This is a genomic window from Robertmurraya sp. GLU-23 (genome assembly GCF_052983275.1).
In genome coordinates this window covers 170,974-219,740 of the sequence record NZ_JBRKCV010000008.1, presented here as the reverse complement: position 1 = coordinate 219,740, position 48,767 = coordinate 170,974, and the positions used below count along the sequence as shown (strand labels likewise).

The following is a 48,767-nucleotide window of genomic DNA, read 5'->3' as shown; positions in this document are numbered from 1 at the left end:
GAGTCCTCCTTGGTTAACTAAGTTAGGGGTCATTTCGGCACACGATTTGACACCCCGTATCATACCAAGAGGGCTCTTTTTTGTTCAAGTCCCCGAAAATCCTTCTAACAGGAATGCTCCTTTATTATAGTAAAAGAATAATTATAAAAATATATGCAATATTCTATCATTATTATGCGATCGAGACGATACTTTTTTAATCGAAATAAATCGTGAAAGGGGTAACAATAAAGCTTTTCATAGATAATATCCAATTATGTACATGAATAATAATTCATTAGTTGAAAATAATTTAAAAAATTCAATCAAACGTTTGATTGAATTTTTTAGTCCTCATTTTATAGGCTTAGGAGGGATTCGGTCATCCTTAAGCTTTTTATCATTAATTTTCAACTCCGTATGATTCAAGTAATTACGGATATTGGAACGGTGTAAAAAGAAAAGGAGAAGTAAGAATAAGAAAAAGATAAGATCGGTATGATAGCCTTCCTCAAAAAAAGAATATATCAGCATGGCAAAGCCAACAGATATCGAACCAAAAAATACATATTTTGATACAAAAATAACGAAGAAAAAGGTAAGAAAGGTTATTAGAAATAATATAGGGTTATAAATGATTAAAAATCCAGCTGTGGTCGCAATGGCTTTCCCCCCACGAAACCCTGCAAAGATCGGAAAGCAATGACCGATTACTGCTAGTAATCCCGTATACAAAGGATCAATATTGGAATGCAGCAACAGAGGTAAATACGTCGCAAGGGCTCCTTTGCCAACATCAACGAGAAGAACAATGATTCCTGCTTTTTTTCCCAGAACTCTGATCGTATTCGTAGCACCTGGATTGTTACTACCAAGCGTTCGAATATCCACTTGAAAGAGCCATTTTCCAACAAGTAATGCGGTTGGAATGGATCCGAGTAAATAGGCTATGATAAGTAGTCCATACTCCATAGAATTCCTCCTTACATTTAATTGTTATTATGTCTAAATATTACCATATTCTTAGTGGTGCTGTAGAGTTGAGATTTTTACTTTTACCTATCTCCATGATATGATAGATTGTCAACAGATTTGCAGGAATGTAAGCAGTGAGATATGATATTAATGTTAAATGATGGAATCGGCATCGATGTATACATACGAATACAAAAAGAACCTTATTTTTTGAAATAGGATGATGAAAATGAAAAGAGCAAGAATTATTTATAATCCTACCTCAGGAAGAGAAGCCTTTAAAAAGCAACTGCCAGAGGTACTGCAAAAGCTAGAAATGGCCGGTTATGAGACTTCTTGTCATGCAACAACGGGTGCAGGTGACGCAACAGAGGCGGCTAAAATTGCCGTTGCTCGAAAATACGATCTGGTTGTAGCAGCAGGTGGAGACGGGACGATCAATGAAGTGGTGAACGGACTTGCTGAGCAAGAGTATCGTCCAAAGCTTGGAGTTATTCCAGTCGGAACCACCAATGATTTCGCAAGAGCTCTTCATATTCCGCGGGATATTGAAGCGGCAGCTGATATTATCGTTAGGGGAGATACGATTCCTGTTGATATCGGCCGAATCAATGACAAGTATTTTATTAATATTGCTGGTGGCGGCCGTTTAACAGAGTTAACGTACGAGGTACCAAGCAAACTGAAAACGATGCTTGGGCAACTGGCTTATTACTTAAAAGGCATTGAAATGCTCCCTTCCATTCGTGCAACAGATTTAAGTATCGAGTATGATGGAAAGCTTTTTGAAGGAGAGGTCATGCTGTTTCTTGTTGGGCTAACGAATTCAGTGGGTGGCTTTGAGCGACTAGCTCCGGATGCGTCGATTAATGATGGAATGTTTACTTTATTAATTTTAAAAAAGACAAACCTTGCAGAATTTATCCGCATCGCTACATTAGCTGTTCGCGGAGAGCATGTTAACGATCCACATGTTATTTATACAAAGGCAAACCGGATCAAAGTCCACTCTGAGGAAAAGGTTCAGCTGAATCTCGATGGAGAATTCGGAGGTCTTTTACCTGCAGAGTTCGTGAATTTATACCGACATTTAGAAGTGTTTGTACCGATTGACCAAATACGTGAGCAGGACCGACCAGTGGAAGGTTGGAATGTTTCAGGAAACTAATCACGATACAGGTGGTTAGTTTCTTTTTGTGATTTCGTATCCGTGAGGGAGTTATGATACAATTTTTCATATCGAAAAATGATAAAAGGAAGTAACCAATGACAAAAACAATACCTGTTCAAAAAAATGATTATATAGAAGTTATATTTGAAGACTTAACCCATGACGGTGCAGGCGTAGCCAAAGTAGAGGGTTATCCGTTATTCGTCAAAAATGCTCTGCCTGGTGAAAGAGCAAAAATCAAGGTAATTAAGGTCAATAAGGGATATGGATTCGGTCGTTTAGAGGAAATCCTTGAACAAAGTCCGCACCGTGTGGATGCACCGTGCCCGATTTACAAGGAGTGCGGAGGTTGTCAGCTTCAGCATTTGAGTTATGAAGGACAACTGTTAGCGAAGGAAAAACAAGTAAGAGATGTCCTTACCCGTATCGGCAAACTAGAAAATGTAAAGGTTCATCCTGTATTAGGTATGAGTGAGCCTTGGAGATACCGAAATAAAGCACAAGTTCCTGTAGGTGAACGTGAAGGTGGCTTGATTGCCGGTTTTTATCAACAGCGCAGCCATGAAATCATCGACATGGAAGCTTGTATGATTCAGCAGGAAAAAAATGACGAGGTCGTACAAGCAGTAAAGAGAATCTGTACGAAATACGGAGTCACGGCCTACAACGAGCAGCGTCATAAAGGAACATTACGACATATCATGGCTCGCCACGGACAAGTCACAAAGGAAGTCATGGTCGTTCTTGTCACTCGTACCTCGGAGCTTCCAAACAAGGAGAAGATCGTTAAGGAAATCGTTGAAAGTGTTGAAGGAGTTAAATCGATCATTCAGAATGTCAACTCGAAGAAAATCAATGTTATTCTTGGTGACGAAACCCGTGTGTTATGGGGAGAAGAGGTCATCTATGACTTAATCGGCAACGTCAAATTCGCGATTAGTTCAAGATCGTTTTACCAAGTAAATCCGGAACAAACGAAGGTGCTTTATGACCAAGCCCTAACTTATGCTGAATTGAGTGGTCAGGAAACGGTGATCGATGCTTATTGTGGCATTGGAACGATTTCACTGTTTCTAGCGCAAAAAGCCCAGAAGGTGTACGGAGTTGAAATTGTCCCTGAAGCCATTGCGGATGCGAATCGGAATGCTGATTTAAATGGGATTAATAATGTAGAGTTCGCGGTAGGTGAGGCAGAGGTCGTGATCCCTAATTGGTACAAAGAAGGGATCGAGGCGGACGTTCTTGTCGTGGATCCACCAAGGAAAGGCTGCGATGATGCATTGTTGCAAACCATAATTGAGATGAGACCGAAGAAGGTGGTTTATGTGTCTTGTAATCCGGCTACTTTGGCGCGGGATTTGAGAGTGCTTGAGGATGGTGGGTATCGCACGGTTGAGGTGCAGCCTGTTGATATGTTTCCGCATACGACGCACGTCGAGTGCGTATCGCAACTTATTCTTAAATAGTCTGTAGGCAATATTCTCGCCAAATTTGATGCTGTGCGCTAATAGTTCCGTTAGAAGCAGGAGCCTGTATAGGTTCCTGCATTATTTGTTTTTAGAAACTTAAAACTTGTAGTTATTATCCTCAAATTCCCCCAAAAGACTCCTTTATATAATAAAATATTACTAATATATGAAATTCTCACCATCTGGAGGGATAGAAGTGACCGTTGGCGAACGTGGCAGAGTGTTAATCGTTGATGATGAAATATTGATTAGACAAGGGGTTAAGCATTATCTGAACTGGGAACAGGAAGGATTTGAAATTGTCGGAGAAGCATCGAATGGTCATGAAGCACTTCAAATCATTGAAGCGGCCCATCCACATATTGTCATTACTGATATTGTGATGCCGATGATGGATGGAGAAGAATTAACGAGAATTATCAAGGAACGTTATCCACAGATTGAAATCATTATCCTAAGCAGTTTTGGAGAATTTGACTATGTCCGCTCAACCTTCCAAAGCGGAGTGGTTGATTATATTCTTAAGCCGAAGCTAGAGGCCAAGGGACTTTTAAAAGCCTTAAAATCGGCTGCTGCTAGAATTCCTAAATTACAATTAACGGAGAATCCTGCAGCGGTTGACCTTTCCATTGAGCAAATGATCCAAAAACTGATTGCTGGATATGAAGTACCTCTTGCAAAGGAGAAGATTTTAGACACCTTCCCTTATCGTAATTTTTGTTTATTAGGTGTTGTATTTAGAAATGGAAAAATGGAGTTGCCTCCCCCTCTTAAGGGACATATGGAGACTGAGTTAGGTGAAGAGTATTCTTTTTTTTATGATAAAAATATTGTTCTAGTCAATGGAGACAATTTTTCAAAACTTATAAACTACCTAAAAACAATGGGTGAATCAACTACTGATTATGTTTTTGCCTTGAGCGAATCTTTTACTGATTTTTCATCGTTAGGAAGGATGTACAAAGAGAGCCTGACGAAATTATTAAGTTACCGTTTTTATTTCGCTGAACATCCACTTTTGATGAAACAAACTCTTCCCATGCAAGAGGGTAATCGTGAGAGCTTTAACTTAGATTGGTTTACAAGTGAATTTAAGCGGAAAAATTTTGAAAGTGCTTTCAATTATCTCGATAATCATGTAACAGCCCTTTCCACTTGCTATACATTGGATGTATATGAATACAAGGCATTTTTCGGAAACATCATTTTTAATATCACCGTTCTGCTTGGGAACATGGATTATCAAGTAAAGGAATTGGACCAAGCGAAATATACGTATTTTAAGTCAATTGATGAGGCAAAGACGGCTAAAGAGGCTGTTGATCTACTAGCACAGTTTATTTCAGAGGCAAAAGAATGTATTAAGTCTTCCTCTATTCAGTACGACAACCTGAATATGAAAAGGCTGCTAGATTATATCAAGGATCATTATGCAGAGCCGTTAACCTTGACGGACATTGCCAAGCATTTTCATTTCAATCCGTCCTATTTATCAAGTTACTTCTCGTCACATAATGATGAAGGCTTTATTGAATATTTGAATCGGATTCGAATTGAGGAAGCCTCTAAACGGTTAGTCGAGGGGAAGGCTACGATCTCAGAAATTAGTGGAATAGTAGGTTACTCTGATCACAGTTATTTCTGCAAAGTGTTTAAAAAATTTACAGGTCTGTCACCAAGTCAATTTAGAAGAAAACATAACATGAGATAAGAGATGGTATTCACATGAGATATATTCCCGAACGATTTAGACATAACAACTTGTTTATCACCATGTTTTTAATAAGTGTCATCATCATCATTACGGTGTCTATAACCATTACGTGGACGACGATTCGGATGTCAGAGGAATTCTTTTTTGATAAGTTCAGTATCACCAATGCGAAAGTAATGGATCAAGTAGAGGAAAGCTTCGAAAAGTACCATTATTCGGTTGTCGTTGCATCAAACAACTTACTTCAAAGCGGTACGATAAAGGAAATTCTTACAAAGAAAGGTTCAAATGTAGAGAGATACCATGATTTATTTACGTTGGAGCAGCAAATGAGAAGAATAAAATCTAGTGTCGATACGTATGAAACCGAGATTATTATCACAGGCACGAATGGTATTATTTTTTCCACTGATCGTACGTACTGGCCAATAACTGATGAGGAGCTAAAGAAGGGTGTGATTGATCGTAATACGGTTAGTCAGCCGAAGAAGCTGATGTACCAATTGGACCAACGCCCTGCTAGTACAGAGGGAAGCTACATGGTTACATCAAAGGCGTTGATGGAAAGAACTTCTGGAAACATTTACGGCTCTATGTACTTTGCTATACAAGAAAGTGAGTTTAGAAAATTTTACTCAAGCTATACAAGTCCAGGGAACCATGTGTTCTTAGTAAACAAATCGGGAGTCATTATGTCGAGCGATCAGTCAGAGCTTATCGGCAAAAAATCAGAGGAATTACTTCACTATGCTCAAGAAATAAAAACTGAATCGAAGGATTATATCATTGGGGACTTCTTAGGAAAAGAACATATCATTTTGACGAAATACCTTCCCTCTTATGAAATGTATATGTTTAATATCATTGATAAAAAAACCGCCTTTGGCAACCTGATTGATAAAAAGAAAATGGTGCTTATTTCAATGGGAATTGTTTTTGTTGCACTCCTATTTGTGTTTCTAGCTTCAAGAAGAATGACCAATTCATTGTCAAAGTTAGTAAAGCAAATTGAAAGTACTTCCAAGCATGACTTTGACCAGTATGTAACCGTATCGGGAACATATGAAACGAGACAAATCGGACATGCTTTTAATTCCATGCTTGATGAGCTTCATGAGTATGTTGATCAACTGGTCGTGTCTCAAAAACAGAAGCGGAATGCTGAATTGGCGGCCTTGCAGCAGCAAATTAACCCCCATTTTTTATACAATACACTAACATCAATCAAGTTCATGGTCCAGCAAGGTGGAAAAGAAGAGTCTGATGCAATCATTAATGCACTCATTTCCCTACTACAAAATACCATTGGCAATGTTAGTGAAACCATTACGTTAAGGCAGGAAATAGATAATCTCAAGAATTACGTTCTCATCAATCAAAAACGTTATGGTGAACGGATAAAAGTAAACTATTTTGTTTCTCCTGGATGCGAAGAAATGCAAATACCCAAGCTGATTTTACAGCCTTTTATGGAAAACTCCTTTTTTCATGGATTTATTCAAAAGCATGAGGGATATATCAATGTCTTGGTTTGGGAGGATGACAATACGTTAATTTGTGAGGTTGTTGATAATGGGGATGGGATGGAGGGTTCTGCAGAATGTGATCTCCCTGATACGAAACGTAAACAACAGCACTTCTCTGGAATTGGGGTAAGAAATGTACATGAGCGAATCCAACTTATCTATGGGGAGGATTATGGTGTAACGATATCTAGTAAGCTAGGAGAAGGGACAAAGGTGAGGATTACCCTTCCGAGTCAAAAATAGTCTTAGAATCTAAAAAAATTACAATAAGTAAATTGTAAGCGCATTCAATTAACTGAAAATTTTACAAGGTATTAAAAATATCGTCCTAACTACTAACCCCGGAATGTTGCTAATATAAGGAATGTAAGGTTTAGATAGCGCTTACAAAAGAGATGGAAATCAAAATTGGGGGGATATCGATGAAAAAGCTTCTTGTATTATTTTTAGCAAGTTTTCTGTTACTGACGGCTTGTTCCTCAGGCTCTAAAACAGAAGAGACTTCTAGTGAGGCAAAGGATACAAATGAAATAACGGTTTGGGCTTGGGACCCGAATTTTAACATTAAAGCAATGGAACTTGCAAAAGAAACCTATGCATCAGAGGATTCAGAACTAAAGATTAATATTATCGAAAACGCACAAGATGACATTATTCAAAAGTTAAACACGAGCTTAAGTTCTGGTACAACGAAAGGGATGCCGAATATTGTTCTTATTGAAGATTATCGTGCACAAGGCTTCCTACAGGCATATCCAGATATGTTCCACGAACTAACAGGCACATTTAAAGCCGAAGATTTTGCTGATTATAAAATTGCTCCAACAAGCTTAGATGGAAAGAACTACGGTCTGCCATTTGATACGGGCGTTACAGGTCTATATGTAAGAACCGATTATTTAGAGCAAGCTGGTTATAAAGTTGAAGATCTACAAAACATCGATTGGGATAAGTACATTGAAATCGGAAAAAAAGTAAAAGAAGCAACTGGGAAACAAATGTTAACACAAGATCCTAATGACCTTGGATTAATTCGTATGATGATTCAAACAGCTGGTTCATGGTACTTAGAAGAAGATGGTGTCACACCTAACTTGGCTGATAATGAAGCACTTAAAGTGGCATTTGAAAGCTATAAGAAGCTATTAGATGCCGATTTAGTGAAACCAGTATCTGACTGGAGTCAATTCTTAGCAGGATTTAACAGCGGTGATGTGGCAACAGTACCAACAGGTAACTGGATTACTCCTTCTGTGAAAGCGGAAGCTTCACAATCTGGCAAATGGGCAGTGGTTCCATTCCCGAAACTTCCTGGTGTAGCTGATTCTGTAAATGCTTCAAACTTAGGCGGAAGCTCTTGGTATGTTCTTAACGTACCAGGCAAAGAAAAAGCGGCTGAGTTCCTTGGAAAGACGTTCGGTTCAAACGTTGAGTTCTATCAGACGATCAATAAAGAAATTGGTGCAATCGGTACTTACAAGCCAGCTTCTGAAGGTGAAGCATACCAAGCAGCAGACGAGTTCTTTGGCGGTCAACAAATCATTGCTGATTTCGCAAAATGGACAGCAGAAATTCCACAAGTAAACTTCGGCTTACACACATATGCAATCGAAGACATTCTTGCAGTGGAAGCACAAAACTTTATTAAAGGAAAAGAGCTTGATAAAGCATTAGAAGATGCTCAAGGTCAAGCGGAAACCCAAGTGAAATAATTTAATAGGGTAAAAGCCTCGAAACTCGTCGGCTTCAGCGATTCAGTGTCAGGCGAGATTGTCGGGGCTTTTATTTTTAAAAAACTAGATAAGGAGATGACTTGATGTGATACCTGCAAAAGCCAACCCATCCACACAGATAGTTAAGTCCACCCGCGGGCATCGATTGAAAAACACAGTCATTGGCTGGTCGTTTGTAACGATTGCTGCCGTGTTGATTTGCTTATTTTATTTTTACCCGATGGTTCAGGCTTTTATTATGTCATTACAATCCGGTAGGGGAACAAACTTATCCTTTGTCGGCTTCGAAAATTATGCACGTTTATTAAAAGACCCTGTATTTCTAACTACGGTAAAAAATACAGTGATTTACTTAATCATTCAAGTCCCATTGATGATTATTCTTGCATTGTTTATATCGGTTTTACTGAATGATAAGGCATTGAAATTTAAGGGCTTTTTCCGAACGGCCATATTCTTACCGTGTGTCACCTCGCTTGTTGCCTATTCTGTTATTTTCAAATATCTATTTGGTCAAGATGGTCTGATTAATATTATGTTAATGAAGCTATCGTTCATTTCAGAGCCGGTTCAATGGTTGACGGATCCATTTTGGGCGAAAATCACGATCATTATCGCCATTACCTGGCGCTGGACTGGCTATAACATGATTTTCTATCTATCAGCCCTTCAAAACATCGATCATTCTATTTATGAAGCAGCCAAAATCGATGGTGCTTCACCGATTCAAACCTTTTTCAAAATTACGATTCCTATGTTAAAACCAATCATTTTGTTTACTAGCATTACCTCTACGATTGGAACGCTTCAACTGTTCGATGAAGTCATGAATATAACGGTGGGTGGACCAGGGAATGCGACGATGACCATCTCTCAGTATATTTACAATCTATCCTTTAAATATACGCCGGACTTTGGGTATGCAGCTACGGTTTCCTATGCAATTGTTATTTTGATCGTTATTTTCTCCATCATTCAGTTTAAAGTGGCAGGTGATAAAAATGCTTAAAAAAGTCTTCGGGTATGGGTTTCTTACGATCGCTTCAATTGTCTCTATCTTTCCATTTTTATGGATGATCATCAGTGCAACGAATAAATCAGTGGATGTCACAAAAGGGAGATTATTACCAGGAAGTCATTTAATAGAAAATGTAACCAATCTTCTTAATACAGTTGATCTTATTCCTGCCCTAGTTAATTCTGCGAATATCTCAATTATTACTACTGTACTTGGAATGCTCATCGCTTCATTGGCTGGCTATGGGTTTGAGATTTTCCAAAGCAAGGCAAAGGACTATTTATTTAATTTCTTGCTCCTTTCCATGATGATTCCATTTGCCGCATTAATGGTTCCGTTATTCAGGATGTTTGGAACGATTTCGCAAACGGCACCGATGATTGGAATTGATACCATTTCCGCGGTTATTTTACCAACCGTAACAACTGCTTTTCTCATCTTCTTCTTCCGACAAAGTACGAAGATGTTTCCAAAGGACATTCTTGAGGCAGGAAGAATTGACGGGTTAACGGAGCTAGGCGTTTTTCTTAGAATTTATATTCCAACGATGAAAACCACGTATGCAGCGGCGGCCATTATTACGTTTATGGCCAGCTGGAATAGCTACCTTTGGCCACTTGTTGTGCTTCAGTCACCAGAAAATCAAACCATTCCATTGTTGATATCGGTACTTGGTTCTAGTTATTCTCCTGACTTTGGCGTGATTATGACGGCTATTGTTATTGCGACTTTACCGGCAGCACTGATCTTCTTTATTATGCAAAAGCATTTTGTTGCTGGAATGATGGGCTCTGTTAAATAGGAAATTAAAAATATAGATAGGAAGTGTAATAGATATGACAACTACACCAAGTTTAAGCTGGCTTACAGATGTAAATGTGTATGCGGTTAATCGTGTTCCTGCTCATTCCGACCATGTGTACTACACAACCATGGAAGAAGCAAGTAAAGAGTCACCAATGAAATTGCGAAACGAATTAAACGGAAATTGGAAGTTTACCTACAGTATGAATCCCGAACATCGCCCAGTAAACTTTTTTGAAAAAGATGATCTCTGTGCTGGCTGGGGAGACATTACCGTTCCAGGGCATATTCAACTCCAGGGCTACGGACAGCCTCAATATGTGAATACGATGTATCCGTGGGATGGACATCATGAACTTCGTCCACCGGAAATTCCTACGGATCATAATCCAGTTGGAAGCTATGTGAAGTATTTCCATGTTCCAGCTACGATGCAGGAAAAGCCGGTATATATTTCTTTCCAAGGAGTAGAATCTGCCTTCTATGTATGGGTAAATGGTAAGTTTGTTGGCTATAGTGAGGATTCTTTTACACCTGCGGAATTTGAGTTAACTCCCTATTTACAAGAGGGGGAGAACAAACTCGCGGTGGAGGTCTATCAACGGAGTACCGGCAGTTGGCTTGAGGATCAGGACTTTTGGAGATTTTCAGGAATCTTCCGTGATGTCTATCTTTATACCATTCCAGAAATTCATGTCGCTGACCTTCATGTTCGTCCTGAACTAGATTCATCTTTTACAAAAGGGACACTTTCGATTGATTTAAAGCTTCAAGGGGAGAAGCCTTCAAAAATAACTGCTGAATTGGTCGATGCAAAAGGGAGCCTAGTTCAAACAGCAAGTGCTACATATTTCGATGGCAAGTGGTTGATTTCGATGCCTGTTGAGCATCCAACCCTATGGAGTGCAGAGAATCCTTATTTGTATAAATGTTTTCTTCAAATCTATAACCAGTCTGGAAGTTTAGTAGAGGTCGTTCCCCAGAAGGTTGGGTTTAGAAGATTTGAACTCGTGAATAAAATCATGCATCTTAACGGAAAGCGTATTGTATTCAAGGGTGTGAACCGTCATGAATTCAATCCTCGTCATGGTCGTGCGATTACAAAGGAAGACATGCTTTGGGATATTAAAACCTTGAAACAGCATAACATCAATGCCGTTCGTACGTCACATTATCCGAACCAAACCTATTGGTATGAATTATGTGATGAATATGGTGTGTATGTCATTGATGAGATGAACCTTGAAACCCATGGATCGTGGCAAAAAATGGGGGCGGTTGAGCCTTCATGGAATATTCCAGGTAACCAGCCAGAGTGGGAATCGATTGTCATGGACCGTGCAATATCCATGGTGGAACGAGATAAAAATCACCCGTCCATCTTAATTTGGTCCTGTGGGAATGAATCATACGCGGGTGAAGTTATTTTGAATGTCTCGAAATATTTCAAACAGGCTGATCCTAGCAGACTTGTTCATTATGAAGGTGTGTTCCACAATCGTGATTATAATGACACCAGTGATATGGAAAGCCGTATGTATGCAAAGCCTGCCGACATTGAGAAGTATTTAAATGAACATCCTGAAAAGCCGTACATTAGCTGCGAGTATATGCATGCGATGGGGAATTCACTTGGTGGGATGTACAAATACACAGAACTAGAACAGAAGTACCCGATGTATCAGGGAGGATTTATTTGGGATTATATAGATCAATCCATTTATAAGAAGGATCGTTATGGAAATGAATATCTAGCCTATGGTGGTGATTTTGACGATCGCCCTACGGATTATGGGTTCTGTACAAATGGGATCGTCTACGCAAACCGCGAGCTTTCTCCAAAAATGCAGGAAGTGAAATTTTTATATCAAGATTTTAAACTAGTACCAGACCAGACTGGTGTCACGATAAAAAATGAAAGCTTGTTCTCTAATGCAGCAGATTACAAACTCGAGTATGTGTTATATCGTGAAGGAAAGGAATTGTACAAAAACACTCTTCTAGTAGCCATTGAACCGCAAAGTGAGGGGCGAATGGAGTTTACATTCCCTGAGGAAGTTACTCATGATTCAGGTGAATATTGCATTCAAGCCTCATTAAAATTGAAGCAAAGCACCATTTGGGCTGAAGCAGGATATGAGATTGCCTTTGGTCAATATGTGTATCAGGTGGGTTCTAGAGAATTAGTTTTAGGAAGCGGGGATTTACGTGTTGTCCGTGGTGATGTGAATATTGGCGTTCATGGTCGAGATTTCTCCGTGATGTTCTCGAAGCAGGCCGGAAGCTTAGTATCACTAAACTATGCGGGGAAAGAAATGATCTCCATGCCTCCTGCACCATTGTTCTGGAGAGCCACAACGGATAATGACCGTGGCTTTTCTCAAAGCTTCCATTCGGGGCTATGGTTTGCGGCAAGTCTTGCACGAAAGTGTGTAAATATTGAACTTGAAGAAAATAGCAACCAAGTGAGCATTGCTTTTACTTATAAATTCTCCATTAACCAAGACATTGAGGTGAAGACTGTTTACACAGTATACCCAGATGGAAGCGTTCGTGTGAAGTCTGCTTATAAGGGAGCTGAAAATCTACCACAAATGCCGATTTTTGCAGTTTCTTTCAAGCTTCCAGCGGATTATGACCAGCTTGACTGGTATGCAATGGGACCGGAAGAAAATTACTCAGACCGTGCGATGGGTACAAAACTAACTACCTTTAAAAACCAGGTATCTGACAATCTATCAGATTATGTTATGCCACAGGAATCTGGTAATCGAACCGGTGTCCGTCGTGTGAACGTGACCAGTCGTAACGGTCAGGGAATAAAGATTTCTTCGGTAACTGAGCCGTTGGAGTGTAATTTTTCTCCATATACGGCATTGGAACTGGAGAATGCACAGCATATCTATGAATTGCCCAATGTCCACTATACGGTTGTAACAGTCGCCGCCAAGCAAATGGGGGTCGGTGGAGACGACAGCTGGGGTGCTCCAGTTCATGACGAGCACTTGATCAAGGGAGACCAGGATCTAGAATTTGAATTTATGATTCAACGAGTGTAATAGATGAATGAATAGGTAGTAGTATAACAAAATTAGGGGAGCTTTTTTAGCTTCCCTTCTTTCATAGGAATTCTTAGAACTAGGAGAAGAGAAGGTGAGATTATGTTCATACATACAAATCTAGAAAAACAGCAATTTCATTTAACGAATGGGCAAATAAGCTATATTTTTCATGTGATGAAAAATGGGCAGTTAGGTCATCTTTATTACGGCAAGGCATTACGGAACAGGAAGGATTTTACCCATTTACAAACCTATGATGTCCCAACCGCTGCCAGTTGTCATGTGTATGAGGATGATCCGGCCTTTAGTTTAGAAACATTAAGACAAGAGTATCCTGCGTACGGAAACTCAGACTTCAGGGAACCAGCGATCATCGTTAGGAAAGAATCAGAGCCCCATATACCAAATTTCACCTATGACTCTTTTAAAATCTTAGAAGGAAAGCCAAAGCTAAAAGGACTTCCTGCCACCTATGCAAATGATCACCAGGATGCCAGCACCCTTCAAATTTTTCTAAAGGATGAGTTTCTTGAAGCGGAATTGACACTTACTTACACCATTTTCCGAGACAAACCTGTTATTACTAGAAGTGCATCCTTGAAAAATAGGGGCAGCGAAAATCTGATGATTGATCGGCTCATGGGGGCAGTACTTGACCTACCGGATAAAGATCTTATGATGACCCATCTAGGAGGGACTTGGTCACGGGAGAGGCATGTCAAGGAGCGCCAACTAGAAATGGGAATTCAGTCGATTTCAAGTTTACGTGGGGCAAGCTCACACCATCATAATCCATTCCTGGCATTAAGAAGACCATATACGACAGAGCACACTGGGGAAGTTTACGGTTTTAACTTTGTTTATAGCAGCAATTTCATTATGCAGGTAGAAGTGGATCACTATGATATGGCGAGAGTAACCGTCGGGATTCATCCATTTGGATTTAAGTGGAGTCTTCTGCCTGAGGATCATTTTCAAACACCGGAAGTGGTGATGGTATACTCCGACCAGGGTCTAACTGGAATGAGTCAGGCCTTCCATCATCTATACCGTGACAATCTAATACCTGAGCGATGGAAAAGAGAAGAGCGTCCGATTTTAATTAATAACTGGGAAGCCACGTATTTCGATTTTGATGAAGAAAAGCTCGTGAACATTGCTAAATCAGCCAGTGAATTAGGAATTGACCTGTTCGTTCTCGATGATGGCTGGTTTGGAAAAAGAAATGACGATACCTCTTCCCTAGGAGATTGGCAGGTGGACTTGAATAAACTTCCCAATGGATTGGAAAGCTTGTCCAAAAAAATTACCGCAACAGGTATGAAATTTGGTCTTTGGTTTGAACCCGAAATGATTAGCCCGAACAGTAAGTTATATAGGGAGCATCCAGATTGGGCAGTTGGAATGCTTAATCAGCCTCGTACATTGGGGAGGAACCAGCTCGTTCTTGATTTTTCCAGACCGGAGATTGTTGATGATATTTATGAGAAAATGGCTGGAATTATCAAGCAAACCAACCTTTCGTATATTAAATGGGATATGAATCGTAATATCACGGAGGCTTTTTCACAAAAATTAGGTGCGAACCAACAGGGAGAGTTTTTCCACCGGTATATTTTAGGGGTGTATTCTCTTTATGAAAAGTTAACGACTGAGTTTCCGCAGGTATTGTTTGAATCCTGCGCAGGTGGAGGTGGGCGATTTGACCCTGGGATGCTATTTTATGCACCACAGGCATGGACAAGTGATGATACGGATGCCGTCGAAAGGTTGAAGATACAGTATGGAACCTCCTTTGCTTATCCATTGTACAGTATGGGATCCCATGTATCAGCTGCACCAAATCATCAGACATTAAGAGAAACACCAATAGAAACAAGGGCGAATACCGCTTATTTTGGGACGTTTGGCTATGAATTGGATCCCCTAACGTTAACGGAGGAAGAAAAGGATGAAATAAAGAAGCAGGTGATCTTCTATAAAGAACATCGACGCTTGATTCGCGATGGAAATTTTTACAGGCTACTAAGCCCTTTTGATGGAAATGAAACTGCCTGGATGGTGGTGAGTCCAGATCAATCAGAGGCATTGGTAGGCTACTATAAGGTATTGGCCACACCGAATTCTCGAAAGCATCAGACCTTATTGCTAAGAGGGTTAATAGAAGATGGGGTGTATGAAGTAGAGGGGCAGATGTATTTTGGAGATGAACTGATGCAAGTCGGTCTTCAACTGCCAACAGAATTTAATGGTGTTAATAGGCAGTCAGCAAAACGCGGAGGAGACTTCCAATCCTGTGTGTTTTACTTAAAAAGGACAGAAAACAATCATTTTTAAAGGAATGATTAAAGGTGGAAAATCCCTCGTACCATAGTTTGAGGGATTTTTTGCTGCATTAGTAAGTTGAATTTGTAATTTTCCTACATTCCTAACAAGCATGGTAATGGCGTTTTCTTTGAGTTTATTAATGAAAAATAGACGGATAAATTCCGCTTAAGTAAAAAATAAAATAAAAAACAGTCAGAATAGACGGAGATATTCCCCCTATTGGCTCAAATAAGGTGAAAATGTAGGGTTTTGCTTTGCATAACCGGAAAATCTCCTCTTATATGCCCCGAAACGAGCTTCATTTTGTCTTTAACCGGAAAATCTCCGTTTATTTTTACCTTTGCTTGGCTGAGACCCTCATTTTGATGCGTCGGTAAACCGCCATTAGTATCGGAAGAACCACTAACTCATAACAGCAAAAAGTTGCGTACAGTCCGTGCGCAACCTCAGGGTTAAAGTTTCACCCACCGTGATTAATTAAGAAGAAACTAGTGTAGTTGGTATAATAGAATAGCAGTTGATATAGAAAAAATCTACCAGCTGCTTTTTTGTTTATAAAAATACCATTTAGGGCCGATTTTCGTTAAAATAAACTTGGCCGATTTTTATCAAAAGGTACTTGTGTTTGATCATAAGTAATTAAGCATGATATAAGTGTAAAAGATGTAGAACATAAGAGTTTATACCGAGAGTTTAATGTTGTATTTATAGAGAGGATTTGAGTTTAAAATGATAGATAACTTTTGGCGTGAATTACCACGACCATTTTTTGTACTTGCACCGATGGAAGATGTGACAGATGTTGTTTTCCGTCATGTAGTAAGTGCGGCCGGTCGACCAGATGTATTTTTCACAGAGTTTACAAATTCGGATAGCTATTGTCATCCAGAGGGCATGAAAAGTGTGCGTGGTCGTTTGACTTTTACAGAAGATGAACAACCAATGGTGGCACATATTTGGGGAGATAATCCCGAATATTTCCGTCAAATGAGTATTGGCATGGCAGAGCTAGGATTTAAAGGCATCGACATTAATATGGGCTGCCCGGTACCGAATGTGGCATCAAGAGGGAAGGGAAGTGGCCTGATCCTGCGTCCAGACGTGGCAGCAGAACTGATTCAAGCAGCAAAAGCGGGCGGACTGCCTGTCAGCGTGAAAACACGACTTGGCGATAAGGAGGTTTCTGAGTGGGAGGAGTGGCTTACGCATATTTTCAAACAGGATATTGCGAACCTTTCTATTCACTTGCGTACAAGAAAAGAAATGAGCCAAGTAGATGCGCATTGGGAGCTTATTCCGGAAATTAAAAAATTACGTGACCGTATCGCACCAAATACGCTTCTAACCATCAATGGAGACATTCCTGACCGTAAAGTTGGGCTGCAGCTGGCAGAACAATATGGGATTGATGGCATTATGATCGGGCGAGGTATTTTTAAAAATCCTTTTGCTTTTGAAAAAGAGCCAAGAGAGCATAGCAGTAAAGAATACCTTGATTTATTAAGACTACAGCTTGATCTTCAAGATCAATATGCAGAATTAGTGCCGCGTTCAATCACAGGGCTTCACCGCTTTTTCAAAATCTATGTCAAAGGATTCCGTGGCGCTGGTGAATTAAGAAATCAATTGATGAACACGAAATCAACAGATGAAGTGCGTGCGTTGCTTGATCACTTTGAAAAAGAATATTTATGAGACGGGGACAGTGGAACGATGCAACTCTCACATTGCGAGGCTGTGGCGGCTCGTCTTAAGATGGTTAAATGGGTCCTGTTTCTATAAAGAGCAGTGCCCTTTTAAATGCTGAATTCCTATAGCAGAAGTGTTGCAGGGGGCTTTTAGGATTAAGTTCGGTGAACCGTATCACAAGTGATGGTAAAGCAGAAAGTAGAAGTTCAGTTTAATAAAGAATGGTTAGATAGATTTTTAATCTTATCATAGAATTTATTTCTCCCAAAGATGATATAGATAAGAATGATATTAATATTAACTATCCGATGCATTAGACGAAAAACAAAAAAAGAAAAAAATTACAAACCTGTTGTATGAGATGCACAAAAAAGACAATACTATTGTGAATAAAGGATCATATAAACAACCTAAATGGGTACTTTCATCTAATTAATGTTTACAGTTAGTTTATAAGAAATAAAAGACGTAAATTTAGATTTAAATAACAAAAAAGGTTTATTTTAATCATAATTCTTTATCTATTTGTAAGGAATTGGGAATAAGATTAGATATAAAAAGTAAAAAGATATAAATTTAGATTTAAATATAAAATAAGATATTTTAAAACTTGAGAAATGTTGATAGAAGGCTTGGTTTTTACCAAGCCTTCTAGCCTTGACTAGCCATCTTTCAAAAATTTTTCACAGCCCTTCTTATGTAAATCCTTTGCAACTTTTTCAAATAATTCAACTTTCTCTTTTCCTATTATTACTGAAATTATATCATTATATATTTTGTATTTTGAGGTTTTTGAAAACAAGTCAAATTCATCATTTATAACATAATATCCTTTATTTCTGAACAATTCTTCAGCTAGCCACTCTCCAAAACCATTCGAAACTCCTTTACCTTCCCAATTTAAAGCAAATTCTGGAACGATAGATTCATCTCTTTCTTTCCAACGAGTTAATAACTCTTTTTTGAAAAGGTACTGTTATCTTTTCAACTTGTAAGTTCCTTAACATACTCTCTCCCTAATAGCTTTACGTTATCATTATTGAACTGGTGGGACAAAACCTTAATCACTCAGTAATCATCGTCAATTCCTTGCATAGCCATACTTGCAATCCACATTTTTTCATCATGTTCGTTATATTCCATTCGATGACCTTGATTTTCATTAATAACTTTAATATTTAATCCTGTTTTATCCGCTATCTCATTTGCCAATCTTCTTGCAATATGTTGTAAATTAATATTTTGTCTATCCCTTTCAACAAATGAATATAAACATACTTTAGATAACATCTTGTCACTTAGAATTAGGAGTGATAGGAATGAAGAAAATTACATTATACGCTTATGGGGCATCAACAGATCATATCCCTACTCAAATTAATTACTTAAGAAGTGTAATAGTACTTCACGAATTTAATAAATTATTAAAGGGAAATCATTTGAGGAGGGGATATTATTAAAATAATTATAGCTCAAAAGGGAGATACATTATGGGAAATTGCAGCAAGTTATGAAACAGACATTCAATCATTATTAAATCTTAATCCTCACATTTCAAGTCCTAATCAAGTAATAACAAATATGATAGTGTATCTTCCAACAATACCTAACTTCAAAAGCACGATTCCTCCAGTATGTTATCCAGAAATGCCTGAGAACTATTTAGATTATTGGATTCCAACAATCCCAATTGAAAAAATGTCAACAGAAGAATATGACGTTCTTATAGTAGGAAGTGGAGCAGGGGGAAGTGCAGCTCTTTATCGAGTGTGTGAACAGTGGAAAGGAAAAGGAAAAAAGATCGGAATAATTGAAGCTGGAGGATTATTGTTGCCAACTCATGCACAAAATATTTCAACGTTAGAAGTGGAACGCTTCCAACGTTACTTTTTGAATCCGAAAATTTCCACACCTATTGGGTGGGAACTTCCACAATACCCTGGAGCAAGACTTGTATTTGCTTTGGGAGGAAGAACATTATTTTGGTCAGCTGTTTGTCCAAGGATGCATGAAATGGAGTTTGAGCTCGGGGATTGGCCAATTTCTTATAAAGAGTTACTCAGTTATTATAATAACGTTGAGAAGGTGTTGAGTGTTACCCAGGAATTTACAAAAGATTCTCATATTACTGATATACTATTAGATCGTCTTAGAGAGAACGGTTTTCCTCAAGCTACTTCAGTACCAATCGCAACGGATATTTCACAGGCGAAGTTTGGAAAAGTTGGATCGGATGTTTTCTTTAGTTCTATTGATTTCTTAGCAAGGTCTCTTAATTTAAGTCCATTTGATTTGGCAATCTATTCTCGTGCAGTTCAGGTGTACGTTGAAAATAATAAGGCTACAGGAGTTAAGGTTCTAACATGGGGAGGGAAAACTTATAAAGTAAGAGCAAAAAATATTATTTTATCAACTAGTACACTTGAGACCCCAAGAATTCTATTGAATTCAGGAATTGAGGGGAAAGCCATAGGACATTATTTGGTCAATCATTCCTTTTTAGAGGTTAATGGCAATTTTGATCGTTCTGAATTTCCGGAGAACTTCGGGAACCTGGGTATATTAGTACCGCAAGCAGAAGAAGATTCATATCAACTTCAACTGTATGGACGTGGAGGGACTTTTTTTTATCATGAGAGAAGAATACCATTAAGAGATAAAGTTCCTTTTTATTTACAAGGCTTTGGAAAAGTTGAACCTCAATTCAAGAATAGAGTAACATTACATCCTACGAAAAAAGACTATTTTGGTATCCCAAAAATTCATGTTGATTTTTCTTATAGTGAAAAAGATATTAAACTTATTAACATTATCAAGCAGAAAATGGAAGACTCCTTAGTTGTTATGAAGGGGAAAAAAGAAGAAGAAATTTGTTTACGACCACCTGGACTTGATTATCATGAAATGGGAACATGTAGAATGGGACATAATAGTGCAACATCTGTTACAAATAAATATGGGCAAGTCCATAATATTTCTGGCCTTTTTATAGCTGATAATAGTGTATTACCACATTCAGGTGCTGCGAATCCAACACTTACAATGATGGCCATAGCTTTCCATACCGCTGATTATATCTCACAAGAATAGAAATATTAAGCGAATAGAATAATACAAAAAAGGCCACTGAGATCATCTCAATGGCCTTTTCCTTTACCTATAAATCATTCGTTAAGAAGTTATAAATATTCGCTTCACCAGCTCCGTAAAGGAAATGGAACAATGAGAAATTCGTTTTATTGTTTAATATTAACTTCGAAACTATGAATATAATTAAAAAAAGAGGTAATAATAAGTGTAAGAACATATTAGAGATGAGGGATATGAATGACTGAACAGGAGAAAAAATTGTGTTATAAAACTACGATTATATTAGGTAAAGATACTAGTCAAATGCGATTAAACGATATTATCGAGGAACTAGTCTATGTGATTGAACAAAAAGGTAACATTGAAACAGAAAACAGAAAACAGAATTGCTCAGAATTAGATAAGGTAAAGTGATTGGTGGCTCCAGCTTTGGGCTACAAGTAGAAAGGCTGGGGGCCCTTCCCTTACACATTTTCCCTACTGACGAAATAATACTTCTCTAGTAGAATAAAGTAAAAGATTGTCAGTTTTTAAGGAGAGTTGTCATGAGGGATTATGTAATCCAAGCGTTATTAAAATATAGTAAAAAAACGGTATCCTTGGAAGAGCTTGAAACCCTTCCAGAACTAACTAATATCTTGTATGAACAATTTGCCGATATACTCCTTACGCTAGAGGAAGAGGGTATATTAGTGATGGTAAAAGCCCAAGGGAGAAATAGGAGAACCCCTTCTTTGGCATTTTCCTACCGAATACAAACTAAGCTTCTGAAACAAGGTCTCCATCAGGAAATCATGAAGCTCAGACTCCAGTTACATCCTTCTATAGAGTTAGATCAATATTTCAAATTAGACTCTTCTATATGGAAACATGACCTCCCTTATCTACATAAAATTCATGACTATTTAGTAAAGAATGGACTTCCTGAGTATGAGGTACCGGCTCCGGAAAGAAGTGTGGAGCTTGTTGGAGATGAGAAATGGATTGACGATAAAAGAGGCAAGGAGCTGCTAGAAAGAATTGGGTTATGGTCGGCCATGAGAGTAATGCCAGTTTCTGATCCTTTAATGTTTGCAGTTAATCCTAAAGCTGTAACAAATCAATCCCATTTGCATTTAATTGTTGAGAATAAGACAACGTTTCAAGCACTAGTTCAAATTTTACCTGTAACGTCCTTTACTACGTTAATTTACGGGAGTGGAAATAAGATTATTAAAAGTATTGAACAGTTTGAACAGCAGTTACCGATTATGGGTGCTGAGCATACCTTTTACTATTTTGGTGATCTAGACCGTTCTGGGATATTTATATGGCACCGGCTAAATGAGAAAAAGAAAGTTCAGCCGTATCTACCTTTTTATAGGGGTTGCTTGGAAAAGGCACCATTAGCGGGAAAAATCAATCAACGATTAGATCAAGACGCTTTGGTGGGTTTCTTACCATTCTTTACAAAAGAAGAAACTGACAAACTTCAGCTGATTTTAGCTGAAGGAAAGTACCTTCCACAAGAAGTTTTAAAAACAAAAGAGCTTCAGGCGATTTGGAGGCAGAATCATGGAGTGGAATGATGTCTCAGATATTACTACTGGATTCCGTGAACGGATGCGAAGGCTAGCTTTGTTTGATCCTCTTTACGAATTAGATCGAAAAAAGCTTAAAGACCAACTGGATCAACCTATTGATATGAAGGGTTTGGGATTATTAGCTTTACTATTTTTCTTTGAGCAAAAGATTATGCGTAACCCAAAAGTAGGGGCAAAGAATTTAGCAAACTTTATACAAGGGATAACTGAGAACCAGTATGCCTTGGATGCAAAAAACTGTGAGGATATCGCTTCTACGATCATCTTAACTTTTCGACCAACTACCGGGAAAAAGCGTTCCTATGGTTTTCACAATTGGGAGACATCTAAAGAGGAAGAATTGGAGTACTCGCTTTTGAAAGCTAACTCATTTGACTCAAAGACTAATACCCAGTTCTATACTTTAGATGAAGATGGCTTAGAACTTGTTTTTGCGACAAAGGAGTTTTATAGCGAGTTTCAGTTGTCAATTAACCAATTAATGCTAAGGAAACAATTGGAGAAGGGGGAGTTTAATGGGCCTTAAGGCAGATTAATGAAATGCATATTGACGTGGAGTCATTGAATGAACGAATAACCAAGCTACGGCATGAAGTTCAAAGAAGTATTGTTTCAGAGGAAACATTTGATAGATATAAGCTACTTTTAGAGGATATCCATTCCCGATTAGAAAGAGAAAATGAGGAATTCTCAGAGTTAAGACAATTTGTTAAAGAGACAAAGGAACGACTTTTTGAAAAGGATTATCATATAAAAGAGCCAAAAGCTTACTCCGCTGTCTTAACCATTACGAATCGTCTAGAGGAAGTCCATTATGAGCATTCAAAACTTCTCGAGAAAAGCGTAGAGTTAAAGAATCACACGCTTAAAGCGGCACAAGAGTCCTTATATTATACGGGAATTGATGCGTTTAATTTTGACCAAGACATTAATGCTAGAGTAATTGGAACCCCACTTCCTTTAGAAGCGATGAAAGGGATTCTACATCCCTTTTTAAAGCTTCATCATGAACGTTCTTGGTCTCCATTAACCCTATTTTCCGAGCAAAATATCCGTGAAGAACGAGAAGAAAAGGTGAACTATGGCTTTATGGAAGTTGGGGAAGAGAAGGATAATGATTACCTCATTCGACTAAGTAACTGCTATGGGAATGTAATGAAATGGCTCTTAGCAGCATATGAGGAGGGTTATTCAGAGCTTTCTAGTGTAATAGAGTACTTACGTGAAAGAGAAGAATCTCTACTTCATCAGCGTTATTTCTATGACTTTTGGATTCTATTACACCAACGCTCACCTATTATCTCGAAGGTAGTAGAAATGGATGCAGGGGAAGAGGGACAGAACCATAGTTTAGATAAAGCCTTAGCTCTTTTGGGGAGTAAGGTTTTGGTCGCAACAGAAAGAAAAGAGAAAATACGAGTTACGAATCGCTACTCCATTCAAAATATGGACTTTCATATACAGGAGGACTTGATAGATGAATTATAGTGAAAGCAAGGTAATGGAGGCCTTTGAACTATATACAATTTTAGCAAGAGATGGATCTGCAGGATCTGATGCCTTAGCTGTTTATGTTGCGGATGACTCCATCCGTGGTTTATTGGATGGCTTTGCTCATAAAGTGGATTGCGTCATTGTCATTGCGGGTGAAAAGATTTATCTAATCCCTGAAACAAGACTCTCACCGTTTCATATAAACAATGAATATATGAAAAGGACATATTTAAAATCAGGATCAACTAATGCAGATATTTATTTGCTATACTTTACCACCATAATATTATTTGGTGGATTTTATAATAGCTACCAAACCCTTGAACCTACCAGGGATTTCCTCCCGATAGAGGAGTGGGCCCGAATGGTGGACGAACGTATTGGAATGTTAAAAGAACTTGAAGTAGAGAAGTTGAAAGAAAGGGAGAGAGAGTTCTCTTATAACTGGATACAGATTATTGATAAATGGGAAGACATGAATGATATAAAAGAGTCAGCTAAAAGACAGAGTGGGAATACGATTAGTCGACTAAGTTTTATGGATACAGCTAAGAGATTCTTGTTGGATCAGGAGTTAATCGCTGAGATAGGTAATAATGAAGTCATTTTAACAGAAAAGGCAAAAACGATTGTACAACGTTTTTTCATGGAAGTGGAATATAACAAAGGTATTTTGGAATTCATCTATCAATGGGAGGAGGATGAGCATGCCTTCAATTAGTAAGATTCGGTTCACAAATGTGGTTTATGAGGATGGTATGAAGCGATATAATGATGAAATATTTAGATTTGACGGATATAATGGAGCCATTTTACTAGAAAATGGTGGGGGAAAGACGGTCTTTATTCAAATGACTCTTCAGGCTATTATTCCCCATACTTCATTGGCAGATAGAAAAGTAAAACAAACCCTTCAACTAGATAATTACCCAGCTCATGTGGCCATTGAATGGATTTTATCTGAAAAGCCAAGGAGATATTTAGTTACGGCGGTAAGTTTGTTTCTAACCAAAGAGGGGCTTGATTCCTATCGGTACGTGTATCCATATGAACCAGGGAACAAGAACGGAATTGAAGGAATTCCTTTTGTTCGTAGTGATTCCAATCGTCCATCTGACCGAGGAGAAATTTCTGATTATTACCAGCAAATGGTGCAGCAGCATATGAATGCACATACCTTCCAAACCATTAAAGCCTTTCAACAACATATTGAGGAACAATACCATATTATTGCAAACGAATGGGATAGCATCGTGAAAATCAATAGTACGGAAGGTGGAGTCGAAGCTTTTTTCGATGAGTGCAAACAAACCAATCAACTATTTGATCGATTGTTGATTCCTACAGTAGAAGGTGCTATAGCTGGCCATTCTCCAAACACTTTTGTCGATACGTTCGAAAAGCGGCGTGACAGCTTTAAGTTATATAAAGAATTAAAGACTCAAATTGAAGAAAATAAAGCCATTGAGGAACAACTTAACCTATACTCCTTAACCTATGAAGGGCTTTTTGAGAAACAGCAAAGCTATGAGGAAGTGAAGCAGCGGGCCAAATCGCTGCTAGAAGAAATATTACGCCAAGAGCAAAGGGTAAAAGAAGCATATGAAGAAATAAAAGGGAAAATGAACCAGTGGGAAATAGAGGATAGAGAATACCAGAAAAAACTCCTTTCCTTCAACTATCAAGTAGAGAATTCCGAACTTGAAGACATCAAAGAGGAACTTAAAGCTCAAGAAGAGGCACTTCTGATTGAGAAAGAACAACTACAACTAGCTGAAAAACAATTTTACTCGTTAAAACTAGCAAAGTTAAAAAAGGAATTTATGGACCAGCATGAAAAAATGGTTCTACTAAAAGAGAGGCTAACCTCTTTCGATCAACAAGAGGACATCGAGGAGATTCAGGAAAAACTGACTATCAACAGCCAGGAAATACAGGGTTATTTTCGAAATGAGTTTGAGGAAAGTCAAAAGCGAAAACAGGACCTTCTCGTAGAGTTGCGGCCAATAGAAAATCACATTCAACAGAAAACAGAAGAACGTCAAACTGTAGTACAGCAACTTGAAGTAGTGAAACAAAGTTTTAACCAGAATCTAGGGAAGATAGACAGTTTAGATAAACAATTGCAACGGATTAAAGTGAGTATCCTTTCTAATCCAAATCAAGAATCAGTTAAGGATCATTTGGTCTTGTGGGAACAACGTCTGGTTTACCTAGATGAGGAAAATGTCCGCTTACTGAATCATAATAAACAGTTGTTGGAAGAAGAACGTAAAATAAAGCCTCAACTCGAACAAGCAATTTCTGAAATAACTCTAAAAGAGAGTGAGAGGCATAAGTTACAATCAACTATTGATCAGGCAGAGGCAGCTCATCAAAAAGTCAAGAATTCTCTAGTGAAATTACGTGCTAGCTGGGGGACTATGGATTCTGTTTACATGAGACAGGATTCCGTAACTCAACAGATTCAAGAGACAATAAGATTATTGTCTAGTGATAAAGAGCACCGATTGTATAAGGAGCGACTTGCTTACAGATTTTTAGATGATTATGAAAAGCAGGATACCTTCTTTGCTGATCCATATATTGAACAACAATTAAAAAAATGGAAGAATCAATTCCATTTATTGCAAACAGGGGTAGAGTATATACAGTCACTAGGAGAGTCTACCACCACTTTTGCGGACGATTATCCACTTTGGCCGCTTACATTGGTTACAACAAAACCAGAAGCTGAACAAGTGAAACAAAAACTACAGTCTGTCTCCCAACAACTTCAGTATCCTATTGAGGTTATTACATTGGAACAAGCTCGTGCAATCGTCCAAGGGGAAATGATTGATTCGTATCCTGTTGTACCAGAACACTGGAAATCGAATCAAATAGAGTCCTATTTTCTTGATTGGAAAAAGACAGCGAAGGTTCGTGCTGATGAGGAAACATTGGCTCGTAAGGAAGTAGAGAATCTTATTAGTGTGTGGGGAAAATCAAATGAACAACTTGAACAGTTCTTTACTAATTATCCTTTTGAGTATGTTCAGAAACAACGGGAAAACCTAGCTACATTAATTAACTCTTTACAAATACTAAAGCATCAACAAAGAGAATGGACGTTGAAGGTAGATGAGATCAATAAACAAATCACGAAACAAAGAGATCGAGTACAAGTAAATAAAGATGAGTATAACGGCTTATCACAAAAAGTAATCAGTGGTCATGAATATATTCGGCTGAAAAAGGAATATGTTGAAATAAATAACGAACAAATTGAATTATCTAAACAAAGCCATCAGTATGACGAGTCCATAAACAAAATCAACACCCAGCTAAGTCGTTTTAACGGAGAGATCGATGACATCAAAGATAGGGTAAGGTTTGTGGAGGTTGCCTATAACCAATTAATAGAAGATGATTTGTATATGGAAGTTAAGCATCATTCTCCTATTTATACAAATAAGGGGAGAACTTTACTTGTTGAAGAGCGTCAAGAGCTACAGTATAAGCTAAGAAAAATCTCTAGTACTAGAAACGAAATTTCCATACAGATTGAGCAAGTGGCCGGTGACATGGATCGCCTTGATAAAGAAATGGTAGAGCTTAGGCAAGACTTCCCAAATCCAGATGAAGACATGATTTTTCCACCAGATGGTCAATATCAACTGAATGTACTTCGTACGACTAGAAGAGATAAAGAGCTACAGTTACAACAGATAAGTAAGGCATGTGAGGAACGGAGAGCGATCAAAATAAGGAAAGATGAAGTGGTCAATCAAGCCCTTAACAAGTTTTATGAGGCTTTTTCTACAGAAAAACCAATTCTTTTCACTGAATCCTTGCAAGAGGTAGAAGCTTCCTTAAAAATAGAGAAAAAGAAATTGAAAGAACAAAAACATTATTTAATTACTGAACAAAGTCGCTTAAGTGAAGAGCAAACTAGCATTTCTACAGCATTCTATAGTCTAGATCGTTTTGAAGAGGCACATCACTTCAAGGGACCTTCAGTTCAATCAAGCTTTCTGAGTGAGGAAGAAATTAGAGAATTTACTTATGAAAGATTACGGTTTGTAAATGAATTAACTGTTCAATTGAAACATACTCAAGAGGCCGTTTTAAAAGAATCAGAGAAGGTTGATAGGGCGAAAGAAAGGTTTAAGTCATTTTGTAAGTTGAGAATAACAGATGTGAAAATGAGAGAGATGGCTCGTCAAGGAATTGATAATAAGAAAACATATTCAGAAGTAATTGAGTTCCAGACACATATGAAAAAACGGATTCAGTCAGCCATTAAATATAGTGAGACGACCATAATCAATCATGACAAAGACTTAGAGCATTTTGTTACCAACATTAATAGTCATCTATTGACCGTGGCAGGGGAACTGGCTATCATTCCTGAGAAAACAAAGGTGAAAGTAGAGGACACTTGGAAGAAAATCTACCAATTCAAGATACCTGAATGGACGGAAGAGGATGGGAAAATCCGGATTAGAAAGCATATTGAGTGGATATTACAACAATTAGATTCAGAGCGCTTTTTAACAGCCGAAGGTAATGAGGATTATGGGAAGATACGGAAAGAAATTGAAACCTGGCTTCACTCAAAACAACTGCTTCGTGTGGTTATGAATAATGAATCAATCAAGGTAAGTTGTCGAAAGGTGACCAATGATAATCAAATTACCACTCGATCCTATACATGGGAGCAGTCGAATGCCTGGTCTGGCGGTGAAAAGTGGAGTAAAAATATGACATTGTTCTTAGGAATCCTTAACTATGTAGCAGAAAAACAAAAGCATATCGATGCGAATATGAAGCGGCACAGAGTTGTTATTATGGATAATCCGTTTGGGAAAGCCTCAAGTGACCATGTATTAAATCCGGTGTTTTTTATTGCAGAACAATTAGGATTTCAAATTATTGCACTTACTGCTCATGCTGAAGGTAAGTTCCTGAGAGAATTCTTCCCAGTTATCTACAGCTGCCGATTGAGAAGAGCATCTGATTCTAAGAACCAAATTATGACCAAAGTCAAACAGCTACACCAAGCGTTCTTCCAGGATCATGAGCCACAAGCACTCGAGCGTCTGGGTGAAGTGGAGCAGTTAGAGTTGTTTTAAAACAATAAAACACGTTTCGCAAGTCATATTAAAAGCAGGCAACTAACCTTATTTGGGAGTTGCCTCTTACAATTTGAAGGAGGAAAATTAATGGGTGAAGATATTTAAAGTCTTTTATTAAGTCCTATGACTGTTGATTTAATGTCTCATCACCTGTGCTACCAAAAATATATAGTTTGAATTGAAAACGACCATAAGGTTATTGGCGCAGTAGTGGTAAGGTTTCATTTGAATTTATGTATATAATATGTCCTTGTTTCCAAACCGGATATTATTTACATAAAAAAAGTGTTGAGTTGTTAGACCTCTTACCTTTATAATGTGAGAGAAAGTTGTTCGAGAAAATGAAAGGGGATACAAAAGGCGGAAAATAACCAGTTACTTTTCATCTAAAGTTTTTTTTGATTATAGTGGTCGGACGTCTGATAACGAATGTTCCGATACAAAGGAGTTAATGGAAAATTTTTTTTAGAACAATTAGTAAGCGCTTTCTATAAATCTATAAATATATGCTTTTTCAGGTTTTACACTACATTATAGAGGTGAACAACATGAATGTATTATGGGGAATTTTTGGGATCTTTGTTGTTTTAGGAATTGCATTTCTTTTATCAAATAAAAAGAAGGCGATTAATTACCGAACGATTATTGGTGGTTTAGCGATTCAGCTGACGTTTGCGTTTGTCGTTTTAAAATGGGAAGCTGGGCGTTCTGCTTTACACTGGTTCACAATGAGAATTCAAGATGTGATTAATTATGCGAACGAAGGACTTTCCTTTGTTTTTGGACCTTTAGCAGGTGCAGATCAATTTGGATTTATCTTTGCCTTTCAAGTTCTAACCATTATTATTTTCTTTTCATCATTAATCTCGGTTTTATATTATCTAGGGATTATGCAGTGGTTTATAAAAATTATTGGCGGAGGATTAGCAAAGTTATTAGGTACAAGTCAAGCGGAATCCATGTCGGCAGCTGCAAATATTTTCGTAGGACAAACAGAAGCACCACTTGTTGTACGTCCATTTATAGATAAAATGACACAATCCGAATTGTTTGCTGTAATGACGGGGGGACTAGCTTCTGTAGCGGGTTCAGTCCTTGTTGGGTACTCTCTTTTAGGTGTTCCACTTGAATATTTACTAGCAGCTAGTTTCATGGCAGCTCCAGCAGGTTTGGTTTTAGCTAAATTAATGATGCCTGAAACGGAAGAATCAGAGACTTCTCGTGAGTTAAAAATGGAAAAAGATACAGAATCGGTAAATGTGATCGATGCAGCTGCTCGTGGTGCTGGAGACGGATTAAAGCTTGCTTTAAATGTAGGTGCGATGTTAATCGCGTTTATTGCATTAATTGCTTTAATCAATGGAATATTAGGTGGTCTTGGTGGACTATTTGGCTATGACTCTCTATCACTACAGTCGATTCTAGGAATATTGTTTTCTCCAATCGCGTTTGCAGTAGGTGTCCCATGGAATGAAGCGGTAGCCGCAGGAAGTTTTATTGGTCAAAAACTAGTTTTAAATGAATTTGTTGCGTATTCTGCATTTGCACCACAAATTGAGCAATTAAGTCCAAAAACCGTTATTGTAGTAAGTTTTGCACTTTGTGGGTTTGCGAACTTAAGCTCCATGGCGATTCTTTTAGGAGGTTTAGGTGGACTAGCTCCGAGTCGTCGATCGGATATTGCCAAGCTTGGACTTCGTGCTGTTGTGGCTGGGATGTTAGCTTCCTTACTTAGTGCGGCGATTGCAGGAATATTTATTTAAGCGTTTGCACCACATTTAAAAACTACTGTTTAAGGATGAGATATTATGAGAATGGTTGATTTAATAGAAAAAAAGCGTGATGGTCATGAACTAACTAAAGAAGAAATTGATTTTATGATTAAGCGTTATACAGATGGAGAGATCCCAGAATATCAAATGTCGGCCATGGCCATGGCGATTTTCTTTCAAGACATGACCATTTCAGAACGTGTACATTTAACGATGGCAATGGTAGAGTCCGGTGACCAAATTGACCTTTCTTCGATTGAAGGAATTAAGGTCGATAAACACAGTACAGGTGGAGTTGGTGATACGACAACACTGATTCTTGCACCCCTAGTCGCTTCTGTAGGTGTTCCTGTTGCTAAAATGTCAGGACGTGGACTTGGGCACACGGGCGGAACGATTGATAAATTGGAATCAATAAGCGGCTTTCAGGTTGAAATGGATGGGGAAACGTTTAATAACCTTGTGAATACAAATAAAATTGCCGTTGTTGGACAGAGTGGAAATTTAACTCCAGCTGATAAGAAGCTTTATGGATTACGAGATGTAACGGCAACGGTTAATTCCATTCCACTGATTGCAAGCTCAATTATGAGTAAGAAAATTGCTTCTGGTGCAGATGCAATCGTTCTAGATGTCAAAACAGGATCAGGCGCATTTATGAAGGATTTAGAAGGTGCGAAGGAACTTGCCCATGCAATGGTACAAATCGGTAATGGTGCGGGCCGTAAAACGATTGCGGTTATTTCTGATATGAACCAGCCGTTAGGTTTTGCCATCGGAAATGCACTTGAAGTCAAGGAAGCGATTGACACGTTAAAAGGTCAAGGACCAGAAGATCTCTATGAGCTATGTTTAACACTTGGAAGTAAAATGGTCTATCTGGCAGGTAAAGCAGAAAATGTGGACGAGGCACGGAAAATGTTAGCGGAATCGATCCAAACAGGGAAAGCTATTGAAACGTTTAAAACATTTATCGCTGCTCAAGGTGGAGATGATTCGATCATCGATGATCCGTCAAGGCTTCCAACAGCTTCTTTTACCTTTGAAGTGGTGGCCAAAGAGGATGGTTATATTGCAGAAATTATTGCTGATAAGATAGGGATTGCTTCAAGTATTTTAGGAGCAGGAAGAACAACCAAAGACTCAGAAATTGATTTAGCTGTAGGGCTTGTATTAAATAAAAAGATGGGTGATTCAGTTAAAGAGGGAGATTCACTTGTGACCATTCATAGTAATACACAAGAAGTAACTGAAGTAATCAATCGAATTTATGACGCTTATCATATTTCGCAACAGAGTGTAGAGTTGAACCCTTTGATTTATGACATCATTTATCGATAGAAAACAGGGCCAAATGAGTGGCCCTGACTTTTACAATTAAGATGTCGGACATCATACAACAGCTGGACTTTTATTTTTATGAAAAAGGAGAAAGAAAATGAAGGAATTACTTTTAAGTATTTTTGCAGGAATTGTAATAGGGGTTGTCTTTAAGTTCTTGCGATTACCATTACCAGCTCCACCTGTACTTGCGGGCGTGTTAGGGGTATTTGGTGTGTACCTCGGTGGTGTACTAGTCGATTTTATTTTTAAAACTTTTACAAACTCATAATTGAGGAAGTCAAGAGGAGGCTGTAGGATAAACCATCCATTCATGTTTGAGGAAGCGAAAATTGCAAGAGAAGGCATATGCTCCCTATTCAAAATTTAAGGTGGGGGCGACGCAGATGAAATGACGGTTATAGAACTATTGCCAGGAGCATTTTCTCCAGAGGATTTAACATAAACAAATAAGTTCCAAAAGGAAAGGTGAAACGAATGACGAAAAATATTGCAAACATGATTGACCATACACTATTAAAAGCCGATGCTACAAAGGATCAAGTGGAAGTCCTCTGTCAAGAGGCGAAAACACATGGATTTTTCTCCGTTTGTGTAAATCCTACTTGGATAGAAACGGCGGTTGGATTATTAAAGGGTTCTGATGTTAAAGTATGTACAGTCATTGGATTTCCATTAGGGGCAACGACTACAGAGACAAAAAGTTTTGAAACGAAAGACGCGATACAAAAAGGTGCCCATGAAGTGGATATGGTCATCGATATTGGCAAACTAAAAGACGGTGATGATGCTGCTGTTCAACAAGATATCCGCGGAGTAGTGGAGGCAGCCGAAGGGAAAGCACTTGTTAAAGTGATTATCGAAACCAGTCTGCTGACAGAAGAGGAAAAGATCCGGGCTTGTAAGCTTGCTGTAAAAGCAGGAGCTGATTATGTGAAAACATCAACGGGCTTCTCAACTGGAGGAGCAACGGTTGAGGATATAAAATTCATGCGTCAAACCGTTGGTCCGGAGATTGGAGTGAAGGCCTCAGGTGGTGTTCGTAACCGTGAAGGTGTAGAAGCGATGGTAGAAGCAGGTGCGACTCGTATCGGAGCAAGCTCTAGTGTGGCGATTATCCAAGGTGAAACGGGAAATAGTGGTTATTAATTTTTAAAAAAGAGAATGATAGTAAAAAAAATTCAATCAAACGTTTGATTGAATTTTTTTCTTGTTGTTTACTGAAGAGTATTCGTCCATTTTCTCATGTGTAATCCCATAAGGAGCGTTGCCTTCGGTATAGCCTGCAATGAAGGCACTAACCTTTGTTTAACTTGTGACGAAAACAAGTAAATAAATGAGATGTTTGAAGTTAGGTTTGAATTTTTTAGTCGCATTAGGAGATTTTTTTAGCGCATGGTCATGGGCCTAGGAATGTCCTTTCAAACAGAGGCGATTGAACATTAGTAATTTAATCAATTAAAGACTGGAATAGAATATAGAGAGAAAACCTATTGAAAGAATGGAGTAAAGTAATGCTTTTTTATAGGATTTAGTGTTCAAGTGTTCAAAAGCAAGAACCGCATTGTATATAGAGATACTTATATAACAAAAGATTAAAGCGACACTAAACTTCCCCATTAGTAGTGAGAATGTAACTAGTATTAGTAAAACAAACCCAATAATTTTTTGGACTAACTGAAATGGTTTATTGGTCACAAATATCACCTCAATACAAGACTAATAACATTATATAAATTTGTATATAGGTAAATATCGCACGATTTTCGATATAACAAATTGATCAGTATTGTATATGAGATAAGAAACAACTTGAAAAGTAGATAAAAAAACAACCCAATAACCAAAATTTGGGTTGTTTTTTTTATTGACATAAAATATATCCTAGTGTTAGGATAAAAAAGCACTAAGCTTAGGATAAATAATATTAGGGTAAAGGGAGAGAATATAAATGACAGTTTTATCAATTATTCTTCAAGTTTTATTAGGATTAGGATTCCTGATGTTTGGATTTATGAAGTTGGGTTCGAAGCAAATGGTTGAAGGATTTAAGCATTTTGGGTATCCAGGATGGTTTAGAGTATTTACAGGATTAGTGGAACTTATTTCTGCTGCTTTAGTTATTGCAGGTATTTGGAATGAAACATTGGCTGCATGGGGTGGATTATTTATCGTGGGAACGATGATTGGGGCTATTCTAACTCATATCAAAATTAAAGATACTGTCAAAAACATGATGATGCCAATCGTTTTATTAATATTAGGATTAATTGTTTTACTTATAAATTTTGGATCAATGATTTAAGCCCATTAACATAAAGTAGGGATTAAAATGGAAATTGAAATTATTAAACCACAGGATCAGGCGTTTGGACAGTTTGATGGCGGTAAAATAATAGAACAAAAACCCATTGGTTTTTCTGGAGAGGGATCGATAATAAATAGGCTAGGACCATTATTTTACTGGGCATGGGCAAAATCTGAGGGCGAAGGTGGTATTGGCTTTCATCCTCATCAAGGTTTTGAGATATTAACCTACATCATAAAGGGTAAAGGTCGTCACCAAGATACGCTTGGTACGATTAGTGATGTAGGTGCTGGTGGTGCTCAGGTGATGCAAACAGGATCAGGTGTACACCATGCCGAATCGATACTTGAGCCGACTGAAGGATTTCAAATTTGGTTCGAGCCTCACTTAAGCAAAGCTATAAAGCGAACACCCACATACTCCAAATATGTTCATGAAGATTTCCAAATCATTTCAGAAAACGGCGTAAAGGTGAAGACCATATTAGGTGAACGTTCACCAATCAATATCGTGACAGATGCCAAAATGTACGATGTTGAAATTGGAAATGGCGCAACCTATAAGTATGTTCTTTCACCTAATCGGACACTAGCTGGTTTAGCTATTAGAGGTAATGGCGGTGTTATTGATGAATTGGAGATTTCATTTGATAATAAGGATTTCATCATTATTCAATCAGAGGAACTTGAGACTTTTTCTATTCAGCCTAATAATGAAGAACTTCGGATCCTATTAATAGAGATTCCGACTGAAGTTGATTATCCTTTATACAGAAAGCCAAGATAACCTTTATTGATTTATAAAAATTATTGTAATAGGAGGTTCGGTGATTGGATCAAGGAGATGAACAAAGTCAGTTAGATTTAAAGTTGATTCGTGTTTGGTTGAAATCTTCCAAAGCCATTACTGAAAACATACTGAAAGTCATTGAAAGTCATAATCTTAATAGGGAAAATTTTATGACTCTGGAATTGCTTTACAGTAAGGGTCCGCATCCTGTCCAAAAGATCAGTGAGACTCTCTCTATTCCAAGTGGAAGTATCACCTACGTCGTGGATAAGTTAGAAAAAAAGGGGCTTGTAGAAAGACAACCCAACCCTAATGATAGAAGGGCTTCTAATGTCGTCATAACGGAAAAAGGAAGAGCATTATTTGACGAGATTTTCCCGAAACATGTTGCAACAATCTCAGAAAATTTATCTTTTGTTACTAACGAAGAGAAGGAACAGTTAATCTATCTATTAAAGAAAATAGGAATGGGTGCACAAAGTTTACAAAAATAACAGACAAAAATGGACTCTATGGCTAATATTTAGAGAAACATTATAATTAAAACAAGTTTTTCAAGGGTTGAAAGATAAGAGTGTAGATGGATTTTAATGCTGTATTCAACAAACGGGGACGATTGTTCTATATGAATAGTCACTTCTTGAGCTAAAGAGGCATCTTATTTCAACAAGGCCAAAAAACCATTGGGTGTAACTCCAATGGTTTTTTCTATCTTAATTCGGTTTATCTAAAGCTAACTTTAATCCAAATCCAATTAGAACAAGTCCTGTAGCTTTATCCATTATCTTTTGTACTTTTGGAGCCATTAGCCATTCACGTAAATAGTTGATAAAAAAGACATAAATAAAAAACCAAGAAATAGACAGAAGTGTGTATATAACACCCATTATTATCAGGTGCTGGGTGGCATGTTCTCCTGTTTTCACAAATTGAGGTAAAAAGGTTAAGAAGAATATGGCAACTTTTGGATTCAGTACATTCGAAAATAAACCTTGTTTAAAAGCGGAGTTATTTTGTTTATAAACACTTGCAGATGCCTTCTTTTTCCTTGAGATAAAGGAAGACAATCCTAGGTATATTAAGTAAATGGCACCCATGTATTTAACCATTTCGAATGCAACAGCCGACTGCATCAAAATAGCGGAAAGTCCAAAAGCAGCAGCGAATGTATGGACTAATGATCCCGTGGTAATACCTAGAGCCATTTTGTAACCCTCTTTTTTTCCGTCCGCAATGGTCCTTTTTGTAATAAGTGCTGTGTCAATCCCTGGACTCATAACAACAAATAACGAAAGGACTAGAAACGCAAAAAAATCATTCATTCTCCTCACTCCTTACTGACTTGTAAAATATCATTTGATAAAATAATATTTAATACTTGTTAAGTGTAGTTTAACAGAGATGCGAATGTATGTTAACTATAATTTAATAAAATTTAATTATATTTAATATTATTATTAATAAGGGGTAAATGGATGGAAAATATAGATATTGGTAAGAAAGTTGAGAAATATAGAAAAGCCAAAGGATGGAGCAGTAGAGAATTAGCAAAAATAGCAGAAATAACACCTTCCATGTTAAGTCAGATTGAACGGGGATTAGCCAATCCCTCCATTCAGACTCTAAAGGTTTTAGCTAAAGCCCTTGATGTTCCTACCTTTAGTTTTTTACTTGAAGAATCTAATACCAAAGATTTAGTTGTTAGATCAAATGATCGTAAGAAAATGGTTGTTGAAAACCTTTCGTATGAGTTATTGTCGCCGGATTTTACAGGAACACTGGCTAGCGCGATTATGAATGTACCTCCTAATACATCTTCGTCTGAGAAACTTTTGGAACATAAAGGGGAAGAAGTGGCATTTGTACTACATGGAAAAATTAAAGTGTTTTTAGATAATGAAGAATATATATTAGAAACGGGTGATAGTGTCAAAATACCACCTTATATGAAGCATAAATGGGAAAATAATTTCACGGAAAATGCCGTCATTCTATTTTCAGTGACTCCACCAGCGTTTTAATTTCTTGTTGAACTAAATTAGTAGGTTAATAAGGAAATGAACATAAAAAGTACAAACCTTATGGCCTGTACCCGTAAGAAAAACCGAATATAAACATAAAAAATAAAAAGATCACATCCGCCGGAACCATACTTAATAACACTAGTAGCCAAGTCGTCTTACCTTGCACGCTTTTAAAGTCCCATATAAATCCCCTCTTTATATAAATAACAAAACGGGCATTCCTTAAATAAGGGATGCTTTTTTGCTTCTTTAACAATAGGGGCCGTTTTATTCTATAAGGTCGAAACCTTTTTCTTTCTTGGACGTAATCTCATTAGGTAATGAAATCCTTATGGGGGTGTAGTTGTTGAGAAAACAAGATGACATCCGAGAAAAGAGTGAAATCGAAACAGATGATGGTTGGAATCGAACCTTTTATGGAAGCCCTACTATCGGTGGAATTATAGTGGTAGTAATAGTAATATTTTATATAATTTTTCAATAAATAATGAACCAAATGGGGTGAATGATTATTAAAAAGATGCCATTGTTATTAGTTGTCTTAATGTTATTACTTACCGCCTGTAGTTCAGAAATTTTTACATTTTCTGGAGAAACAGATCTATGGTCTGCTGAATTAAAGGTTACCCAAACCAATGATGACTATGAAACACAGGAATTTAAACTTCAATACAAAGGTAAAGATATTAACTCCGTTGGTGAATTAACTTATCATATCGAGACTAATGCGGGTGGCTTTGGAGAAAGTGGTATAAAATTGACAAAGGGTGGTTTTCTTATCGGTAAAGATGAAGCGAATCCAACCAATGCCAAAGTTATTGAAGATTCTGAGGTGAAAGTGACAGTGGAATGGAATGGTAATACGGAAACCATTTTATTAAGCAAGAATTAAATAGAAAGCTATCTGATACGATCCTTAAAAAGGGATCGCTTTTTTTTATAGGAGGCCATTTATCCGAGAAAGGTAAATCCTCTTTTTGTTCAATTAGAACCCAGATGAGGGTATCGGCAGGGTTTGATCATTAAGCGGAGAAATTTCGCTTAATCAAAAAATTGCACTGAAAATAGCTCAAATAGACGGAGGGATTCCGGCTATTGACTCAAAAAACGTGAAAATGGGTAATATTATTTTGCTTAACCGGAAAACCTCCGCTTATATACCATGAAAAGAGCTCTACTCGGCAGTCTAACCGGAAAATCTCCGTTTAATTTTCAAACTCTGTTTACCATAAAAATTGAGGCTTGAGGAAGATTCCTCAAGCCATAAGGTTGTTTATTATTTTTTTTCATTTCTTAGCATTTGCTATAGCAAAAACTTGCACCTACAATGATGAGTAAAATAAACAATACGACAATTAAGATAAAATCGTTTCGATTATCAGGACAAACAGGATATGCATATCCATAATCAAAGGCAGGAGCGGTATAGGTAGGCATTGGGGCCATATTTGGAGGAACATTAGCTCCAAGAGTCGGTGCCGCGTTAATGTTTGGATACATGATTACACTTCCCTTCGTGTAAGGAATTTCTCTATATTATACTCTCGAAGGGGAGTTTGGAGCCCGTCTATAAAAAAATGGGTGAATGTCATGGATTGTGTATTACATGGAATAATAAAGATAGTGAGCATATGAAATGGAACTTTTGTTATGGTGCACGATCGGACGCTGCATTTTGTATGCTCGACCGTTTCTATTCCAACTTGCCGCTCTGAATAAATACTTAAAAGAAGGCCTTGTTACCAACTTTGTTATATAAGCGGATTGATGACTACCCGGTTTTCTTTTTTCATTAAGAATTTGAATCATTTCTTCGGATGATCTTATATTAAATCCATGTCCAAACAATGTACCATCATTAAGGAGAACGGCATTAACACCTCTGAAATGTGGTGTTCTTCGATCAAAGTCAGGATTATTAACGTACAGAACATCTCCAGGTAAAAAGTGATTGGAATAAAAGGTATTGATCCCTAGGTCTGTATCTGTATGCCAGCTGTAAAGATATAGATCTCGAAACAGTGAATTAAATAAATGGCTACCAATACTATTCAATATGGCATGGTAATAGATGATTGGAATAGCAGTTGCACATTCAAATGCATAGAGTGAACTATTCCGATAAATATCCAGAATCGCATCAGCTGGTTGCACATCGGTTCTTAAAAGGAACCCGCCTCCCCTTGTTAATTGCCAATACCTGGGGTTGCAGCGGGCATAAACAAAGGTTGTAAACACGGCTTGACTATTGTTCATTTTTCTCGCACTTTCGATAATATTCTTTCGCACTTGAAGCTCAAACCATAATTCATACTCGGAATAATAAGAATATAAAAAGGAAGCATTCTGCATCTGTTGAATGATTGTTTTCTCCATACTCCCAAGTTGCCAATTTTCATTTGGTTGAAACGGGACCCCTGATATTTGGATCATACAAATCCCCCATTCCTATACGCTTTCATCTGCATTCATATCTATCGTATTCTCATTTTTTATTAATCATGTTAATTATTCATGTGGGTCAAGGGTAAGCGTGAATAGGACACATCTGTTTTCTCCCTCAGCTAAACAAACGATAGAAATAGAGAATGTTCACCTATCCTTCAAACACCCATAAACTGAGATCAGGGTGATGAGTATGCAAAAACAAACCGAGATGAACCTCACTTCTGTTCATCAAAAATATTTTCGTCCATCTTGCTTGAAAGCTTTAAATGTAAGATTCGGTGGGAAGTTCTATTCCCATTTTTCTGAAAAGCCTCATGACCAAGTCAACTTACCGTCTGAATGGTTTCAAACCCCAGAAGATACCCTTCTTAACTATTTTAGCATCCTGCGTGAAGCGGAAAATCTAGGAGGGAGGAGTTGCGGTACGGTAGGTCAGGCACGTACTCCATTTCCAATTGCGTATAACTTTCTGTCTAAGGAGTATCAGAATAAATTAAGCTATGATGACTATTTTCATTCGTTTGCTGGTATCGGGCATACAAGTTTAATCAAGCTTTTTTACGTACCAGATGGAAAAAAAGGATTGAAATTTTTTTACGAAGTGGAAACGATTGAAGGGTTTAAAGGGAAACGAGCAGAGTATTTTGGTTATTCATATGGATTGATCCATCTTGTATATGAAAAAGAGGGTTATAAAATTTCGAGTTTGAGTAAGTTTGAAGAGGATTTTTTATGTGCACCCTATCATGGGTGGGACCATGATGCGGAATCAGTCGTCGAAGTGAAATATGGGGAATGGTGCCAATTCATACAACAAATTTTCCCCACTGTGAGAGAGGGATACTTTAAACATATTTATTTTAAAGGGACGGATGGAGCTGATTATTGGTTTATATATGTTACTTTGACGAATGGAACGGATGTAGAAATTGCTCAATTTCGGAAATTCTTCAATGAAGAGTGGAAACAGGTTAACATCAAGCCGGAAGAACAGTGTTTACGGAGAAAATCAGATAAATATTAAATTAGTAGGTTTTGGCTGGCAGCAACGGAGGATTGTTAATATGGTTTATAACAACAATCATTCTTATGATATTTCCTTAACCATTCAAGTTCCTGATAGTACTAATAATCCATTTGAATATGCAGAAGACTTGGTTAAGGTAAGAGTATCACCATCTTGTGATAGTCCTAAAATTGGATGTAGTCATGACTTTAAGGTAGAAGTGTTAGATTTCGAACATGGTTAGGGATCCAGTTAACTAAGTTTGAGGCTGGGTAGCTGAAGCTACGATTGAAGTTCAAAGCCCTTTTTGAATTTAGTTTATGGTGTATTGTTAGTTTAAAACAAAGGGTTGGTGAGGCAGCCTTCTATGTTTAAAAATAATTACAGTTTGTATTTTAATTGTTCCTGCATTTTTTTATCACTGCTGAAAATAATAAGATCGGGGTGATAAAATGGCAACTGCCAAAATCGGGGACAATATATCATTTAAGCGTGAAGGGCAAAGCTATAAAGGAAATGTTACGGTTGTTAGAGAAAATTCTGTTATTGTTGAGTACGGATACAATGAAGAAAAAAACCAACCACTTACAACCATAGTCAATCATAAAAATTATAAAATTACTAAAGAAGGTTTGTGAATTAAAACCTTTAAAACAGGGTAATACAAAAAGTTTAAAAATAAACGGAGATTTTCCGGTTAGACGGTGGAGTAGAGCTCTGTTCATGGGATATAAGCGGAGGTTTTCCGATTAAGCAAAGTAAAATCACTCAATTTCACGTTTTTTGAGTCAATAGCCGGAATTTCTCCGTCTATTTAGGCAATTTTCATTGTAAATTTCTAATTAAGAGAAATTTCTCCGCTTAATAACCAATCCCAGTTGATTCCCTCGACTCTCGGGTAACCCAAAATGGCTCAGTATAGTGAACTGAGCCATTTTGGGTTTATGGACAGGAAACGGAAACCGTTCTTCAGTCTTGTTTTGGTTTGGGGTATCTTTTTGCTTTCTTTGCTGACTCTCGTAATAAATACTCAATATGACTGTTAATGCTACGAAAATCATCTGCAGCCCATTTTTGTAGCACTTCATAAAGGTCAGGATCTATGCGTAATGGAAAGCTCTTTTTTTTTGTCATGTAAACCACTCATTTTAATATAAAGTACCTGTATTAATTACAGGAGTTGTAGAATTTTCTGAGACAATTGCGACAAGGAGGTTATTCACTAATTGTACCTTTCTTTCATCATCTAATTCAATCACTTGATCTTGCTCAAGCTGATGGATGGCCATTTGTGCCATTCCTACGGCACCTTCTACAATCTTTTGACGAGCAGAAATAATCGCTGTTGCTTGTTGACGCTGTAGCATAGCTTGAGCAATTTCTGTTGAGTAAGCTAGATGGGTCAAACGTGCTTCAACAACCTCTACTCCTGCTAAGTCTAGTCTTGCTTGCAACTCTGCTGTTAGCTCGTTGGATACTTCTTCCGCATTTCCTCGTAACGTTAATTCTACATCTTCAAAGGTATCATAAGGATACTTTGTTGCTACATGACGAATAGCGGTTTCACTTTGAATTTCAACGAATTCTTCATAATTATCTACGTCAAAAATCGCTTTTGCTGAATCCACCACTTTAAATACGATTACGGCAGCAATCTCTATGGGATTTCCATCCACATCATTTACCTTTAACCTTTTACTATTAAAGTTACGTACTCGTAAAGAAATCGTTTTACGGAAAGTAAGGGGAACGGTAAGAAATAGTCCACTATGGCGGATGGATCCAAGATATTGACCGAAAAAGGTCACAACCACTGCCTGGTTAGGCTGAATAATCGTAATGCCGCTACCAAGAAGTACGGCGATCAAGAGAAGAGGAATGGCAGCTCCAAAATGTTCCTGAATGAGAAAGTATACTCCTGAGAAAAGTGAGATGGCAATGAAAAGTACACCAATAAATCCATTAAAATGAAAAGCGCTTTTTTCTTTCAAATTTATCACTCCTATAAATCAATTTGATATAATTATGATATCACTTTTGTATAAAAATGTAAATGGAAGAGCGAGGGATTTATCGAGTAATAATATTCATTCCCATGAGTTGAGAAGGGGGAAAATAAGTAGTATATTAGTCATGCAATAATAGAGAAAATATATTCTTATGGATTTAAAATCGAAATAAAAAAGGAGAGTATAAAATGAGTTCCAAAATACATAAAGAAACACCACACATTAAACCAAATGGGGCAGAGATTGCTGAAACCATCCTTTTACCTGGTGACCCTCTACGTGCAAAGTTTATTGCGGATACTTATTTGGAAGATGTCATACAGTTCAATGAAGTTCGTGGCATGCTAGGGTTTACCGGTACATATAAAGGAAAGCGAATCTCTGTGATGGGAACGGGAATGGGAACACCTAGCATGAGTATCTATTCATGGGAGCTAATTAACGTCTTTGGAGTGAAAAACTTAATTCGAGTTGGTTCTGCAGGTGCTATACAAGATAACTTGAATTTATATGATATTGTCTTTGCGATGGGTTCATCAACAGATTCTAATTACGGACATCAATTCAATTTTCCAGGACAATATTCAATTACTGCGTCATTTGAGTTATTAGAAAAGGCGAAGAAAATTGCGGATAAACAGGGACAGCATGTTCATGTGGGAAATGTTCTTTCTAGTGATGTATTTTATAATGCTGATCCGAAAGCTTTGCAAAAGTGGAGTGAAATGGGCATTTTATGTGCGGAAATGGAATCGGCTGGTCTATATTTAAATGCTGCTCGTGCGGGTGTTAATGCTCTTTGTATCTTAACTATTAGTGATCATATTTTTAGGCAGGAGCAAACAACACCAGAGGAAAGACAAACGTCATTTACAAAAATGATGGAAATTGCTTTGGAGCTTGCATAAAAATTACTTCACCACACTGCAATGGCAAACAGCAACGCCACATTGATAACGCAATGTGGCGTTGCGTATGCTCCTTTAAATGCCAATCCCTAAGGCCGTGATTGGACTTTTTCCCCTTGTACCCAAACTTCCCGAATATGTTCAGGACGGACAAGATACATTATTTTTTGGAAAATATCATCTAACTCTTCATTTTCAGCGAATATGGGCAGGCAGGCTGCTGGTAATTTCGTATCAATGATTTGTACGTCCCATGCATAGTTTTCTTGAATTCGCCCAATGGGTAGGCTTAAGCTTTCTCCCCCGCCGGCTGTAGCCAAGTAAAAGGCCTCGTGAATGGAAATGCGGGAATTTGGTACACCCCGTTCCTCGGCAGGAAGAGCCGGATTTACCCCGTCTTCTAGCATTCTAGAGGAGACCACCGCCTGCTTGGCATTATCATAAAGACTAGGAGTCGCGCCAGCTGAGATATCGGTTCCTAATCCAACATCAATACCCATAGCCTGAAAACGTTTGATCGGGATCACGCTATTTGCGAAGTAGGCATTTGACAATGGACAATGGCTGATCGCTGTTCCTGTTTTAGCAAAAAGCTCTGCATCATTGTCATCTAAGAAATTACAATGAGCCATTACAGATTTCTTACCTAATAATCCAAAATCATGCAAGGCAAATGCATCATGTTTGTGAAAACGGTCTTGTACATAGTTATGAGCCCAGTCACTTTCGCTACAATGCGATTGAACATGTGTATCATGCTTAGCTGCGAGTTCCCCTAAGCCCTTAAGTGCTTCGTCCGAACAACTTGGAATAAAGCGAGGAGTCACAACGGGATACACACCTTGTTTAACTGTTTTAGCTAGCTCCTTCACTGCTAAAATAAACTCCTCTGTATCAGCTATCGCGGTTTTGGCATCTGCATCCCGATAATAGTCAGGGTTTTGTTCAGGATCATCCATGACAACCTTGCCTACTAAACCCCTCTGTCCTTTTTTTGCACATATTTCCGCTAATAATAGACTTGCCTCTTTATGGACGGTTGCAAAGTAAAGGACTGTCGTTGTGCCGTTGGCAAGTAGTGTATTTACGAGATCTTCATAGACTGTTTGGGCAAAAGTTAAATCTGTATATTTGGACTCTAAAGGAAATGTATACGTGTGAAGCCAGTCGTAGAGGGGAATATCCAATGCTGTCCCTGATTGCGCCCATTGTGGGGCATGGACATGCAAATCCACAAAACCGGGGAGGAAATATTGCCCGTCTGCTAACTGATGAAAGTTCTCCTGCCCTTGGTAGTCCGCTAACAAGGATTGATATTCCTCGTGTTCAGGTCCAACCATTTTTTCAATCATTCCATTTGAATTCACAAAGAATAAATAATTTTTTAATGTATTAATTTTTTTAGGAGAAAAACTAGAAAAAGCAGTTCCGTGAAAAACATGCGTATATGTACTCATAAACACCCTCCTAATGTTCGCTACATTGGCCATTGTAACGGAATGATAAAACGTAGTCCATTTTAAACACATTTTTTATAAGAGTAAATGATCTATTGATAAAGTAGAACCTTACCAGAAAAACCTAGTTGACGAACTAAAAGATAGTATTGTAGTATAAGAAGATAATTGAATAAGACCTCACTTTTTACAGTGGGGTAGAGGCGCGATATTTAACAGTCTTTAGTGGAGTTTGAGAAGCAGTGATGCTAAGGAGAAGGAAATGTCGCCGAAGTTTGTAATATTCTCGAGTATTACATGCTGGGTCTGTAGTTAAGAGCTGCAGGACTGTCTTGATAAACTTAGTCGTTTATTGAGTTGTGCTATCTCATTTGGGATAAAAGAGGGGACTTTAGGACAACTATGCATAACGCGACTTGAGTTTATCTCAGGTCGTTTTTTTGTTTTAGTACGATAAAATAACAGGGGGAAAGACATCATGAAAAACAAGTTATCATTATTCATAGTTTTATTAGTTTCATCGATTCTATTATTAGCCGGATGTGGATCAAGTAATGGTTCTGATTCTGGATCATCAGAGGATAATACATTTAAAGTTGGTTTAGAAGCGGGTTATGCTCCTTTTAACTGGACTCAGAACGACGATTCTAACGGTGGAGTTAAAATTGATGGTTCTGCAGAGTATGCTGGTGGATATGATGTGGAAATCGCTAAGAAAGTCGCTGAAGGTTTAGGTAAAGAATTAGTGATTGTTAAAACTGAGTGGGATGGCTTAGTACCCGCTTTAACATCAGGTAAAATTGATGCGATTATTGCTGGAATGTCACCAACAGCTGAGCGTAAGGAAACGATCGACTTTACGGATAATTACTACAAGTCAAATTTAGTAATGGTTGTGAAAAAAGGCAGCAAGTATGAAAATGCTACTTCGATCCAAGATTTCAAAGGTGCGAAGATCACAGCTCAATTAAATACATTCCACTACAATGTGATTGATCAAATCGAAGGTGTAAACAAGAAAACGGCGATGGACAACTTCCCGGCCATGAGAGTTGCTTTAGAATCAGGGATCATTGATGGTTACGTTTCAGAACGTCCAGAAGGAGTTAGTGCATCAGCAGCCAATGAAAACTATGTAATGGTTGAATTTGAAGATGGTTTCGAAACATCAGAAGATGATACAGCAATCGCTGTTGGTTTGAAAAAAGACAGTGATTTAACAGAAAAGATCAATGAAATTTTAGCAGGTATCTCAGAGGAAGAACAAACAAGCATCATGGATGCTGCTATTACGAATCAACCAGCAGCAAAATAGAATTCAGGAACCGGCTGTATATAAGTATACAGTCGGTTTTATACGGTAAGGAGGAGAAATAATGAGCCTTGAGTGGGTTATTAAAATCATTGCGGAAAACTGGCCTATGTTCCTTCGTGGTGCTGGGTTAACCCTTTTGATTGCTCTGGTTGGAACGATTTTTGGAGCAATGATTGGATTATTAGCAGGCGTTATACGAACGATTCCTATGCCGGAACGTGGCGGGAAAAAGATACTTTTAAAAGTGATTAACCTAATTATTTCCATATATATAGAATTCTTCCGTGGAACACCAATGATTGTACAAGCCATGGTTATTTTCTATGGATCTGCCATGGCATTCGGTATCGATATGAATGTGTTTGTGGCGGCTATTTTTGTCGTATCGATCAATACAGGAGCTTATATGGCGGAAATTGTACGTGGTGGAATTGTGTCGATTGAAAAAGGACAGTTTGAAGCCGCACATGCGATCGGAATGAATCATCTACAAACGATGTGGAATGTGGTATTGCCACAGGTCATTCGAAATATTTTACCTGCCACAGGAAATCAATTTGTTATTAATATTAAAGATACGTCCGTTCTGAATGTGATCTCCGTGACCGAATTATTTTTCGTTACCAAATCGATTTCAGGCAATAACTTTAGATATTTTGAATCGTTCTTCGTCGCATGTCTGATTTATTTTGTGATGACCTTTATCGTGACAAGAATCTTGCTATATATTGAAAAGAAATTAGATGGCTCTGAAAGCTATACGATGATTGTTAACGAAACACAAATAGAAGTGGCTCAAAAGTAATGAGAGAAGGAGGAGAGAATTTGGAAAAGATTATTGATATTCAGCATTTAAACAAATCCTTTGGAACTCATGAAGTATTAAAAGACATTAATTTTTCAGTGAACAAAGGAGAAGTAGTTACCATTATCGGTTCCTCAGGTTCTGGTAAGTCCACTCTTCTTCGTTGTGTGAATCTTTTAGAAAAACCAAGCGGCGGAAAAATTATTTATCATGGCGAAAATATACTAGATGACAAGCATGATGTAGCGGCTTACCGACAGCATCTAGGTATGGTGTTCCAACAATTTAACCTTTTTAACAATCACAATGTTCTAATGAACTGTGTGGTAGGACAAGTCAAAGTACTCAAACGCTCCAAGGAAGAAGCCGAAAAAGTAGCGATGAAGTACTTGAAGGTGGTTGGAATGGATAAATATATTAACGCAAAACCCAAACAACTATCGGGTGGCCAAAAGCAACGTGTGGCCATTGCTAGAGCCCTTTCCATGGACCCAGATGTGATGCTATTTGATGAACCAACGTCTGCTCTTGACCCAGAAATGGTAGGGGAAGTTCTCAAAGTCATGAAGGAACTCGCAGAATCTGGTCTGACGATGTTGATCGTGACGCATGAAATGGAATTTGCCAAAGAAGTATCGGATCGAGTGGTCTTTATGAACCAAGGAGTGATTGCCGAAGAAGGCACTCCAGAGCAGATTTTCACTAATCCAACCCAAGAACGCACAAGAGAATTCTTGAAGCGTACATTAAATTAAGCAATTATACTAACTGCACCTCCAATTGTTATAGTAGCAATTGGAGGTTTTTTTCATTTAGAAAACTACTCTCAAAACCCCAATTCATATAACTCTTCAAAATAAAGCTCTTCAAACTTTTTATTCAGGATTCCGTAATAATAGGCAATAGGTTTTTGTATGGTGCTTCCTTTGAGCTTACTAATCATTTGTTTAAAGGAGTGAACGGCCATATTTATCACGAGATCTGTTTGGCTTTCAAAGTTATTTCGATAGGCAGAAATTTGGGCCATTCTCCAGAATTCTTCAATCTGCTTTGCTTCTGGAAAGAAGTATCTGACGACTTGAGAGAAGGAGTAAGGAACTCGGTCACTTGTGTAAGTGAAATCAAGAGGCTTGTTATCCGTATTCTCTGTAGGTTCGGATGAATCCATTTCTTTACGTTCTTTAATCTTTATATTTTTAGTTTTAGAAGGATTACTAGTTTTATTATGGTGGTTCAAATTATCTTCCTTAGGTAGTTCATTTGTAGGAAAAGGTTGAAATACATACAAATTACTAGACTGAGAACCATTTTTTCTTTCGGTTTCATGAACGATCAATAGTCCTAAACCAATCGCTTTTTGAATCATTCGCTTGAAAGTAGATCGTGAGATACCGTACCCGTTGTGTTCCTCATAAATTGCTTTTAATACGGTCCCAATTTTGGCATTGCAAACGCCAGGGATTTTCGCAGCAAAACGAACGAGTCGCTTTAAGCCAACTCGCTCTCCCTTAGAAAAATCATCCTTGTGAACAGCCAACCACATTTCCATATGAGTATTAAATTCTTTTAAAGAAGAAAATTGAGAATACTGTTCGAATTGTTCAATACCGCCATTTTTCAAATTCATTCCTTGGCACCGTCCCTTCATTGTTTATATAGAGAAGGGCGGTTCAAAAGGACAGGGTGGTTTTTGGATATTTGTGACGGATTTTTGAACAGTTTTGGAGTAGAATGTAGTGAGAGTTACGTTACGTTGATTCTATTTTGTCTAAATTAAGTAATGGTAAAAAAATTATAGAAGGGGTTTTACAGATGGATGCAAATAAAAAA

46 protein-coding genes and 1 riboswitch (1 of these 47 running past the window's edge) are annotated in these 48,767 nt (G+C 37.8%); of the genes, 36 read left to right on the top strand and 10 right to left on the bottom strand.

Annotation, left to right across the window (positions count from 1 at the left end; translation table 11 throughout):
• Positions 1-333 precede the first annotated feature (333 nt).
• Positions 334-951 carry a glycerol-3-phosphate 1-O-acyltransferase PlsY gene (gene plsY / locus ACVBAX_RS14910; protein WP_447117690.1) on the bottom strand — a complete coding sequence of 206 codons (618 nt, stop codon included), beginning with the start codon at positions 949-951 and terminating at the stop codon, positions 334-336.
• Positions 952-1,183: 232 nt separating this feature from the next.
• Here plsY and ACVBAX_RS14905 point away from each other — a divergent pair, with 232 nt between their 5' ends.
• The 10 genes from ACVBAX_RS14905 (at position 1,184) to ACVBAX_RS14860 (ending at position 17,474) form a co-directional block, all read left to right on the top strand.
• A complete protein-coding gene (locus ACVBAX_RS14905; protein ID WP_447117688.1) occupies positions 1,184-2,122 on the top strand; it encodes a diacylglycerol kinase in 939 nt (312 codons plus the stop codon).
• A gap of 98 nt (positions 2,123-2,220) precedes the next feature.
• Positions 2,221-3,591: a 23S rRNA (uracil(1939)-C(5))-methyltransferase RlmD gene (gene rlmD, locus ACVBAX_RS14900; RefSeq protein WP_447117687.1), complete on the top strand. Its 1,371-nt coding sequence runs from the start codon at positions 2,221-2,223 to the stop codon at positions 3,589-3,591.
• A 199-nt stretch (positions 3,592-3,790) separates the two neighbouring features.
• Entirely contained in the window at positions 3,791-5,305 is a 1,515-nt protein-coding gene (locus ACVBAX_RS14895) for a response regulator transcription factor (RefSeq protein WP_447117686.1), read from the top strand.
• Between the two features lie 14 nt (positions 5,306-5,319).
• On the top strand, positions 5,320-7,077 hold the full coding sequence (locus tag ACVBAX_RS14890; protein ID WP_447117685.1) for a sensor histidine kinase: 1,758 nt from the start codon (positions 5,320-5,322) through the stop codon (positions 7,075-7,077).
• A 179-nt stretch (positions 7,078-7,256) separates the two neighbouring features.
• Positions 7,257-8,546, top strand: coding sequence for an ABC transporter substrate-binding protein (locus ACVBAX_RS14885; RefSeq protein WP_430776303.1), 1,290 nt, complete (start codon positions 7,257-7,259; stop codon positions 8,544-8,546).
• Positions 8,547-8,685: 139 nt separating this feature from the next.
• Positions 8,686-9,576 (top strand): carbohydrate ABC transporter permease, encoded by an 891-nt coding sequence (locus tag ACVBAX_RS14880; RefSeq protein WP_447117699.1) that lies wholly within the window; start codon positions 8,686-8,688, stop codon positions 9,574-9,576.
• Positions 9,569-10,387 carry a carbohydrate ABC transporter permease gene (locus tag ACVBAX_RS14875; RefSeq protein ID WP_447117684.1) on the top strand — a complete coding sequence of 273 codons (819 nt, stop codon included), beginning with the start codon at positions 9,569-9,571 and terminating at the stop codon, positions 10,385-10,387. The genes ACVBAX_RS14880 and ACVBAX_RS14875 overlap by 8 nt, the downstream gene beginning before the upstream one ends.
• Positions 10,388-10,421: 34 nt before the next feature.
• Positions 10,422-13,448 carry a glycoside hydrolase family 2 TIM barrel-domain containing protein gene (locus tag ACVBAX_RS14870; protein WP_447117683.1) on the top strand — a complete coding sequence of 1,009 codons (3,027 nt, stop codon included), beginning with the start codon at positions 10,422-10,424 and terminating at the stop codon, positions 13,446-13,448.
• Positions 13,449-13,550: 102 nt separating this feature from the next.
• Complete coding sequence (locus ACVBAX_RS14865) at positions 13,551-15,788, top strand: alpha-galactosidase (RefSeq protein ID WP_447117682.1); 2,238 nt, start codon at positions 13,551-13,553, stop codon at positions 15,786-15,788.
• A gap of 720 nt (positions 15,789-16,508) precedes the next feature.
• Positions 16,509-17,474 carry a tRNA dihydrouridine synthase gene (locus tag ACVBAX_RS14860; protein ID WP_447117681.1) on the top strand — a complete coding sequence of 322 codons (966 nt, stop codon included), beginning with the start codon at positions 16,509-16,511 and terminating at the stop codon, positions 17,472-17,474.
• 655 nt (positions 17,475-18,129) lie between these two features.
• Here ACVBAX_RS14860 and ACVBAX_RS14855 read toward each other — a convergent pair.
• Together ACVBAX_RS14855 and ACVBAX_RS14850 are read right to left on the bottom strand one after the other, a co-directional pair.
• Positions 18,130-18,315 carry a hypothetical protein gene (locus ACVBAX_RS14855; protein WP_447117680.1) on the bottom strand — a complete coding sequence of 62 codons (186 nt, stop codon included), beginning with the start codon at positions 18,313-18,315 and terminating at the stop codon, positions 18,130-18,132.
• A gap of 221 nt (positions 18,316-18,536) precedes the next feature.
• The gene (locus tag ACVBAX_RS14850) at positions 18,537-18,680 is read right to left on the bottom strand and encodes a hypothetical protein (protein WP_447117679.1); all 144 of its coding nucleotides are present in this window, start codon (positions 18,678-18,680) and stop codon (positions 18,537-18,539) included.
• 107 nt (positions 18,681-18,787) lie between these two features.
• Between ACVBAX_RS14850 and ACVBAX_RS14845 the strand changes: the two genes are divergently transcribed.
• The 15 genes from ACVBAX_RS14845 (at position 18,788) to ACVBAX_RS14775 (ending at position 35,459) form a co-directional block, all read left to right on the top strand.
• Positions 18,788-18,928 carry a hypothetical protein gene (locus tag ACVBAX_RS14845; protein ID WP_447117678.1) on the top strand — a complete coding sequence of 47 codons (141 nt, stop codon included), beginning with the start codon at positions 18,788-18,790 and terminating at the stop codon, positions 18,926-18,928.
• A gap of 121 nt (positions 18,929-19,049) precedes the next feature.
• Positions 19,050-20,558 carry a GMC oxidoreductase gene (locus ACVBAX_RS14840; protein ID WP_447117677.1) on the top strand — a complete coding sequence of 503 codons (1,509 nt, stop codon included), beginning with the start codon at positions 19,050-19,052 and terminating at the stop codon, positions 20,556-20,558.
• A 258-nt stretch (positions 20,559-20,816) separates the two neighbouring features.
• Positions 20,817-20,972, top strand: coding sequence for a hypothetical protein (locus ACVBAX_RS14835; protein ID WP_447117676.1), 156 nt, complete (start codon positions 20,817-20,819; stop codon positions 20,970-20,972).
• Between the two features lie 131 nt (positions 20,973-21,103).
• A complete protein-coding gene (locus ACVBAX_RS14830; RefSeq protein WP_447117675.1) occupies positions 21,104-22,126 on the top strand; it encodes a Wadjet anti-phage system protein JetD domain-containing protein in 1,023 nt (340 codons plus the stop codon).
• The gene (locus ACVBAX_RS14825) at positions 22,113-22,667 is read left to right on the top strand and encodes a hypothetical protein (protein ID WP_447117674.1); all 555 of its coding nucleotides are present in this window, start codon (positions 22,113-22,115) and stop codon (positions 22,665-22,667) included. The genes ACVBAX_RS14830 and ACVBAX_RS14825 overlap by 14 nt, the downstream gene beginning before the upstream one ends.
• 14 nt (positions 22,668-22,681) lie before the next feature.
• Entirely contained in the window at positions 22,682-23,629 is a 948-nt protein-coding gene (locus ACVBAX_RS14820; RefSeq protein ID WP_447117673.1) for a hypothetical protein, read from the top strand.
• Positions 23,619-24,356: a DUF6063 family protein gene (locus ACVBAX_RS14815; protein WP_447117672.1), complete on the top strand. Its 738-nt coding sequence runs from the start codon at positions 23,619-23,621 to the stop codon at positions 24,354-24,356. Before ACVBAX_RS14820 ends, ACVBAX_RS14815 begins: the two co-directional genes overlap by 11 nt.
• Complete coding sequence (locus ACVBAX_RS14810; protein WP_447117671.1) at positions 24,343-28,752, top strand: hypothetical protein; 4,410 nt, start codon at positions 24,343-24,345, stop codon at positions 28,750-28,752. Before ACVBAX_RS14815 ends, ACVBAX_RS14810 begins: the two co-directional genes overlap by 14 nt.
• Before the next feature lie 551 nt (positions 28,753-29,303).
• Positions 29,304-30,518: a NupC/NupG family nucleoside CNT transporter gene (locus ACVBAX_RS14805; RefSeq protein ID WP_447117670.1), complete on the top strand. Its 1,215-nt coding sequence runs from the start codon at positions 29,304-29,306 to the stop codon at positions 30,516-30,518.
• A 45-nt stretch (positions 30,519-30,563) separates the two neighbouring features.
• The gene (locus tag ACVBAX_RS14800; protein ID WP_447117669.1) at positions 30,564-31,868 is read left to right on the top strand and encodes a pyrimidine-nucleoside phosphorylase; all 1,305 of its coding nucleotides are present in this window, start codon (positions 30,564-30,566) and stop codon (positions 31,866-31,868) included.
• A gap of 97 nt (positions 31,869-31,965) precedes the next feature.
• On the top strand, positions 31,966-32,139 hold the full coding sequence (locus ACVBAX_RS14795; RefSeq protein WP_340902151.1) for a XapX domain-containing protein: 174 nt from the start codon (positions 31,966-31,968) through the stop codon (positions 32,137-32,139).
• Between the two features lie 206 nt (positions 32,140-32,345).
• Positions 32,346-33,017: a deoxyribose-phosphate aldolase gene (gene deoC / locus ACVBAX_RS14790; RefSeq protein WP_447117668.1), complete on the top strand. Its 672-nt coding sequence runs from the start codon at positions 32,346-32,348 to the stop codon at positions 33,015-33,017.
• An 802-nt stretch (positions 33,018-33,819) separates the two neighbouring features.
• Positions 33,820-34,173: a DoxX family protein gene (locus tag ACVBAX_RS14785; protein ID WP_430776291.1), complete on the top strand. Its 354-nt coding sequence runs from the start codon at positions 33,820-33,822 to the stop codon at positions 34,171-34,173.
• A gap of 27 nt (positions 34,174-34,200) precedes the next feature.
• The gene (locus ACVBAX_RS14780) at positions 34,201-34,962 is read left to right on the top strand and encodes a pirin family protein (RefSeq protein WP_447117667.1); all 762 of its coding nucleotides are present in this window, start codon (positions 34,201-34,203) and stop codon (positions 34,960-34,962) included.
• 44 nt (positions 34,963-35,006) lie between these two features.
• On the top strand, positions 35,007-35,459 hold the full coding sequence (locus ACVBAX_RS14775; protein WP_447117666.1) for a MarR family winged helix-turn-helix transcriptional regulator: 453 nt from the start codon (positions 35,007-35,009) through the stop codon (positions 35,457-35,459).
• Positions 35,460-35,678: 219 nt separating this feature from the next.
• Here ACVBAX_RS14775 and ACVBAX_RS14770 read toward each other — a convergent pair whose 3' ends face one another.
• Complete coding sequence (locus tag ACVBAX_RS14770) at positions 35,679-36,287, bottom strand: LysE family translocator (protein ID WP_447117665.1); 609 nt, start codon at positions 36,285-36,287, stop codon at positions 35,679-35,681.
• Positions 36,288-36,440: 153 nt separating this feature from the next.
• On the opposite strand from ACVBAX_RS14770, the gene ACVBAX_RS14765 reads away from it, so the two are divergent.
• The 3 genes from ACVBAX_RS14765 to ACVBAX_RS14755 all read left to right on the top strand — a co-directional run bounded on the left by ACVBAX_RS14765 (position 36,441) and on the right by ACVBAX_RS14755 (position 37,881).
• Complete coding sequence (locus tag ACVBAX_RS14765) at positions 36,441-36,986, top strand: helix-turn-helix domain-containing protein (protein ID WP_447117664.1); 546 nt, start codon at positions 36,441-36,443, stop codon at positions 36,984-36,986.
• 346 nt (positions 36,987-37,332) lie between these two features.
• Positions 37,333-37,473 carry a hypothetical protein gene (locus ACVBAX_RS14760; protein ID WP_447117663.1) on the top strand — a complete coding sequence of 47 codons (141 nt, stop codon included), beginning with the start codon at positions 37,333-37,335 and terminating at the stop codon, positions 37,471-37,473.
• Positions 37,474-37,494: 21 nt separating this feature from the next.
• Complete coding sequence (locus tag ACVBAX_RS14755; RefSeq protein WP_447117662.1) at positions 37,495-37,881, top strand: hypothetical protein; 387 nt, start codon at positions 37,495-37,497, stop codon at positions 37,879-37,881.
• Between the two features lie 401 nt (positions 37,882-38,282).
• Here ACVBAX_RS14755 and ACVBAX_RS14750 read toward each other — a convergent pair whose 3' ends face one another.
• Positions 38,283-38,489: a YjcZ family sporulation protein gene (locus ACVBAX_RS14750; protein WP_447117661.1), complete on the bottom strand. Its 207-nt coding sequence runs from the start codon at positions 38,487-38,489 to the stop codon at positions 38,283-38,285.
• Between the two features lie 102 nt (positions 38,490-38,591).
• The gene (locus tag ACVBAX_RS14745) at positions 38,592-39,422 is read right to left on the bottom strand and encodes a protein-glutamine gamma-glutamyltransferase (protein WP_447117660.1); all 831 of its coding nucleotides are present in this window, start codon (positions 39,420-39,422) and stop codon (positions 38,592-38,594) included.
• Between the two features lie 205 nt (positions 39,423-39,627).
• Here ACVBAX_RS14745 and ACVBAX_RS14740 point away from each other — a divergent pair, with 205 nt between their 5' ends.
• The 3 genes from ACVBAX_RS14740 to ACVBAX_RS14730 all read left to right on the top strand — a co-directional run bounded on the left by ACVBAX_RS14740 (position 39,628) and on the right by ACVBAX_RS14730 (position 41,081).
• Complete coding sequence (locus ACVBAX_RS14740) at positions 39,628-40,461, top strand: hypothetical protein (protein WP_447117659.1); 834 nt, start codon at positions 39,628-39,630, stop codon at positions 40,459-40,461.
• A gap of 40 nt (positions 40,462-40,501) precedes the next feature.
• A complete protein-coding gene (locus ACVBAX_RS14735) occupies positions 40,502-40,687 on the top strand; it encodes a hypothetical protein (RefSeq protein ID WP_447117658.1) in 186 nt (61 codons plus the stop codon).
• A 208-nt stretch (positions 40,688-40,895) separates the two neighbouring features.
• Positions 40,896-41,081: a DUF2187 family protein gene (locus ACVBAX_RS14730; protein ID WP_447117657.1), complete on the top strand. Its 186-nt coding sequence runs from the start codon at positions 40,896-40,898 to the stop codon at positions 41,079-41,081.
• 331 nt (positions 41,082-41,412) lie between these two features.
• Here ACVBAX_RS14730 and ACVBAX_RS14725 read toward each other — a convergent pair whose 3' ends face one another.
• Both ACVBAX_RS14725 and ACVBAX_RS14720 read right to left on the bottom strand, forming a co-directional pair.
• Complete coding sequence (locus tag ACVBAX_RS14725) at positions 41,413-41,577, bottom strand: toxin-antitoxin system HicB family antitoxin (protein WP_447117656.1); 165 nt, start codon at positions 41,575-41,577, stop codon at positions 41,413-41,415.
• A 14-nt stretch (positions 41,578-41,591) separates the two neighbouring features.
• Positions 41,592-42,434, bottom strand: coding sequence for an SPFH domain-containing protein (locus ACVBAX_RS14720; RefSeq protein ID WP_447117655.1), 843 nt, complete (start codon positions 42,432-42,434; stop codon positions 41,592-41,594).
• Positions 42,435-42,640: 206 nt separating this feature from the next.
• Between ACVBAX_RS14720 and deoD the strand changes: the two genes are divergently transcribed.
• Entirely contained in the window at positions 42,641-43,360 is a 720-nt protein-coding gene (gene deoD / locus ACVBAX_RS14715; RefSeq protein WP_447117654.1) for a purine-nucleoside phosphorylase, read from the top strand.
• An 89-nt stretch (positions 43,361-43,449) separates the two neighbouring features.
• Here the strand turns inward: deoD and guaD are convergent, their stop codons facing one another.
• The gene (guaD, locus tag ACVBAX_RS14710) at positions 43,450-44,817 is read right to left on the bottom strand and encodes a guanine deaminase (RefSeq protein WP_447117653.1); all 1,368 of its coding nucleotides are present in this window, start codon (positions 44,815-44,817) and stop codon (positions 43,450-43,452) included.
• Positions 44,818-45,007: 190 nt separating this feature from the next.
• Positions 45,008-45,190, top strand: a riboswitch (Lysine riboswitch).
• 105 nt (positions 45,191-45,295) lie between these two features.
• Between guaD and ACVBAX_RS14705 the strand changes: the two genes are divergently transcribed.
• The 3 genes from ACVBAX_RS14705 to ACVBAX_RS14695 all read left to right on the top strand — a co-directional run bounded on the left by ACVBAX_RS14705 (position 45,296) and on the right by ACVBAX_RS14695 (position 47,692).
• Positions 45,296-46,132, top strand: coding sequence for a transporter substrate-binding domain-containing protein (locus tag ACVBAX_RS14705; RefSeq protein WP_447117652.1), 837 nt, complete (start codon positions 45,296-45,298; stop codon positions 46,130-46,132).
• Between the two features lie 61 nt (positions 46,133-46,193).
• On the top strand, positions 46,194-46,937 hold the full coding sequence (locus tag ACVBAX_RS14700) for an amino acid ABC transporter permease (protein ID WP_447117651.1): 744 nt from the start codon (positions 46,194-46,196) through the stop codon (positions 46,935-46,937).
• A gap of 20 nt (positions 46,938-46,957) precedes the next feature.
• On the top strand, positions 46,958-47,692 hold the full coding sequence (locus tag ACVBAX_RS14695; RefSeq protein ID WP_160548292.1) for an amino acid ABC transporter ATP-binding protein: 735 nt from the start codon (positions 46,958-46,960) through the stop codon (positions 47,690-47,692).
• 71 nt (positions 47,693-47,763) lie between these two features.
• Here ACVBAX_RS14695 and ACVBAX_RS14690 read toward each other — a convergent pair whose 3' ends face one another.
• Positions 47,764-48,564 carry a hypothetical protein gene (locus ACVBAX_RS14690; RefSeq protein WP_447117650.1) on the bottom strand — a complete coding sequence of 267 codons (801 nt, stop codon included), beginning with the start codon at positions 48,562-48,564 and terminating at the stop codon, positions 47,764-47,766.
• 185 nt (positions 48,565-48,749) lie between these two features.
• Between ACVBAX_RS14690 and ACVBAX_RS14685 the strand changes: the two genes are divergently transcribed.
• Positions 48,750-48,767 carry the start of a hypothetical protein gene (locus ACVBAX_RS14685; RefSeq protein ID WP_447117649.1) on the top strand. Its footprint extends 180 nt past the window's final position, so 18 of the gene's 198 nt are visible here — the first part of the coding sequence; it begins with the start codon at positions 48,750-48,752; its stop codon lies beyond the right edge, outside the window.

Coding starts and splice junctions, on each gene's coding strand:
- ACVBAX_RS14770 (WP_447117665.1), bottom strand. CDS start 36,287: ATGAATGATTTTTTTGCGTTTCTAGTCCTTTCGTTATTTGTTGTTATG.
- ACVBAX_RS14800 (WP_447117669.1), top strand. CDS start 30,564: ATGAGAATGGTTGATTTAATAGAAAAAAAGCGTGATGGTCATGAACTA.
- ACVBAX_RS14765 (WP_447117664.1), top strand. CDS start 36,441: ATGGAAAATATAGATATTGGTAAGAAAGTTGAGAAATATAGAAAAGCC.
- ACVBAX_RS14830 (WP_447117675.1), top strand. CDS start 21,104: ATGAGGGATTATGTAATCCAAGCGTTATTAAAATATAGTAAAAAAACG.
- ACVBAX_RS14725 (WP_447117656.1), bottom strand. CDS start 41,577: ATGACAAAAAAAAAGAGCTTTCCATTACGCATAGATCCTGACCTTTAT.
- ACVBAX_RS14805 (WP_447117670.1), top strand. CDS start 29,304: ATGAATGTATTATGGGGAATTTTTGGGATCTTTGTTGTTTTAGGAATT.
- ACVBAX_RS14705 (WP_447117652.1), top strand. CDS start 45,296: ATGAAAAACAAGTTATCATTATTCATAGTTTTATTAGTTTCATCGATT.
- ACVBAX_RS14815 (WP_447117672.1), top strand. CDS start 23,619: ATGAATTATAGTGAAAGCAAGGTAATGGAGGCCTTTGAACTATATACA.
- ACVBAX_RS14745 (WP_447117660.1), bottom strand. CDS start 39,422: ATGATCCAAATATCAGGGGTCCCGTTTCAACCAAATGAAAATTGGCAA.
- ACVBAX_RS14860 (WP_447117681.1), top strand. CDS start 16,509: ATGATAGATAACTTTTGGCGTGAATTACCACGACCATTTTTTGTACTT.
- ACVBAX_RS14735 (WP_447117658.1), top strand. CDS start 40,502: ATGGTTTATAACAACAATCATTCTTATGATATTTCCTTAACCATTCAA.
- ACVBAX_RS14870 (WP_447117683.1), top strand. CDS start 10,422: ATGACAACTACACCAAGTTTAAGCTGGCTTACAGATGTAAATGTGTAT.
- ACVBAX_RS14840 (WP_447117677.1), top strand. CDS start 19,050: ATGATAGTGTATCTTCCAACAATACCTAACTTCAAAAGCACGATTCCT.
- ACVBAX_RS14785 (WP_430776291.1), top strand. CDS start 33,820: ATGACAGTTTTATCAATTATTCTTCAAGTTTTATTAGGATTAGGATTC.
- ACVBAX_RS14740 (WP_447117659.1), top strand. CDS start 39,628: ATGCAAAAACAAACCGAGATGAACCTCACTTCTGTTCATCAAAAATAT.
- ACVBAX_RS14755 (WP_447117662.1), top strand. CDS start 37,495: ATGATTATTAAAAAGATGCCATTGTTATTAGTTGTCTTAATGTTATTA.
- deoD (WP_447117654.1), top strand. CDS start 42,641: ATGAGTTCCAAAATACATAAAGAAACACCACACATTAAACCAAATGGG.
- plsY (WP_447117690.1), bottom strand. CDS start 951: ATGGAGTATGGACTACTTATCATAGCCTATTTACTCGGATCCATTCCA.
- ACVBAX_RS14750 (WP_447117661.1), bottom strand. CDS start 38,489: ATGTATCCAAACATTAACGCGGCACCGACTCTTGGAGCTAATGTTCCT.
- ACVBAX_RS14825 (WP_447117674.1), top strand. CDS start 22,113: ATGGAGTGGAATGATGTCTCAGATATTACTACTGGATTCCGTGAACGG.
- deoC (WP_447117668.1), top strand. CDS start 32,346: ATGACGAAAAATATTGCAAACATGATTGACCATACACTATTAAAAGCC.
- ACVBAX_RS14875 (WP_447117684.1), top strand. CDS start 9,569: ATGCTTAAAAAAGTCTTCGGGTATGGGTTTCTTACGATCGCTTCAATT.
- ACVBAX_RS14690 (WP_447117650.1), bottom strand. CDS start 48,564: ATGAATTTGAAAAATGGCGGTATTGAACAATTCGAACAGTATTCTCAA.
- ACVBAX_RS14865 (WP_447117682.1), top strand. CDS start 13,551: ATGTTCATACATACAAATCTAGAAAAACAGCAATTTCATTTAACGAAT.
- ACVBAX_RS14890 (WP_447117685.1), top strand. CDS start 5,320: ATGAGATATATTCCCGAACGATTTAGACATAACAACTTGTTTATCACC.
- ACVBAX_RS14730 (WP_447117657.1), top strand. CDS start 40,896: ATGGCAACTGCCAAAATCGGGGACAATATATCATTTAAGCGTGAAGGG.
- ACVBAX_RS14810 (WP_447117671.1), top strand. CDS start 24,343: ATGCCTTCAATTAGTAAGATTCGGTTCACAAATGTGGTTTATGAGGAT.
- ACVBAX_RS14780 (WP_447117667.1), top strand. CDS start 34,201: ATGGAAATTGAAATTATTAAACCACAGGATCAGGCGTTTGGACAGTTT.
- rlmD (WP_447117687.1), top strand. CDS start 2,221: ATGACAAAAACAATACCTGTTCAAAAAAATGATTATATAGAAGTTATA.
- ACVBAX_RS14820 (WP_447117673.1), top strand. CDS start 22,682: ATGCATATTGACGTGGAGTCATTGAATGAACGAATAACCAAGCTACGG.
- ACVBAX_RS14905 (WP_447117688.1), top strand. CDS start 1,184: ATGAAAAGAGCAAGAATTATTTATAATCCTACCTCAGGAAGAGAAGCC.
- ACVBAX_RS14845 (WP_447117678.1), top strand. CDS start 18,788: ATGAAGAAAATTACATTATACGCTTATGGGGCATCAACAGATCATATC.
- guaD (WP_447117653.1), bottom strand. CDS start 44,817: ATGAGTACATATACGCATGTTTTTCACGGAACTGCTTTTTCTAGTTTT.
- ACVBAX_RS14885 (WP_430776303.1), top strand. CDS start 7,257: ATGAAAAAGCTTCTTGTATTATTTTTAGCAAGTTTTCTGTTACTGACG.
- ACVBAX_RS14700 (WP_447117651.1), top strand. CDS start 46,194: ATGAGCCTTGAGTGGGTTATTAAAATCATTGCGGAAAACTGGCCTATG.
- ACVBAX_RS14795 (WP_340902151.1), top strand. CDS start 31,966: ATGAAGGAATTACTTTTAAGTATTTTTGCAGGAATTGTAATAGGGGTT.